Here is a 57,671-nt window from a genome sequence, read left to right as displayed (position 1 = left end):
TCGCCCGCTACTTCCTCGGGCCCGAGGCCTGGGGCGTGTACGGCATGGCTCAGACCGTCCTGCTCGTCCTGCTTTCCGCGAACGAACTCGGCGTCTCCCTCGCCATCGTCCGCTGGGAGGGCGACCCGCGCCGCTTCGCCCCCACCGTCCTCACCCTCAGCGCCGCCTCCAGCTGCCTGCTGTACGCCGTACTGTTCGCGACCGCCCCGGCCGTCGCCGACGTCCTCGGCTCGCCCGAGGCGTCGGGGGTCCTGCGGGTCATGTGCCTGTGCGTGGTCCTCGACGGGCTGTCCCAGGTCCCCGCCGGCTTCCTCACCCGGGAATTCGCGCAGGGCCGGCGGATGGCAGTCGACGCGCTCAACTTCGTCCTCAGCACCGCCGTGACCCTGCTGCTGGCCGTCCAGGGCTGGGGCGCCATGAGCTTCGCCTGGGGATCCGTCGTCGGCAACGTCGCCGCCCTCATCGGCTGCTGCCTCGCCGCGCCCGGCACCCTGAAGTTCGGCTGGGACCGCGCACAGGCCCGCGCCCTGCTGACGTTCGGCCTGCCGCTGGCCGGAGCCAGCATGCTCGCCCTCGGCGTGGTCAACGTGGACACCATGGTCGTGGGTTCCACCCTGGACCCCCTCGCCCTCGGCTTCTACGTCCTCGCCTTCAACATCTCCGGCTGGCCCGTCCGCATCATCTCCGAAGCCGCCCGCCGCGTCTCCTTCGCGGGCTTCTCCCGGCTGGCCGGGTCACCGCAGGCGCTGGCCGCCGGCTTCGCCCGGGCCCTCGGCGTGGTGACGTCCGCCACCGTCCCGCTGTGCGTCCTGCTGGCCGCCCTCGCCGCACCCGTCATCGAACTCGTCTACGGCGCACGCTGGCTGCCCGCGGCCGGGGCCCTGCCCTGGCTGATGGCACTCGGCCTCGTCCGCATCGGCTGCGAACTCGCCTACGACTGCCTGGTGGCCGTCGGCCGCCGCCGTTCCCTCATCGGCGTCCAGGGCCTGTGGCTGCTCGTCCTGGTCCCCGCCCTCGTGATCGGCGCCCGCGGCGGCGGCATCGTCGGCGTGGCCCAGGGACACGTCGCCGTCGCCTGCGCCGTCGTGGTCCCGGTGTTCCTCCTCGCGCTGCACCGCGGCGGCATCCGCCTGGGCACCCTCGTACGGGCCTGCGCCTGGCCGCTGCTCGGCGGCGCCGTGATGGCCGCCGTGCTCGTCGTACTGGAACGCTCCCTCGGCGACTCGGTGCCCGCGCTCCTCGCGACCGCGACCGCCGGTACCGCGGCGTACGCCGCATGCCTCCTGCCCGCCCGAAAAACGCTCCGAGGATAGGCGACCGGCCATGTTACGGAACCGAAGGCGCCTCGTGGCGTGGCTGCTCGCCGGGGTGGTCCTGGCCGTCGTCCTCACCCTGTACGACGCCGACCGCACCGGGGTGAGCGACCCGAAGGCCGCCCCCTCCGCGACCCCGTCGGACACCGTCCCCGGTACACCGGCGCCCGCCACCGGCGGTGCGCCGAGCCCCTCCGCCACCACCTCCCCGGCCCCCTCGCCCGGAACGGGCGAAACGTCACCGGCCCCCTCCGCCACCGGCTGCACCACACCCGGAGCCTGCGGATACCCCGACGCCGACAGCACCGGCCCGCGCATCGCCCTGGAGCGCCACGACACGGGCAACATGTCCGTCAAGAAGAACGGCACCGTCATCAGGGGCTGGGACATCCGCGGCTCGCTCGACATCTACGCCGACGACGTCACGGTCATCGACAGCAGGATCACCTCCACCAACTGGTGGGGGATCAACCTGCGCCCCGGATTCAGCGGCCTCAAGGTGCTGCACACCACCATCACCGCCGTACCGGGCAAGGGCCCCGACAACGGCGGCGTCAACTACGCCGTCTCCAACATGGGCGGCAGCTCCATCGAGGTCGGCTGGTGCGACATCTCGGTGTTCGGCAACGCCCTGTCCATGGGCCAGGGCGACCTGCACGACAACTACGTGCACGACCTCGTCGCCTTCCGCAACCAGGGCGGCGAATGGCAGCACACCGACGCCGTCATCAGCGGCGGGGGCAACCGGGGCCGGCTGACCGTCCGGCACAACACCCTCCTCAACGCCACCCCCGTGGACAGGGGAGCCACCGCCGCCGTGGGCCTCTTCGCCGACACCGGGGTCGTCTCCTCCGTCGTCGTCGAGGACAACTGGCTGGCCGGCGGCGCGTACGCGCTCTACGGCGGCGGCCCCGGCGCCACCGGCATCCGGGTCACCGGCAACGTCTTCTCCACCCAGTACCACCCGGCCAGTGGCGCCTACGGCCCGGTCACCGCCTGGAACGCGGGCGGCGCCGGGAACGTGTGGAAGGACAACCGCATGTCCGACGGCCGCCCGGTGGAACCCGCCCCCTGACCATCCACCCACCACGGAGAATCCACGATGCGCCGTATCGCCCGGGCCCCCTGGGAACTGCTCAAGCGGGCCTTCGGCTGGCTGGTGCTCTTCGAGACCCGCAACAAGATCCTCCTCCTGCCCTCCGCGCTCCGGCTGCGACGCTTCGAGGAATCCGAGACCACCCGCCTCGCCGCCCTCCTGGGCCAGCCGCCGGCCGCCCGGGTCGCCACCGTGATCGCCACCCACCGGCGCCCGGACGCACTGCGCGCGGCCGTCCACTCCGCCCTGGCCCAGACCGTCACCGACCAGGTGGTCATCGTCGTCGACGACGGCGCGGGACTCCCCGAACTACCCCCGGATCCACGCCTGTTCGCCGTCTCCCTGGCCCGCAACACCGCGACCGCCGGGGTCGTGCGCAACGTCGGCATCCGGCTCACCCGCTCCCGGTACGTCGCCTTCCTCGACGACGACAACCTGTGGGAGCCCGACCACCTGGAACAGGCCCTCGCCGCACTCGACGCGGCCGGCGGGCCCGACGCCGTCTACACGGCGCTGCGCCGGATGCTGCCCGACGGCACCGAACACGACGTCCTGTCCGTGCCCTTCGACCGCCGCCGGGCCGCCCACGAGGCCTTCCTCGACACCAACGCCTTCGTCGCCCGACGCAGCCGTGCCCTGCACTTCAGCAGGCTGCGGCGCACCCCCGACGTGCTGCCCCGCGAGGACTGGGAACTCATCCGCCGCTACGCCCGCCGCCACGAGGTACGCCACCTCCCCCGCCCCACCGTCCGCTACCTGGTCAACCCCGCCAGCTTCTACACCACGTGGGACACCCGCGACCGTCCTTGAGGCCACCACCACGGCCGACGGCGGCCGCATCCTGTCAGGAGTGCCCCTTACCTGGAGAAACGGGTATGACGCCGGTCGTGCGGATGCCGTAGGTTCCTGCCTGGCCCGGCCATCGCGGCGCGCCCTTTCCCGTCCTTCACCCGTGGGGGTTCTTCAGCATGTGCGCAGCTCCGGCCGATTCGCCGGCCCCGTCCCCGGATGCGATACCCGTTGTCCAGGGCGTGCGGGTGGGTGCGGCCGTGGGCTTGGCCGTCGCGCTGACCGTGATGTGCGTGGTTTCCATCGGGTGCGGCGCATTCGCCGTGCATGCGGACTGGACGACGTGGGAGCTCATGGGCCGGCTTCTCTCCGACCCCGGTTCGGTCGGCGATGCCGACCTGGGACGCGGCGAGAGCCTGATTCTCCTGGCCGCCTCGGTCCAGTCCAAGGTCTTGATCGTCACGTGCGTCGTGTTCGTCGTCTGGTTCCACCGGGCGCGCGCGAACGCCCGGGTCTTCGCTTCGGGTTCGGACACGCCCTCATCCGGTGTGGCCGTTGGGGCCCGGTTCGTGCCGTTGGCCAAGCTCTGGCTGCCGTACCGGATCGCGGCGACCACCTGGGAGTCGAGCAGGCCGCTCAGGGCCGACGACGGCTACCGCGGCTTCCCGTCAACCCTGGTCAGTCTCTGGTGGGGCGCCTTCCTGACCGCCCGGGTCCTGGGGTGGTGCGGGGGCATGGCCTACCGCCTCGCCGAGAGCCCCGGCGCCGTTCGCTACACGGCCGCGGCCATGCTGGTGGGGGACGTCCTCGACATCGTGGCCGCCGTCCTCGCGCCGCTCTTCGCCCTCACGCTGACGGCCATGCAGCGCACCCGGTCCGCCCAGGGGCCCGTCGCCGCGGTCGTACGGCTCTGACGGCACGGGGTTGGGTACAACCGCCCGTGATGCTCGTCAGGGGGTGCCTGGGCGGGCGGGTGCGATCAGGGCGCGGGCGGCCGCCAGGCTGGCCGGGCGGCCCAGGGCCGCGCGGGAGGACTCCCGCAGCAGCACGGCCGCCCGGAAGGCGGTGGTGGCCGCCAGGCCGTGACGGCGCCGGTACAGCCGCACCCGGTTCACCGTCAGCAGCGCCCACAGCCGCGGCGACACCCGGGAGTCCCCGCCCAGGTGGGTGGCCGATGCCGACGGCTCCAGCCGGGTCACGAAGCCGAGGTCGCGGGCCCGCAGGCAGTACTCCGTCTCCTCCGAGTACAGGAAGAACGACTCGTCCCACGGCCCGCACACGGCCAGGCACTCCCCGGACAGGGCCATCAGGGCCCCCGTCGCCCAGTCCGCCACCGTCTCCCGCTCGTACGCCGCCCGGTCGGTGACCAGCTCGCTCCAGCGCGGGAAGCGCCCCGCCCGGCGGTTGCCGATCACCGCCTCGCCCAGCGCCCGGGTCACGCTCGACTCGCGCCGCAGCGACAGCAGGAGCGTCCGGCCGTCCTCCTCGTACAGCAGCGGAACGCTGATCCCGACCCGCCCGCCACCCGGCTGCGGGGCGCCGAGCGCGTCGACGAGCACCTTCGCGCAGCCGCGCCGCATCCGGACGTCCGGATTGCACACCACGGCCGCCCGGAAGCCGCCCTCCCATCCGGCGGCGGCCGCCAGCGCGGCGTTCACCCCGGCCGCGTACCCGGCGTTGCGGCCGGTCCGGACGACCGTCGCGTCCGGGGCCAGCGCACGGACGACCTCCACCGTGTCGTCGGCGGAGTCGTTGTCGGCGACGACGAGACGCCAGTCGAGCCCCGCCATGCCCTCCGGCAGCGAGGCGAGGAACTCCGGCAGGACCTGCGCACTGTTCCAGGTGACGACGAGGACCGCTACCGGACCGGAGCCGGAGCCGACGAGGGACTCGGCAGACGCTGATCGTGCTGACCGGCGGGAAGACATGGGAACTCCACGGATCGGGGCTTCGGCGCAGCGCGCCGGATGAAGCCGAGGTAACTGCCTCCGGCGGCGATCGTCAGGAAGAACATCCCGGCGAACATCGGGAAGCTGAGTGCGTCGAACGTGGCGCTGACGACCAGGGCGACGACGGCGGACGCAAAGAACGCCTGCCCCAGCTCCCGGTCGGACTCGCCGACGGCCAGCCGGCGGATCGCCCCGCCCTGGTGGATGCCGGTGAGGAAGAGGAAGAGCAGCGAGAGCAGCCCCACCAGCCCCGTCTCGGCGAGGGTCAGCATGTACTGGTTGTCGGTGAAGAAGTAGAGCTCGGGAATGAAGGTGCCCAGACCCCGCCCGAACAGGGGACGCTCGTCCAGGTAGGGGACGATCGCGCTGTACTTGACCGTACGGGCCTGGGTACTGCTGTCGGAGTTCGACAGGAAGGACGCGAACAGCGCCGTGATCGTGCCGATCAGCCCCGGAATGATCACCTTGAAACAGGCGACCGCACCCACCAGCACACCGATCGCGGTCCACCGCCGCTGCGGCTTCCACCGCGGCACCATCACCAGGACCACGATCAGCGCCCCGATGATCGAGGTGCGCGACACCGTCAGCGGCAGCGCCCCGCCCATCAGCGCCACCGGCGCCCAGCGGCGCCAGGCCTTCAGATGGCGCCGCACCGGATCGAAGGCCTGCTGCACGGCGAAGGGCAGCAGCAGCGCCAGCATCCCGCCGAACTCCAGCGGCTGCGCCGTCGTGGACCGCGGCCGGGTGAACGCCCCGCGGTCCAGGGTCGTGATCTGGGGAACGCCCGACGTCAGCCCCGGGATGCTGATGCTGTCGGCGATGTTGGTCGCGGTGAAGAAGTCGTAGAAGCCGACGGCCGCCACGATCGCCCCCATCACCACGGCCCGGCGCATCAGCACGTCCAGGCGCTTGCGGTCCTGGATCCCGGCCGAGACCAGCACGACCAGCGACACCCACACCAGCAGGGCGATCAGGCCGCGGTCCGCGCCGAGCAGCTCCTTGCGCACGCTCCCGCGGCCCGCGTTCGCGATGTAGGAGGCCAGCACCGACACGGCCAGCAGCCACATCGCCACCCGCGGCAGCCGGGTACCGGCCGCCGGGCGGATCCGGCCGGCGAGCCACGTCGCCAGATACCAGAAGAGGGCCAGCAGGGCGAAGACGTTGGCCGGGGTCCCCACCCCGCCGAGGCCCGGCAGCGTCAGGTTCGACGGGATGAAGAAGGCCAGCGCCAGGTATCCGGTCAGCAGGGCGGTGGCGTCGACGTGGCGCCCCCGCGACCTGCGGCGGGCGGCACGACCCGGCGGGCGGGGGGACCCGGCCGCCCCGGCCGTCCTCTCCCGCCGCCGCCGGCGGGCCGCGAGCAGCGCGTCCGCCACGAAGGAGAGCACGAACCCGGCGGCGACACCGAGGATGAGGACCCCCAGCACCTGCTGGTAGCGGCTCTTGAGCTGCGGGACCGGGGTCTGCGGCAGCACCACCGGCGCGGTCTGCACCATGTAGGCGGGCTGTACCTTGGCCGCCGCCTGGAGCGCGTTGAGCTGCTCCCCGGCGAACCCCGTCAGGATGTTCGTCTCCTCCAGCACCCTCTCCCGGTCGGTGCCCGTGACCGTCAGCGTCAGCAGCGGCCCGGAGGTGTTCGCGGCGAACCCGACGGTGTAGGGGTCCGTCACGCCCAGGCTGTGCAGCTCACGGGCCGCGTCCGCCCCCGACAGCGTCCTGATCAGCACGTCCGCGGTCACCACCAGGGCGCCGCCCGCGTTGGAGATGGGATTGCCGAAGGCGGGCGGCAGCTTGGCCGCCGCCGAGGAGTCCAGCAGCGCCACCGAGCTCTGCGACTGGTACGCCACCGGCACCGACCGGTACAGGTGCAGCGCCGCCAGCACGCTGAGCACGACCGCCGGCACGATCACGTACCACCGGCGGCGCAGTACCGCGCCCAGTTCCCGAATGCTCACGAACACCCCTGCCGGGTAACGGATTTGATGGCGGACCTACCCGGGTCCTGCAAAGATCGGACATGAAGGAAGGGATCCCCGTGTCGCCTGGTGAGTTGGTCCGAGCGCTGCGCCGGCGCTGGTACGTCCTGGTCGTGGCGGCGCTGCTCGCGGCCGGCGGAGCGGCGGCGGTGCTGAGCCCCCGGCCGGTCCACCTCAGCTCCGCGATCGTGGTCCTCAAGCCGCCGGTGACCAGCCGGCAGCCCAACCAGCTCGCGAACCTCCAGCCGCCGCTCGCCGCCGTCTCCTACGCCGTGGTGCAGCAGTTGGAATCGCCCGCGGGAGCCGCCGAGCTCAAGGCCGGGGGAGTCGCCGGCACCTACCGGATGACACCGCGCAACAGCGGCACCAGCGTCACCCCGCGCCACCTGATCCCCTCGCTGCAGGTCCAGGTGGAGCACGCCGACCCCGATGTGGCCGACGCCTCCGTACGGAAGATCATCGAGGTCTACTCCCGGCACCTGACCGACCTCCAGACGCAGCAGGGCATCCCGGAAGCGGCCCGCATGAGCGTGGACCTGCTGGTGCAGCCGCACGCCGCCGCGCGGACCGGCGACCGCATGCGGTCGCTGGCCGGAGTGGCCCTGCTGGCCCCGGTCGCCGGGGTGGCCGTCACCCTGTGGACCGACCGGCTCCTGACACGCCGGAACCGGCGCCGGCGCGAGAGCGCCGACGCCGGTCCGCAGGACCCGCCGGTGGAACCGGTGGAGTCGGGACATCAGATGCCCCGGCGCTTCCAGGAACGCCACCACAGCCACTCGCGCCCCCGGTCGGCGACCGCCGACAGCACCAGCGGCTGAAGGTAGGGCATCACGCGCGCACCGATCCGACGGCGCCTGAGCAGCGCCCGGTACTCGCCCAGCGACGTGTAGCCGTCGGGCAGGCACTCGGCGGCGAACTCCACGAGCTCGTCGACCGGCACCACCGCGGTTCGCCCCCGGTCGTAGGCCCGGTAGGCGCGCCGCAGCGCGTACCGGGCCAGCCGGGTGCGCGCCGCCAGAGCCAGCCGGTCGGACCCCGGAAGCAGGTCGCCGCACTTGACGAGCACCGAGTCGAAGGCGACCAGGCGCTGGCGCAGGTCGTCGAGCTGCCCGCCGAAGTCCGTGGTGGACATGTTGTCACCGTGGACGCGGTAGAAGGCCTGGTCGGCCCCCTGTACGTAGCCGACGTCGGCGTGCGCCGCGAGCCGCATCCACATCTCGATGTCACCGGCGTGCGGCAGCTCCGGATCGTAGCCCCCGACCTTGCGCTGGAGACTGGTGCGGACGACCACCTCGGGCGAGGTGATGCAGCCGGTGCCCTCCCGGAACCGCCGGTCCAGCCACCACCGCCCCGGATACACCACCGACCCGGTGGACCGGGTACGGGCCGCCGGCAGCGGACCGCCGTGCCGGAAGCGCAGCGGTCTGCCGTACGCGAAGCCCGCTTCCGGATGGGCGTCGAGCAGGGCCGCCGCGCGCACCAGGGCCCCCGGGACCAGCCGGTCGTCGGCCGAGAGCAGGGCGACGTAGTCCCCGTCGGCCCACTCCAGCAGACCCTCGTTGTACGTCGCGATGTGGCCCTGGTTGCGCTCGTGGACCCGTACCTCGATCCGCGAGTCGGCGGCCGCCAGCGCCCGCGCCACGTCCGCCGAGTCGTCGGGCGAGGCGTCGTCGATGATCAGTACCCGGACGTCGACGCCCTCCTGCTCGTCCAGGACGCTCTTGACGCAGTCGGCCAGGAAGTGGCCGTACTTGTAGCAGGGGATCACCACGCTGACCGTGCTCACTGGCCGGACACCTCCGTGGAGCCGTCCGTCGACTGGAGGGAGTTCGGCAGGGTGGTGGTGAAGACCGGGCCCACCCAGTAGTTCACCGAACCGTAGGTGTTCGACGGGAAGACCGTGGCGGACCCGTACTTGTAGAGCCCGTTGCCGTTCCCGGGCGCGTCGGCCGGGGCCACGAGCGGGTAGGAGCGGTGGGCGCCGGAGAAGTAGCCGCCGTCGACCGAGTAGTTGCCGTTCGGCGCGTGGTAGGAGGCCACGTACGTGGTGCCGGCCGTGATCGGCACGGGCGTCGCGAACTGCAGCTGCTGCCAGCCGGTCAAGGTCTCGCTGCCGAAGGTGCCGGTGGCCAGCAGGGTGCCGGAGGCGGACCACAGGCTGCCCGTGTGGGTGCCGGTGTTGCCGGGGCCCTTGTAGAAGGTGACGCCGGTGATGTAGCCGTTCACCGCCGACTGGAAGCGGGTGCCCAGCTCCACCGAGTTGGCGTCGTCGCCCACGTTGGCGGTGCTCGGCGTCGCCGTGCCGTTCCACAGGGTGCACGGGCAGTTCACCACCGGAGGGTTCGCGCTGGTCGTGAAGTTCCACGAGACCGGCGCCGTCATGGCGTTGCCCCACAGGTCGGACACCTGGACGGACGCCGTGTACGTGGTGTTCAGGGCCAGTTCGGAGGAGGGGGTGAAGGTCGCGCTGTTCGAGGCGCCGAGCACCTTGGTGCCCGGGACGGTGGCGCCGCCCGCGTCCTTCACGGTGAAGGTGAGCGTCTCCGCGTCGACGGCCGTGCTGAAGGTGGCCGTCACCGCCGCCGTGATCTGGGTGCCGGTCGCGGCCGACTGCGGCGAGGTGCCCGTGACGGTGGGCGGGGTCGTGCTGGCGCCGGAGGTGTCCAGCACCGCGTCCACCCAGTAGTTGCTGCCGGTGGCGGCCTTGTTCGGGAACCCGCCCGTGCCGCTGTAGCGGTAGACGCCGTTGCCGCCGTCGGTTCCGTTCTTCAGGGCCGTGAGGGGGGCCAGGCCCGCGTCGGCCGAGGCGAAGGTGTTGTCGAAGGAGTAGCCGCCGTTCGGCGCGAAGTAGGAGGCGATGTAGGTGGTGTTGGGCTTGACCGGCACCGGGCTGGAGAAGTTCAGCTGCTGCCAGCCGGACGCCGTCTCGTTGGTGAAGGTGCCGGTGGCCAGGCGCTGGCCGGTGCTGCTCCACAGGCTGCCGGTGTGGGTCCCGGTGTTGGCCGGGGACTTGTAGAACCGGACGCCGGTGATGGAACCGGCCACCGAGGAGCGGATCTTCACCCCGAGTTCCACGGCGCTGCCGTCACCGGCGTTGACGGTGCCGGGCACGGCCGCGGCCGGCCACACGGTGCAGGGGCACTGCTGGGGACCGACGGTCAGCGGGACCGTGGTGGTCGCGCCGATGTTGACGCTGTCGTCGACCGCCCGCACCTTGATCTGCACGGGGCCCGGGGCGGTCGGCGTCCAGGTGTGGCTCCAGTTCGCCAGGCCGGTGGTCGCCTTCCAGGTGGTGCCGCCGTCGGTGGACACCTCGACCCGGGCCACCACGCCGCCACCGGTGTCGGTCGCCGTACCGGTGACGGTCACCGGCCTCAGGGCCGGCACGGTGGCGTTCGCCGCCGGGCTGGCCACGGTGATGGCGGGGCCCACCGTGTCGGTGGAGGCGGTCGAGGCCACCAGGTCGCTCTGCAGGGACTTGGGCTGGACGCCCATGTCGGCGAACACGTTCACCGTGGCCTGCTGCATCCGCTTGTCGGCGGTGACCACGGTGTCGTCCGGGTTGGAGGTGGGCATGTTGGTCAGCCCCCAGGACCACTGCACCGTGCCCGCGCCGAAGACCAGCGCGTGCGAGGTCTGGTCGCGGAAGGCCACCAGGCTGTGCGTCGCGGTGCCGTTGCCGTAGGTGTTGCCGTAGTCCTTCAGGAGCTTGCCGTCGTCGATGTCGACCGTCGTGGACGACATCTGGATCTGTCCGGCCGGACGGCTGGCGTTCTCCACGTCGCTGTCCCACTCGTAGCCGAGCGTGCCCTGCGGGAACGTGGCGGTCTGCGAGGGGGTGAGGTTCGCGACGGAGGTGTTGCGCCACAGGCGCTGCTTGGCGAACGTGCCCGGCACGGTGATCGCGTCGCTGCGGTAGCCGTTGACGCTGAACATCGAGCCCGTCAGCTGGTTCTGCGGCTGGAAGGGCCGGCCGTTCGCGGCGCTGGCCGGGTCCATGAAGGTGCCCGTCCAGATGCCGCTCGGGTCGGGGATGCCGTTGGGCTGCGGGAAGGACAGTTTGGTCTCCTTGTACGAGACCAGCGTCCGGTTGGCCGTGTTCGTGCCGTCGATGCTCGGGGCGAGCCGGGTCTTCCAGAAGATCTCGTTGCCCGCGAAGTACGTCTGGTGCTGTCCGGCGCGGCGCGCGCTGAGGGCGTTGGTGAACTGGTCCTGCGTCCAGTACTCGTCGTGCCCGGAGGACATGAAGACCTTGTGGTTGGGCAGCAGGGTCGCGCCGCGCACCGACATGTCGATCCCGGACATGTAGCTCACGTCGTAGCCGTTGCGCTCCAGCCACGCCACCATCTGGAACTCGGAACCGTAGATCCCGTTGTCCCCGCCGATGTCCATGGGCCGGTTGTAACTGACCTCGTAGGCCCGCCCGTCGGGCGCGGGACCGCCGCCGTCGTAGAGGTCCTGGCCGCCGTAGTTGTTGTACGCCTGCCAGGTCTGGTCACTGGTCTGCACGACGATGTCGGAGTGGCTGGAGTCCTTGCGGACGACGAACGGGTAGGGCATCACGCCGTTGCCGTCCGCCTGGTCGAAGTTGGCGACGTAGAGGCCGGAGACGGCGTCGGCCGGCACGGTCCACGTCGCGGTGGTGGGCCAGTTGCCGCAGTCGACCAGGCCGGTGGCGGCCTTGGTGGCGCAGGCGGCCGGGTTCCCGCCGGGCGCGAAGTTCGCCGGGTAGGTCTGCGCGGCCTGCGCCGCGGTCGACATCAGCCGGGCTCCGGTGCCCCCGTAGTGGCCCAGGCGGTACACCGAGACCCTGTACGGCGTCGGCGACTGGATCTTGAACTGCAGGGTTTCGCCGGCCTGGACGCTCGTCCGGTCGGGGAAGCCCTTGATGTCGCCGTAGGCGCTCGGCGCGAACCACTCCTCCATCGGGGTGCCCGGCTTGGAGTTCTCGCAGACGATCGCGTTCGTCGCGGGTCCGCAGGGATCGGCGGCCGCGGCCACGGAGGCCGGCGGCAGGACCGTGGCCATCAGGGCCGCCACCACGGTGAAGAGACCGTAACGGAGCAACTGTGTCCGTTTGTTCATCTGGACCTCATTGTTTACGTCAGCACGTGGACAGCACGTGGTCAGCGCAGGGCACCGGAGAGCGCGTCCACGACCCGCTGCTGCTGGGCGGCGGTGATCTGCGGGAAGAGGGGGAGGGAGAGCATCAGGTCCGCGGCCCGCTCGGCGTGGGGGAAGGCCCCGCGCCCGTGACCGAGGTGGGCGAAGGCCGGGGTGAGGTGCACCGGGGACGGGTAGTGCACGCCCGCGCCGATCCCCTCGGCGTTGAGCTTGCCGACCACGGTGTCGCGGTCGGCTCCCGGGACCCGTACGACGTACAGGTGCCAGACGTGGACGTTGCCCTCCGCGGTGACCGGCAGGGTGACCCGGCCTGCCTCGGCGAGGTCGCCCAGCAGCCCGTCGTAGCGGGTGGCGGCGGCCCGGCGGGCCGCGTTCCCCTCCGCCAGCCGGGCCAGCTTGGCCCGCAGGACCACGGCCTGCAGACCGTCCAGCCGGCTGTTGAAACCGGCCACGTCGTGGCGGTACTTGGCGACGCCGCCGTGGTTGGCGAGCGCCCGGACCAGGTCGGCGCTCTCCTGGTCGTCGGTCACCACCGCGCCCGCGTCCCCGTACGCCCCCAGGTTCTTGCCCGGGTAGAAGCTGGTCGCGGCGATCCCCCCGCTGCCGGGGGAGCGGCCGTCCCGGGTCGCGCCCTGGCTCTGCGCCGCGTCCTCGACGACCTTCACGTGTCCCGGGAGCCGGGCCGCCAGTTCCGCGGCGGCCGCGCACTGCCCGTACAGGTGGACGGGAACCACGGCGCGGGTGGCCGGACCGACCGCGTCCAGCGCGGCCTGCGGGTCCATCAGCAGGGTGTCGGGCAGGCAGTCGACCAGCACCGGCCGGGCGCCGATCCGGGCGACGGCGCCCGCGGTCGCGATGAACGTGTTGGCCGGCAGCACCACCTCGTCGCCCACGCCCACCCCGCTCGCGCGCAGCGCCAGTTCGACGGCGTCGGTGCCGTTGGCGACCCCCACGCAGTGCCGGACCCCGGCGAACGCGGCGTACTCGCCCTCGAAGGCGCTGACCTCGGCGCCCCCGATGAAGGCGGTGTCGGCGAGCACCCGGTCGAAGCCGGCCCGTAACTCCTCGGCGACCTCGGCGTGCGCGGCCTTCAGGTCGACGAGCGGTATCTGGTTCATACGACGGGACTCTCCATCCGTGTCTGGGGCCGCGGGCCGTCCGGGCCGGTGCCGTCCTGCGTGCCGTACGCCGCCGCCCGGTCGGGCAGCGGCGGTTCCTCGGCGGGTCCTTCCGCGGCCGGCCCGCCGGGGTGTCCCGCCGGACGGGCCAGTTCGGCGAGGGCCGCGGCCCCCGCGGGCCGCAGGGGGCGGGCCGGACTGCCGGCCCACACCTCCCCGGCGGGTACGTCCGCGAGGACGGTGCTGCCCATGCCGGTCAGCGACCAGGCGCCGATCGCGGCGTACTCCCGCACCAGCGCCCCCGCCCCCACGTACGCGCCGCACCCCACCCGCACCCCGCCGCCCAGGCGGACGCCCGAGGCGAGCGTGGCGAAGTCCTCGACCGTGTCGTCGTGCGTGAGGACCACCTGCGGCATGACCGCCACGTGGGACCCGACCCGGACGGCGGCCGTCAGTGCGCAGTGCGCGAGCAGGACCGAGCCCGCGCCGATCACCGAGGAACCCGACACCGCCGCCGTGGGGTGCACCACCGTCGCGTACCGCTCCGCCGGCAGGGCCAGGCGGCGCACCAGACGGGCTCTGACGGCCTGGTCGCGCGGACTGCCCACGCACACCACCACCCGGGCGGCCGGCAGCTCGTGGACCAGCTCGCAGCCGCCCAGCACCGGGACCCCGTCGACCACCCGGCCGTGCAGCGCCGGATCGTCGTCGAGGTGGCCCGCCGCCCGCCAGCGCGGCGGGCGCCCGCGTGCCGCGTCGGCCGCGGCCACGTCCCGTACCGCTTGCGCGGTCTCCCGCGCGAACCCGCCCGCGCCGACGATCAGCAGGTCCTCGGTGACCTGAGCGCTCATCCGCCCGCCCGATCCCGCAGCACGGCCACCACCCGGTCCTGCTGGGCGTCGGTCATGGTGTGGAACAGCGGCAGGATCAGCGAGTCGCGGCTGATCCGCTCGGTCACCGGCAGCGCGCCCGCGCCGTGCCCCGCGTACGCCGGCTCCAGGTGCGAGGCCATGATCCCGCGCCGGGCCGAGACGCCGGCCTGCGAGAGCACCGCGAGCAGCTCGTCCCGGCCCACGGGGAAGTCCTCGGCCAGCAGCACCCAGTACGACTGGAAGTTGCCCTGGCCGTGGGCCGGATCGCGGACCGGGCGCACGCCCGGGACCTCCCGCAGCAGGTCCGCGTACCGGGCGGCGAGCGCCCGCCGCCGGGCCACGATCTCGTCCAGCCGGCCGAGCTGCACCAGGCCGACCGCGGCCTGGATGTCGGTCATCCGGTAGTTGTAGCCGACCTCCAGATAGCTCTCCACGATCGGCTTGCTGCTCGCGTGGCGCTGCGCGGCGGACACGTTCATGCCGTGCTCGCGCAGCCGGCGCAGCCGCTCCGCCCACTGCGCGTCGTCCGTCGTGACCATGCCGCCCTCGCCGGTGGTGATCACCTTGCGGGGGTGGAAGGACCAGGCGGCCAGGAGCGCCCCGTGGCCGACGGACTTGCCCCCGACCGTCGCGCCGATGCCGCAGGCGGCGTCCTCCACCAGCGCGACGTCCCACTCGGCGCACGCCGCGCGCAGGGCGTGCACGTCCGCGGGCACCCCGCCCTGGTGGACGGCGAGCACCGCCCTCGTACGGGGGGTGCGGACCGCGTCGACGGTGGCCGGGGTCAGGTTGCCGGTGGCCTCCTCGACATCGGCGAACACCGGCCGCGCGCCCACGTAGCGCACGGCGTTGGCGGTGGCGATGAACGACAGGGACGGGACGACCACCTCGTCCCCCGGGCCGAGGTCCAGCGCGACGAGGGCCAGGTGCAGGGCGGTGGTGCACGAGCTGACGGCGATCCCGTGCTCGGCGCCCACCCGCTCCGCGAAGGCCCGCTCGAAGGCGGCGACCCGCGGGCCCTGCGCGACCCAGCCCGAGAGCACCGCGTCGGCCGCGGCCTTCGCCTCCTCCTCACCCAGCCAGGGCACCATCACCGGGATCCGGGCCGGCGCGGTGCCGGGTGCGGCGTTCGGGTCGGCGGCGGTCACCGGCCCGCCCCCGCGGCCGCGTCGGCGGCGCGTTCGGCCCGCCACCACTCCACCAGGTCCCGCAGACCCGTGCGCAGGTCGATCCCGGCGGTGAAGCCGAGCCGCTCCGAGGCCCGTGCGGTGTCCGCCAGGCGGCGGGTCACGCCGTTCACGGCGCGGGCCGGGCCGTGCTCGGGCACCGTCCCGTCCGCGCCCATGGCCTCCAGCAGGCCGTTCGCCAGCTCCAGCAGGCTCGTCTCGGTCCCGCTCGCGACGTTGAACACCTCGTCGGTCACGTCCGATTCGGCAGCCAGCAGGTTGGCGCGCGCGATGTCCCGCACGTCGACGAAGTCCATGGTCTGCAGGCCGTCGCCCAGGATCAGCGGCGGCTCGCCCGAGGCGATGCGCTCCATCCAGCGGATGAGCACCTCGGTGTAGAGGCCGTGGATGTCCATCCGCGGCCCGTAGACGTTGAAGTAGCGCAGGGCGACGTAGTCCAGCCCGTACATCGAGTGGAAGCTGCGCAGCATCCCCTCGTTGAAGGCCTTCGCCGCGCCGTAGAACGTGTCGTTGTTGTACGGGTGGTGGCGCTCGGTCGTCGGGAACTGCTCGGCCAGCCCGTAGACCGAGGCCGAGGACGAGGCGATCACCTTGCCCACGCCCGCGGCGGCCGCCGCCTCCAGCACGTTGAACGTGCCGTCCACCATCACCTCGTTCGCCAGCCGCGGCTCCTCCGCGCACTGGGTGATCCGGATGGCCGCCAGGTGGAAGACCAGGTCGGCGCCCTCCGTCACCTTGCGCACCGCCGCCACGTCGCGGATGTCGCCCTCGACGACCTCGACGACGCCGCTCGGCAGGGCGCGGGCCAGGTTGGCGGTCCGCCCCCGCACGAAGTTGTCGAGCACCACGATCTCGCGGGCCCCGTTGTCCACCAGTTGGTCCACCACGTGCGAGCCGATGGTGCCCGCCCCGCCGGTGACCAGAATCCTCTTGCCTCGTACGCTGCTGCTCAACGCCCTGCTCCCACTGAATAGGTCGTGGTCCTGCGTGTGTGCACGGTCCGCCGGCGGGCCGTGGGGGATCCGCGAGGGATCCGGAGGTGGTCCGAGGGATCCGGGGACGTCAGCGTCCGGTGCGCAGCCCGACGACCGCGCCCCGGAACTCCAGGCTCCGGGAAGCCGCTTCGAGGATGTCCAGCACCTTCAGGCCCGCCCGGCCGTCGGTCAGCGCCGGCCGTCCCGTCCTGATGGCGTCGGCGAACTCCTCGACCATGCTGCGCAGCGCTTCCTTCTCGCCGATCGCGGGCGCCACCATGTCGCCGGTCCGGTAGGAGACGAGCATGTCGCGGCGCTCGTCGGCGCCGATCTCCTGCGGGGTGCTCAGCTCGACGCCCCGGTCGAACACCGAGACGCGCTGGGTGGGGTCGAGGTCGTCCCAGACCAGGGTGCGCTTGGAGCCGCCGACCATGGTGGTGCGCACCTTCGTCGGGGACAGCCAGTTGACGTGGACGTGCGCGATGGCGCCGGTGCTCAGCTGGAGGGTCAGGTAGGCCACGCAGGACTGTCCGGCCCCGATCGGGTCGGCCCCGTGGGCGGCGACGGCCACGGGCCGGACGTGCTCGGGGAGGATGAAGTCGAGGACCGACAGGTCGTGGGGGGCCAGGTCCCACAGGACGTCGACGTCCTTCTGGACGAGCCCGAGGTTGATCCGTACGGAGTCCACGTAGTGGATCTCGCCCAGCTCACCGGAGCGGACCATGTCGCGGATCCGGCTCACCGCCGGGGTGTAGCAGTACGTGTGGTCGCACATCAGCGTCAGGCCGCGCTCCTCGGCCTCGTCGACCAGCCGCAGCCCGTCCTCGTAGGTGGCGGCCAGGGGCTTCTCCACCAGGACGTGCTTGCCGGCCCGCAGCGCGGCGAGCGCGACGTCCAGGTGCGTGCCGGCCGGCGTGGCCACGGCGACGGCCTGTACGGACGGATCGGCGAGGACCGCGGCGTAGTCGGCGGTCGCCTGGACCGTGGAGTACCCGCCGAGCACCTGCCGGGCCCGGTCCACGTCCAGGTCGCAGAGCCACTGCAGCCGGAACTGCGGGCTGGACTGGAAGTTGCGGACCAGATTGGGGCCCCAGTAGCCCGCGCCGACCACGGCCACGCCTAAGGGGGCCGTGGACCCCCGGCCGGCGGAACCGGCACCCTGCCCCGCGTCCTTCGCGGTGTCCTTCACAGCGTTCCCCTTCCTTCCGCGCCACGCCGACTGGCGTGTCGACAACCCATGGCCGGGACGCGTGTGCAGGAAGGAAACGCCGTCGCCGAGGGCGCACCGGACGCGCAACGCGTCCCGTGCGTGACCTGCTCGACGGTGATGGCCCCCCACAACCGTGTTCTGCGTGAACCGCGTATGCCGCCCCCCGGCCCGACCGCCCGTTCCCCACAAGCAGCCGAACCCGTACCACCCTTGCCGGTTCCGGATGGTGCCCGGCCGCGCAGCAGCGCGCCGAATCCGGTCGGCGCCGCTCAATCTAGTCCACCGGGCGTACCCCCGGGCAGAGTTGGCGGAATCGCCGGGAGCTGGTGTTCGAGCGTGCATACTGCCCGGGTGACCAGCATCGTGATACCGGCCCACAACGAGGGCCGGGTCATCGGCCGGCTCCTCGACGCGCTCCTCGCCGACCCCTCGGCGTCCGGACCCGACATCGTCGTGGTGTGCAACGGCTGTACCGACGACACCGCCCGGGTGGCGGCCGCGCACGGCGCCCGGGTACGCGTCGTGGAGATCCCGACCCCCTCCAAACACGCCGCGCTGCGGGTCGGGGACGAGCACGCCCGCGGCTTCCCCCGGCTGTACGTGGACGCCGACGTCGTCATCGGAGCCGCCGACGTACGGGCTCTCGCGGGCGCCCTCGCCGGGGACCCGGGCCTGCTCGCCGCCGCGCCCGGCCGGGACATCCCGCTCGCCGGCAGCGCCTGGCCGGTACGGGCCTACTACCGGGTCTGGCAGCTGCTCCCGGCCGTCCGCGAGGGCCTGTTCGGCCGGGGCGTGATCGCCGTGACCGAGGAGGGGCACGCACGGATCGCCGCCCTGCCCCCGCTGATGGCCGACGACCTGGCCGCGTCCCTCGCCTTCGGCCCCGGCGAGCGGCGCGTGGTCGAAGCGGCCCGGGTCGTCGTGCGGCCGCCGCGCACCTGGTCCGACCTGATCCGGCGCAAGGTCCGCGCGGCGACCTCCTCCGCCGAGTACGAGCGCTACCAGGCGACCCGGGAGGCACCGGGCGGGGCCGCGCCGACCGCCCGCACGGGCACGGGGGACCTGCGCGCCCTGCTGCGCGGCAGGCCGGCGCTGCTGCCCGCGGTGGTGGTGTTCGCGGCGGCCGCCCTCGCCGCCCGCCGGGGCTCCCGGCGGGCCATCCGCGACCAGGACTTCTCCACCTGGCTGCGGGACGAGAGCAGCCGGCAGTGACGGAGCGACGCGCGGCGGGAGCACGGCCCTCCGCACGACCGAATCCCCTCGTAAGCACCACAGTTGGGCCGTACAACCACTAGGGTGCCACTCGCACGTTCGAGTGACTCAGACCGTCTGCACCGGGAGCTCCAGAGCATGTACCTCGCGGACCGCTCCGCCCCCGCGGGCGCGAAAAGCGCGCCCGGCCCGGGGTCCGGCAGGGCGGCGGCGGTCGCCCCGACCGTCCTCGCCCTGGGCACGGTCAGCCTGATCACCGACGTCTCCTCCGAGATGGTCACGGCCGTCCTGCCGCTCTACCTGATCGCGGGGCTGGGCCTGAGCCCGCTCGGGTTCGGCGCGCTCGACGGGCTCTACAACGGCGTCAGCGCCCTCGTGCAGCTCACCGGCGGACACCTCGCCGACCGGGTCCGCAACCACAAACTGGTCGCCGGCATCGGCTACGGCCTGTCCGCCCTGTGCAAACCCCTGCTGCTGCTGGCCCACAGCCTCGGCCCGATCAGCGTGATCCTCGCGCTGGAACGGACCGGCAAGGGCCTGCGCACCGCCCCGCGCGACGCGCTGATATCCCTGTCCACCCCCGACGCGTTACAGGGCCGGGCCTTCGGCGTGCACCGGGCCATGGACACCACCGGGGCGCTGCTCGGCCCACTCGCCGCCTTCCTCATCCTCGGCGTGGCCGCCGACGGCTACGACGCCGTCTTCGGCGTCAGCGCCTGCGTCGCCGCACTCGGCGTCATCGTGCTCATGCTGTTCGTGCCCTCCGGCGCGGGCGACCTCGCGCCCCGCCCCCGGCCGGCCGCCGCACCCGCCGCGCCGCCGCCCGCCCCCGCGCGCCCGGACCCGGTACGGCTGCGCGACGCCGTGGCCCTGCTCCGCCTGCCGCGGCTGCGGGCCCTGGCGCTCTGCGCGGTCCTGCTCGGCCTCACCACCGTCAGCGACGCCTTCGTCTACCTGCTGCTCCAGCGCCGGACCGGCATCGACGACCAGTGGTTCCCGCTCCTGCCGCTGGGCACCGCCGCGGTGTTCCTGCTGCTGGCCGTACCGGCCGGGGCCCTCGCCGACCGGATCGGGCGCCGCACCGTGTTCCTCGCCGGCCACGCCCTCCTCCTCGCCGCCTACGGGCTGCTGCTGTGGGCCCCCGGCGGGGCGCTGCTGCCCTTCCTGGTCCTCGCCCTGCACGGCACGTTCTACGCCGCCACCGACGGGGTGCTGCCCGCCGCGGTCGCCGCCACCGTCCCGGAGTCGCTGCGCGCCACCGGCCTGGCCCTGGTCGGCACCGGCCAGGCGCTGGCCCGCTTCGGCTGCTCGCTGGCCTTCGGCGGGGCGTGGACCCTGTGGGGCACCGGCCCGGCCCTCGCCGCGGCGGCGGCCGGCCTGCTCTGCTGCGCTGCCGTCGCCGGCCACGTGCTGCGGCCGGCGCCGCCCGCACCCTCCGTACCGCCCGCACCCCTACCGCCCGACGCGGCCCGACGTCCGCGAGGAACCCGATGACACGCTCACGCCGCCTGCTCGTCCTCGCGGTGGCGGTGCTGCTGCTCGGGGGCGTCGGCGCCGTCCTGGTCCAGCGCGCCGCCTCCCGCGCCGACCGGCCCCGCACGGGCGGCCCGGAGGCGACCGCGGGGTCCGTCACGCTGACGGCCGGCCGCGGTGCGCTGACCTTCCTGGGCAGCGGGCAGGGCCCGCACCGGGGGGCCCTCGCCTCCGTCCCGGCGGACGCGCCCGACGGCCCCCGCACCGTGTCCGACCTGACCTGCCAGCGCTTCTACGCCGCCGCGGGAACGGGCGTGTGCCTGCGCTCCAGCCCGGGCGCGCTCGCCCAGGACAACAAGGCGGTCGTCGTCGACTCCGACCTGCGCCAGGTGCGCAGCTTCCCCCTGGCGGGCACGCCGAGCCGGGCGCGCGTCTCGCCCAGCGGCCGCTTCGCCGCCTGGACCGTGTTCGTCTCCGGCGAGTCCTACGGCTCCGCGTTCTTCTCCACGCGCACGGCGATCCTCGACACCCGTACCTGGAAGCTCGACGCCAGCCTGGAGGAGTTCGCGATCACCATGGACGGGCGGGAGCACCGCGCCCAGGACGTGAACTTCTGGGGCGTCACCTTCGCCGCGGACGACGACACCTTCTACGCCACCCTCTCCACGGCGGGCGAGACGCACCTGGTGAAGGGCTCGATCTCCCGACGCTCCGTCACCACCCTCGTCAAGAACGTCGAGTGCCCCTCACTGTCCCCGGACGAGACGCGCATCGCGTACAAGAAGCGGGTACGGGCCGGAGCCTCGTTGTGGCGCGAACACGTCATGGATCTGAAGACGTTGCGCGACCACCCGCTCGCGGAGAAGCGCAGCGTCGACGACCAGGCCGCCTGGCTCGACGACCGGACGCTGGCCTACGCCCTGCCCGCCGACGGCGCCGCCGACCGGACGGACCTGTGGACCGTGCCCGCGGACGGCTCCGGCAGCCCCCGCCTGCTGACTCCCGGGGCCTCCTCCCCGGCCCGTCTGGGCTGACGGGCCGGGGAGCGGACGCGGGGCGGGGTCCTGGTCCTAGACCTGGTCCACGAAGGCGCGGACCCGCTCGACGAGCGCCGCGCTGTCCCGGATCCAGGCGTAGTGCCGGCTGCCCCGGGCGCCCTCGCCGAGCGCGAGCTCCCAGTACGTCACGCGGGCGCTCGTCAGCTTGCCGGCGAGTCCCCGCACCCCACCGGGCGGGGCCATGGCGTCGCCCTTGACGGCGACGGCCAGCACCGGCAGGTCCAGCTCCGCCAGCGCCGGTTCGAAGTCCACCTCGGAGGACGGCACCTGGTAGCGGCCCGTCCTGACCTGGGTGGCCATGTCCTTGAGGACCTGCGCGGAGTCATTGCCCAGGACCCCGAGGCGGCGGCCGGGGAAGTACCCGTACGCCGCGGCGAACGCCGCCGCGAGCTGGAAGGCGGCGAGCATCCCCAGGCTCTGCGGGAAGGGCCAGCCGCGGTAGTGGCAGGAGGGCGCACCGACCAGGACCGCGCCGGAGGCCATGTGCGGTTCCTGGCTGAGGTAGAGGGCACCGAGCTGCCCCCCGAGGCTGTGCCCCAGGAGGTGGCGCGGCGCCGCCGGGAACGCCCCCTCCACCGTGCGGAAGAGCGCCGGGTAGTCGTACGCCACCATCTCGTGGTAGCCGTAGCGCACCCCCCGGCCGGCCCGCACGGAACTCGTGCCCTGCCCGCGCAGCTCGCCGACGGCCACCTGGAAGCCGGCTGCGGCCAGGGCGTCCGCGAGCGGGGCGTAGGCGGCGGCCCGGGTGCCCATGGCGGGCAGGCACACCAGGACCGGCGCCGACGGATCGTCGGGCCTGCGGTGCAGCCGGACGTGTGCCGTGGCGCCGTCCTCGGCGCGCACGGTCTCGGTGGTCACTTCGACGGACGGCAATCAAAGACCTCCCTCGCTCGTGGCCATCCTGCGCATTTCACGGAACACGTTCAACAGCTGGATCTCGCTGGAGCCCTCGAAGATGGTGAGGGCGCGCGCGTCCCGCCAGCGCTTCTCGACGCCGTGGTCGGCGGCGATGCCGCGCCACCCGTACAGCTGGAGGATCTCGTTCGAGGCGCGGACGGCGAGCTCGGTGGCGTAGTACTTCGCCATGGAACTCTCCTTGCCGAAGGGCAGGCCCTGATCGGCCAGGGCCGTCGCCTCGTCCAGCAGCTCGCGGGCGGCGCACAGTTCGACGTACAGCCGGCCCAGCGTCAGCTGGACGTGGCTGAGGGTGTCCATGCGGTCGTCGGGGTAGACGCGGCGCTCCCCGACCCAGGTGAGCGCGTCCGCCAGCATGGCGGCGACGATGCCGGTTCCGCACGCGGCGCCGCCGATGCGGATGGTCGCGAGGAGTTCGTTCAGCAGCATCTCCCCGTCGCCGGCCCGTCCGATCAGGCTGATCGGTTCCAGGGCGACGTCCTGGAAGGTGACCGAGGGCGTGGGCAGGCAGCGGAACGCCGCCTTCTCGATGTCCTCGCTCACGGTCACGCCGGGCGCGTCGCGCGGTACGGCGAAGAACGACAGGCCGCGCTTGCGGTTGTCGATCACCGTGTTGGCCAGGACGACGAACAGGTCGGCGACGGTGCCGTTCCCGGACATGCACTTGCCGCCGTTGAGCAGCCAGCCCGCGTCGGTCCGCACGGCGCGGGTGGTGGCCGCCAGCAGGTTGGAGCCGTTCTCCGGCTCGGTGAGCCCGAGGGCCGCGTAGCCGTTGTCCTTCAGGAGCCGGGTGACGAACAGCTCCTTCTGCTCCGGGGTGCCGGCGGCGACCACGGGATGGAGCGCGCCGCGGTTGAACACCAGCGTCCACGTCATGCCCGGGCAGACGGCGGACAGTTCGCCGATGACCTGTCCGAACTCCGTGTAGGACAGCCCGGCGCCGCCCAGCTCCTCGGGGAAGGCCGCGTTGAGGATGCCCTCGGCGGCGGCCCGCTCGTGGATCGCGACGGGGAAGGCCCGTTCCTCGTCGTAACGGCGTACGTGCGGGGCCATCACCTCATCCGCGAACGTGCGGAACTTCCGCTTCCACTCTGATCGACTGCGAGATTCTTCCACGACCATCCTAAGGAACGGTGACGACGAACTTGCCGATGTTGGCCCGGTTGCGGAGCTGCGTGATCGCCTGCGGAGCGTCCTCGAAGGCGAAGGCGCCGCCCACCGAGGGACGGAGCACGCCCGCGTCGATCAGCTCGACGAGGCGGTCCATCAGCGGCCGCAGCCGGGAGGGGTCGCGCGCCAGCGCACCGACGTTGACGGTGCAGAAGGAGCGGCTGCTCATGAACAGCTCCCGGCCGTCCACGGCCAGGTCGAGCACCCCGGCCGCCCCGATCTCGATGAAGCGGCCCCCGGGCCGCAGCAGCTCCAGGCCACGGCCCACCGCGTCGCCGGAGAGCGAGTCCACGACGAGGTCGAGCCCCTGGTCGGGCGAGAGTTCCCGGACGGCGTCGGCGAAGTCCGCCTCCGCGTAGTTGACCGGGTACTGGACGCCCAGGGCCCGCAGGTGCTCCAGCTTGGCCTCGGTGCTCGCCGTACCGAACACCGTGGCGCCGTGGTGCAGCGCCAGCTGCACGCAGGCCGTCCCCGTCGCACCGGCGGCGGCCTGGACGAGCACCCGGTCGCCCGGGAACACGCGCGCCTCCCGCTCCAGGCACGCGATGGCCGTGAGACCGCTGATCAGTACGGAGACCGCGTCGACGGCGCTCACGCCCGCGGGCAGCGGAGCCACCGTGTACCCGGCCGTCGTGACGCGGGCCGCGTACCCGCCGTCCGGGGTCAGCGCGAGGACCGCGTCACCGGGCCGCACGTGCTCGACGCCCTCGCCGACCGCGTGGACGACGCCGGCCACCTCGTGCCCGGGGACGAACGGCGGCGCCGACAGGAACGGGTGGAAGCCGGTGGTCGCCAGGACGTCGATGAAGTTGACGCCGACGGCCTGCACGTCGATGACGACCTCCCCCGGCCCGGCCGTGCGCACCGGAACGTCCCGCAGCCGCATGTCGAGCCCGGACGGGCCCGCGGCGATGGTGTAGCCCGGGACGGTGCTGTGCAGCTCCGCCCCGTCCAGCGTGACCTCCTGCGCGCCCGGCGCGGGCAGTACCGGCGGCGCGTACGCCTCCTCGGGCTCCGCCGGCCCCAGCAGCCCCTCCAGGTGGAGTCCCACGGCGTCCACCGTCCGGTGGTTGAACAGGAATGTCGCCGGCAGCTCCAGCCCGAAGTGGGCGCCGATCCGGCGGGTCAGGGACACGGCCAGCAGCGAATCGACCCCCAGCCGGTCGAAGCGTGCCGAGGTGTCGATCTCGGCGGGGGAGCGGCGCAGGGCCCGGGCCAGCTCCGCCCGGACGAAGTCCGCCGCCGAGCCGGCCGCGGCCTCCGGACGCGCCGTGCGTGCCCGCGGCGCCGCGGCCCCGGCATGCCCGTGCCCGCGGTTGAACCGCGCCACGAGACCGTCGGCGACCTCGTCGCCCACGTCCAGGACGGCGAGCTGCAGGTGGGAGCTGCCCAGCGTGCGCAGGAACGCGTCGGCGCCCGCCTCCGGAGCCATCGGGTGCAGCCCCGACTCCAGCAGCTGCGCCTGGTACTTGGGGTCGGCGACCATCCCCAGTTCCGCCCAGGGGCCCCAGTTGACCGTCCGCACCGGGGTACGCCGGCTGCGCACCGTACCGGTCAGCGCGTCGAGCGTGGCGTTGCCCGCCGCGTACGCGCCCTGGCCGGCCGTCACGAACAGGCTGGCCATGGAGGAGAACAGCACGATGAAGTCGAGGTCCTCCGACGCCACCGCGTCGAGGAGGATCCGGGCCCCCTGCTCCTTGGGCCCGATGATCGTGTTCATGCGCTCGGTCGACGTCGACTCGACGAGCGCGTCGTCGAGGATCCCCGCGGTGTGGACCACGCCGTGCAGGGCCCCGAAGCGGCGCAGCGTCTCGTCCAGGGCGCGCCGTACCGCGGCCGCGTCCGTCACGTCCGCCTGGAGGTACAGCAGCCGCCCGCCGGCCGCGTCGACCGCCTCCTCCAGCCGCGGATCGACCTCCGCGCGGCGCCCGGTGAGCACCACGCGCGCGCCCGCCTCGCGGGCCAGTGCGACCGCGAGCGTGGAACCGAGCCCGCCCTGGCCGCCCGTGATCCAGTACACGCCGCCGGGCCGCAGGTCCGCCTCGCCGGAGGCCGGTTCGACCGGGGTCAGGGACGGGACGGTGCGCTCACCGTGCCGGTAGCGGACACAGAACTCGGCGGGCGGCGTGGCGAGTTCGGCGGCGAGGTCCCGGGCGAGCTCGCGCGACGCCAGCTCCTCCGGTTCGACCCGGACGGCCCGCCCGGCCCAGCCGACCGTCTCCTGTTCCAGGGCGCGCAGCAGCGGGGGCAGCGCGACGTCGCCGGTGACCAGTGCCAGCTCGCGGCGTCCGGTGCTCCCGGCGCGCGCGGCGGACCGCAGGAAGGCCAGGAACGCCTCCCGCTCCGGCTCCACGACGAGCAGCCGCGCCGGCCGCGGCAGCGACTCCAGGAACGCCTCCGCCTCCTCCTCCCCGGGCAGCGGGGCGACCGAGCACTCGGCGCCACCCCGCTCCAGCTCCTCCACCAGCGCCGCGCACCCGCCGGCGTCCGCGGTGAGCAGCACGACGGGAGCGGCGGCGGACGCGCCGGTCCCGGCGGGCCGCGCCTGCGGCCTCGCGTCGACGGCGAAGAACCGCAGGGAGTGCCGGGTGCGCATCCGCTTGAGCGACACGGCCGTGAACCGTACGAGGACCCGCCCGTCGGCATCGAGCACGTCCACGTCGCAGTCGAAGGTGTCGGCGTCGGGACGGAGTTCGCCGCGCAGCCGCACGTGGGCGAGGGCCGCACCCGACCAGGGCGCGAAGACGTCCACCCGTCCGTAGCCGAACCCGACGAACGTCCCGGAGGCGCCGCTGTCGACGGACAGCCCGGCGATGGACTGCATGGCCCCGTCCGCGGCGTCCGCCGGCAGTGGCCGGCCCGCCGTCCGCGGGGACGGGGGAGCGAGCCGGGTCAGCAGCTCTCCCTCGCCCAGCCACATCCCGGTCACCATCCGCATGCTGTCCCCGTACGAGAGCCCGGACGCCGCCAAGTGCTCGTAGAGGGCGTCGGGCTCGACGCGCCGCGGGCACCGCAGGCGGATCGCGGACAGGTCGGCCGCGTCCGGGGCGGCCGTGCTCTCGGACCACGTGGCGGAGACGTGCTCCTCCCAGGCGGAACCCCGGTCGCCGGCCGCCCGGCTCTCCACGGACAGGAACGGCTCGCCGCCCGCGCGCAGTCGCCGGGAGACGCGCACGTGCCGGGCCTCGCCGTCGGCGACGGCCAGCGGGTTCGTCACCAGTACGTCGCTCAGGCCGCACCCGCCGGCCCCGTCCTGGTCGACCTCCTTCAGCGCCACGTCGAGCATCCACGCGGCGGGCGCGATCGCCCTCTCCTGCACCCGGTGGTCCCGGACGACCGGGAGTGCCCCGGTCACCAGCGTGCCCTCCGCGCGCGGGCCCTCGGGCTCGACCCAGTGCTCCTGGCGCTGCCAGGGGTAGGTGGGCAGCCGCGTGCCCGCCCGGGGCCGCCCGCCGAAGAAGGCGGCCCAGTCGATCTCGCACCCGGCCTCGAACAGCGCGGCGACCGCCTCGTAGGGCGCCCGGCCGTCCGCGCGCCGCATCGCCGGGACGGCGGCCACGGCACGGTCGTCGTCCTCCAGGCACTCGGTGACCGACACCGACAGCAGCGGATGCGGGCTCATCTCCAGGAACACGCGGTGACCGGCCGCCCCGGCCGTACGGACCGCATCGGCGAACAGCACCGGCTCGCGCAGGTTGCGCCACCAGTAGCCCGCGTCCAGCGCGTCCGTGGCCAGGCGCTCACCGGCCAGGGAGGAGTAAAAGGCGGCGGTCGCGGCCCGCGGGGACAGTCCGGACAGTTCGGCCGTGAGGTCCTCGCGCAGGTCCTCCAGCAGCGCGCAGTGCGAGGCCACGTCCACCTTGACCCGCCGGCAGAAGACGCCCCCGGCGTCCATGGCGGCCGCGAACTCCTCGACGGCCGCCGTCTCCCCGGACACCACCGTCGTGCCCGGCCCGTTGTGCGCGGCGAGCGAGATCCGGTCCCCGTAGGGCTCCAGGGCCTTGCGCACGTCCGACACGGGCAGCGAGACCAGCGCCATGGCACCCCGGCCGCGGTGACGCATCATCAGGGCGCTGCGCCGGCAGATGATCCGCGCCGCGTCCTCCAGCCGCAGCGCGCCCGCGACGTACGCCGCCGCGACCTCACCCATGCTGTGCCCGACGACACCGGCGGGCCGCACGCCCCACGACCGGAAGACCGCCGCCAGCCCGACCTGCATCGCGAAGAGCGCCGGCTGCACGACGTCGATGCGCTCCAGCAGCGGGGCGGCCCCCTCCTCGGTCAGGACCTCGCGCAACGACCAGTCGACGTACGGGGCGAAGGCCTGCTCGCAGCGCGAGACGGCCAGCTCGAAGGCGGGCTCCGACTCCAGCAGGGCCCGGCCCATCCCGAGCCACTGCGCACCCTGCCCGGGGAACACGAACACGACGCCCGCCTCGTCGGGGACGCCGCGCGCGGCCGTGAACGGTTCGCGCAGGCGGCCGATCAGCTCCTCCTTGTCCGCGAACGCGAAGGCGGCGCGGAACTCCCGCCCCCGCGGCACGCCGCGCCCCCGCAGCAGGGTCGCCGCCGCCGTCTCCCGGCCCAGTTCCCGCTCGGCGACCCCGGCCGCCCACGTCGCGTGGGCCGCGGCCTGCGCGTGCAGGGCCTCCTCGGTGGCGGCCGACAGGGCCAGGAGCCGTACGGGGTGCGCGTCGCCCGCGGCGGCCTGCGCCCGCGCCTGCTCCTGCTCCTGCTCCTGCGACTCGACCGCGACCGCGGGCGCGGGGCCGAGCACCGCGTGCGCGTTCGTGCCGCCGAATCCGAAGGAACTCACTCCGGCCAGCCCCGACTCCCCGGGGGACTCCCAGCGGCGCAACGAGGTCTGCACGCGCAGTCCGAGCCCGTCGAAGTCGATGTCCGGATGCGGCTGCGCGCAGTGCAGCGACGGCGGGAGGGCCGCGTGCTCGAAGCAGAGGGCCAGCTTGATCAGGCCGGCGATGCCCGCGGCCGCCTCCAGGTGCCCGAGGTTCGTCTTCACCGAGCCGATCGCGCACGGTCGGTCCCCGGCCCGGCCGTCGTTCAGTACGGTGCCCAGCGCGGCGGCCTCGATCTGGTCGCCGATGACCGTGCCCGTCCCGTGGGCCTCGACGTAGCCGACCTCGGACGGCCGGGCGCCCGCGCCCGCCAGCGCGAGGCGCACCACGTCCTCCTGCGCCCGGCGGCTGGGCGCCAGCAGGCCGTTGGTCCGCCCGTCCGAGGTCACCGCGGACCCGCGGATCACCGCCGAGACGCGGTCGCCGTCGCGCAGTGCCTCGCTCAGCGGCTTCAGGACGACCGCGCCGGCGCCCTCGCTGCGCACGTAGCCGTCGGCATCCGCCGAGAAGGCCTTGCAGCGGCCGTCGGGCGCCATGACGCCCGAGTGGTCGAACGCCTCGGTGATGGCCGGGGTGAGGATCACGTTCACGCCGCCGACGACGGCGATGCCGCACTCGCCGCGGCGGATCGCCTCGCACGCGAGGTGGACGGCGACGAGGGACGAGGAGCAGGCCGTGTCGACGGACAGGCTCGGGCCGCGCAGGTCCAGTACGTACGACAGCCGGTTGGCGGCGACGCTGGACGCCCCGCCGAGCAGCGAATAGGCGTCCGCGGAGGGCGCGTTCGCGAGCACCTCGCGGTAGTCCGAGCTGGAGATGCCGACGAAGACGCCGGTGTCCGAACCGGCCAGGCCGTACGGGTCGATCCCCGCGTCCTCCACGGCCTCCCAGGCGACTTCCAGCATGAGCCGCTGCTGCGGGTCGATCTTGGCGGCCTCGTGCTCGCTGATGCCGAAGAAGTCGAGGTCCAGTCCGCCGACGCCGCCCAGGAAGCCCCCGACGCCCGCGCGATCGGTGCCGCCGTCGCCCCGGCCCCAACGGGCGAACCGGTCGTCCGGCACCCGGCCGACGGCGTCCACGCCCGCTTCGAGCAGCTCCCAGAACGCCTCGGGGCCGTCGGCCCCCGGGAACCGGCACCCCATGCCGATGATCGCGACCGGCTCGTCGTGGGCCGGGCCGGCGGTGGCGGCGCGGCGCGGCGCGCCGGGGCCGCCCCGCGCGGGCAGCCTGCCCTGGAGGTGGTCCAGGATCTCCTTCAGCGTGGGAAATTCGTACGCGACGGTCGGCGATACCTTCCGGCCCAGCAGGGCGCCCAGTTCCCCGGCCAGCGCCACCGCGTCGACCGAGGACAGGCCGTAGGCGGCCAGTGGCTCGTGGGCCGATATCTCGTCTCCCGAACCCGTGCGGGCCAGCTCGGCGATGCGCCGGCGCAGCCAGGTTTCCAGCTCGGTGTCCTTCATGTGCTCCCCCTGTGTGGTGCTGCTGTGGTGCTGCTCTCCGTTACGAGGTGGTGCGGGTCAGCGCTGCGCGGTCCACGGCGACCGGCCGGCCAGGTACTCCTTCCGGGTCTCGCGGCGCTGGAGCTTGCCGCTCGACGTCTTGGGCAGGGTCCCGGCGGGCAGCAGGACGACCTCGCGCACGGTCAGCCGGTGCTCCTGGGTCACGGCGCGCAGCACGGCGTTCACGACGTCCTCCCGGGCCTCCCGGTCCGAGCCGTCGCCCGCCTCGCGGCGCAGCTCGGCGGCGACCACCACCTCCTCCACGCCGTCCGTGGTCACACCGAAGGCCGCGACGCAGCCGGGGCGGATCGCGGGGTGCGCGCTCTCGGCGGTGCGCTCGATGTCGTGGGGGTAGTGGTTGCGCCCGCCCACGATGATGACGTCCTTGATGCGTCCGCAGACGAACAGGCCGTCCTCGGTCCGGAAGCCCAGGTCGCCCGTGCGCATGTACGGGCCGCGGTCGTCGTCGTCGACGAGCGTCGCCTCGAAGGCCTCGCGGGTGAGGTCGGGACGCTGCCAGTACCCGGCCGCCACGCTGTCGCCCGCGACCCAGATCTCGCCGACCCGTCCCGGCCGGCACCGGGTGCGGGCCTGCGGGTCGACGACGGCCACCTCCAGGGACCGGCTGACGCCGCAGCTGACCAGGACGCGCGCGTCCGGACTGCCCTCGGGCACGACGACGGCGGTCCCGCGTTCGAGCTCGCCGTCGTCGAAGGACCGGAACACCCAGGGCCGTTCGATCGGGGCCCCGCTCACCAGCAGCGTGCTCTCGGCGAGCCCGTACACCGGAACGATGGTTTCCGGGCGGAATCCGGTGGGGGCGAACGCCTCGGAGAACCGCTTCATCGACTCGGCCCGAATGGGCTCGGCGCCATTCGTGGCGACCCTCCAGGACGAAAGGTCCAAGGTCGCCCGGTCTTCGTCGGTCACTTTTCGAGTGCACAGGTCGAACGCGAAGTTGGGGGCCGCGGAAAGCGTGCCCCGGTACGTCGATATCGCCCGCAGCCAGCGCACCGGACTCTGCAGGAACGCCACGGTCGGCATGGAGACGGAATGGATTCCCATCATCGCCGGAACGATGATCATCGAGATCAGCCCCATGTCGTGATAGGGCGGGAGCCACCCCACGACAACTGTGGAATCGTCCATTCCGAGCGACGTGCGGATGAGGTCGGTGTTGTGGGTGAGGTTGCCGTGGGTGACCATCACCCCCTTCGGCCGGCCCGTCGAGCCGGAGGTGTACTGGAGGAAGGCGACGGACTTCGGCTCCGGGGACGGCGCGGACCAGCCCGCACCCGCCCCGTCCGCGATCGTGTCGACCGCCAGCCAGGCCGTCTCCTGGACCTCGGGGATCGTACGCGCCGTCGTCTCGATGGCCGCCCGGATCCCGGCGGTGGTCAGCACCGCGGCGGGCTGCGCGTCCTCGGCGATGCCCGCCAGCCGCAGCAGTCCGCGGGCGCGCTGCGACGGGTGCGGGAGGTAGGCGGGGACGGCGACGACGCCCGCGTACAGGCAGCCGAAGAACGCCACGACGAAGTCCTGACCGGGCTGGAACAGCAGCAGCGCACGGGAGCCGGGCTCCACGTGCGCGGCGTGCAGGCTCGCGGCGACGGCCCGCGCCCTGGCGTCGAGGGCCGCGAAGGTGAGCGCGGGCTCGGCCTCCTCGCCGTCGGGCAGAAAGGTGAACAGCGGATGGTCCGGTATGCGCGCGGCGTGCGCGCGGACGGCGTCGACCACCGTCTCGTGGTGGATCTGGTCCAGGGCAGCGTCAAGCATGCTCAGCCTCATTCAATGCCGGATACGTGACGCGCGGCGCCGGGAGGGCTGCCGCGCGGGATCCCTCTTCGGGGTGCCGGAGCTCCGGGGCTCACGGGGCGCGCGGACGTGGCGGGGGCGGATTGATCCATTCCCCCTGCGCTCCTGCAATGTGGGAATAGGAGTACCGGTCAGTACTGGTCCAAACCCTAGGTTGACCCTTGCTGCGCGGTCAACTCGCTTTGAATGGCCGGAAATTGTGAGCAATTCCGGGAGAGGCGAACGATTTCGGCCAACCTCGGCCGGGGTGGGGGCGGCGCGGGGAGCGGGGTGGGGGTATCGCGAGCGGGGGCGAAGGGAGTGATCATGTTTGAAACTTCTTGAGCAAAAATGATCGTTTGGCTTGGAGTCATCCTGCCAATCCGGCGCAATGCCTTCTCGGCGGTGCCGAGCGGGGTATGGGCCGTTCGGCCCGGTCCCGACACCTTCGGGCACAAGCGGCGGAACCGGGTGGTTCGGGGTGCACGGAGCGGGCAGGCGTGGGCCATGACCTTTGAGCACCCCGCGGAGAAGGGCGACGACGAGCGGCTCGGGCGCTTCGAGAAGCTCGCGGAACTGGCGTCCAACTTCACCAGCTCCCCGATCTTCTCGCTGTTCTGCGTCCTGCTGGTGGCGGCCTTCCTCGTCGTCCACCTGGCCCACCTCGACATGAGCTGGCAGCACCTCGTCGGCGACGCGATGGGCGCGGTGTCCCTGCTGCTCCTGGCCCTGCTGAAGAACTCCGAACGCCGGGCGGAGCACGCCATCCAGGTCAAACTCGACGCCATCGCCGCGGCGCTGCTGGAACAGCAGGAGGGCGAATGGGGCCAGGCCCACAAGGACCTCCAGAAGGCAATCGGCCTGGAACACCACGACTAGCCTCCCCCCCCCGGGCCGGTGGCTTCCGGGGCTCCGCCCCTCCGCTCCCGCGGCGGGTGGCCGTACTCGGGGCCGGCCTGCGGGCCGGTGGCTTCCGGGGCTCTGCCCCTCCGCTCCCGCGGCGGGTGGCCGTGCTCGGGGCGGCCTCCGGGCCGGTGGCTTCCGGGGCTCTGCCCCGGACCCCGCGCCTCAATCGCCGGCGGGGCTGGGGCTGGCTTCGTGATGTACGGGGCGGTGCCCCGCCGGAGTGTCTCCTCGGCTCGCGCGGAACCGTACTTCGCGGTTGTGCCCGGTGGTGCGCGCTCGTCCTGCGGGGACACTCCGCCGTGTCCCCACCCCGTCGCGGGGGGAGCGGGGACGGTGAGGGGTGTCCCCGCAGGACGAGCGCGCAACCCCCGGCCCGCGGCCGAGAAGGCTCGCGCGCGCCGAGCCGAGGAGACACCCCTCGGCGGCCCCGCGCACCGGCCCGCGCAACCCCAGCACCACCGGCCCCGACTGCTGCCCGCTGCGGAGCGGCGCCGCCCCATCCAGCCCCGCCGGCGATTGAGGCGCGGGGTCTGGGGCAGCGCCCCAGCACACGGCCCGCACGGGGCCGACCCCGGATCCGCCACCCGCCGCGGGAGCGGAGGGGCAGCGCCCCAGCAAAACCGGCCCGGGGCGGCCCCCGGATCTGCGACCCGCCGCGGGAGCGGATGGGCCGAGCGGCCTCCCCCCACCCGCTTTCGAGTGACAACGCCGCACCGCCTCGCCCGCCCCCGCCCCGCCGTGCCCGAGCATCGCAGGCGGCCGGTCGTGCTCCGGTCACCAGCCGCCGAACAGGCCGGGCACCGCGACCGCGGCGGCTCCGGGCCGCCGCCGGGAGACCACGTGTACGTCCTGCTCGTCGCGAGCGCGTTCAACAGCCTCACCCAGCGAGTCCACGCCGAACTGCGCGACCACGGCCACCGGGTGGCGGTCGAACTGGCCGTGCCCGACACCCCGCTGGCCGACGCCGTGCGCCGGCACCACCCCGACCTCGTCCTTGCGCCGATGCTGCGCACCGCCATCCCCGAGGAGGTCTGGAGCGCGTACACCTGTCTGGTCGTGCACCCCGGACCCGTCGGCGACCGCGGCCCCTCCTCCCTCGACCGCGCCGTCCAGGACGGCGCGACCCGGTGGGGGGTGACCGTCCTGCAGGCCAACGCCGAGATGGACGCAGGGGACGTCTGGGCCACCGCCGAGTGCCCGGTGCCACCGGTCGGCAAGAGCGACCTCTACCGCGGTGAGATCGCCGACGCCGCCCTGGAGGCCGTCCTGCTCGCCGTGGAGCGCTTCGCCTCCGGTGCCTACGTCCCGCGCCCCCAGGAGGGCGGCACGGCCCGTCCGTTGCTGCGCCAGGACGAGCGCCGCATCGACTGGGCGGCGGACTCCACCGAGCGCGTCCTGCGGGTGCTGCGTGCCGCCGACTCCCGGCCCGGCGTACGCGACCACCTGCTCGGCACGGACTGGTACCTGCACGGCGGCCACCGCGAGGACGACCTCCGCGGCCGCCCCGGCGAGCTGCTCGCCACCCGGGCCGGGGCCGTCTGCCGCGCCACGGCCGACGGGGCCGTGTGGATCCCCGAGCTGCGCGCCCCCCGGACCCCCGGCGCACCGCCCGCCCCCAGGCTCCCCGCCACCCTGGCGCTCGCGGACCGGCTGCCCCCGCTGCCCGAGGTCCCCGCCCCGCCGGACGCCGGCCCCTGCCGTCCCGCCTGGTCCGACATCGGCTACCACGAGGAGGGCCGGACCGGTTTCCTGACGTTCTCCTTCCCCGGCGGGGCGATGAGCACCGCGCACTGCCGCCGTCTGCTGGACGCCTACCGGGCCGCCTGCACGCGCCCCACCTCCGTGCTCGTCCTGGGCGGCGGCCGCGACTTCTTCTCCAACGGCATCCACCTGGGCGTCATCGAGGCCGCCGACGACCCCGCCGAGGAGTCCTGGGCCAACATCAACGCCATGGACGACCTGGTCGAGGCCGTGCTCACCACCACCGACCGGCTCGTCGTCAGCGCCCTCGGCGGCAACGCCGCCGCCGGCGGAGCCATGCTCGCCCTCGCCGCCGACGAGGTCTGGTGCCGCTCCGGCGCCGTCCTGAACCCGCACTACCGCCTGATGGGCCTGTACGGCTCCGAGTACTGGACGTACACCCTGCCGTGCCGCGTCGGCTCCAGCCTGGCGGTCCGCCTCTCCTCGGAGGCACTGCCGCTCAGTGCGACCGCCGCGCACCGGCTGGGACTGGTCGACCGTACGGTCCCCTGCGCGCCGGGGGACTTCGCCTCCGAGACGCGGCGCCTCGCGGTCCGGCTCGCCGCCCTGCCCGCCACCGAGTCCCGGATCGCGGCGAAGAAGGCCGCCCGCGAGCTCCACGAGGCGCGCCGCCCGCTGGCCGCCTACCGGGCCGCCGAGCTGGCACGGATGCGGCGCACCTTCTTCGACCCGGACGCCCCCCACCACGCACTGCGCCGCGCGTTCGTGCGCAAGGAGCCCCCCACGGCCACCCCGCCCCACCTCACGCGCGCCGCGGCGGACCGGCGGGGCGTCACTGGACTGGCCGCACCAGACGCGGCGCCCCGCCCCGGCAGCTGTTAGCAAGAAATGTGGGGCCGAGGCAGACCGCCTCCCCACCCCCCTCACACCCTGATCCCCTCCCCGAGGAGGCAGCGCATGGCCGCAGTGACGAAGGACCCGGTCGAGGACCCCGTCATTCACATCCTCTGGATCAACGCGGGTCTGAGCTGCGACGGCGACTCCGTGTCCCTGACGGCGGCGATGCAGCCCAGCATCGAGGAGATCGTCACCGGCACCCTGCCCGGTCTGCCCAAGATCGCCGTCCACTGGCCCCTGATCGACTTCGAATGCGGGCCGGTCGGCGGCGCGGACACCTTCATCGAGTGGTTCTTCAAGGGCGAGCGGGGCGAGATCGACCCCTTCGTCCTGGTCGTCGAGGGCTCGATCCCCAACGAGTCGATCAAACCCGAGGGTTACTGGTGCGGGTTCGGCGACGACCCCGAGACCGGCCAGCCCATCACCACGAGCGAGTGGATCGACCGGCTGGCCCCCAAGGCCCTAGCCGTCGTCGCCATCGGCACGTGCGCCACGTACGGCGGCATCCACGCGATGGAGGGCAACCCGACCGGTGCCATGGGCGTACCCGACTACCTGGGCTGGGACTGGAAGTCGCAGGCCGGCATCCCCATCGTGTGCGTGCCCGGCTGCCCCATCCAGCCGGACAACTTCTCGGAGACCCTGACCTACCTGCTCTACCAGGCGGCGGGATCGGCGCCGATGATCCCCCTCGACGACAAGCTGCGTCCCACCTGGCTGTTCGGGGCGACCGTCCACGAGGGCTGCGACCGGGCCGGCTACTACGAGCAGGGACAGTTCGCGCACACCTACGACTCTCCGAAGTGCCTGGTCAAGCTGGGCTGCTGGGGTCCCGTCGTGAAGTGCAACGTGCCCAAGCGCGGCTGGATGAACGGCATCGGCGGCTGCCCCAACGTCGGCGGCATCTGCATCGCCTGCACCATGCCCGGCTTCCCCGACAAGTTCATGCCCTTCATGGACGAGCCCCCCGGAGCGCGGGTCTCCACCACCGCGAGCGGCGCGTACGGGGCACTGGTCCGCAAGCTCCGGTCGGTCACCGCCCACACCGTCGACGAGGAGCCGAAGTGGCGGCGGGCCGGCCGGGCGCTGACGACGGGCTACCGCCCGCCCTGGTGACGGTCCCGCTCCCACCCGCCCCCGCCCCGCCCCCGCAGACACGCTCCGCACGCACCGAAGAAGGGTCACGGCAGACACGATGGCACCGAACACGAAGGCGGCCGGCGACGGCAGCGGCCTGGTGGAGATGGCCTGGGATCCGATCACCCGGATCGTCGGCAGTCTCGGCATCCACACGAAGATCGACTTCAAGCAGAAGCGCGTCGCGGAGTGCTACAGCACCTCGTCGGTCTTCCGCGGCTACAGCGTCTTCATGCGCGGCAAGGACCCCCGCGACGCGCACTTCATCACCAGCCGCATCTGCGGGATCTGCGGTGACAACCACGCCACGTGCTCCGTGTACGCGCAGAACATGGCCTACGGGGTGAAGCCGCCGCACCTCGGCGAGTGGATCATCAACCTGGGCGAGTCCGCGGAGTACATGTTCGACCACAACATCTTCCAGGAGAACCTGGTCGGGGTCGACTACTGCGAGAAGATGGTCCGCGAGACCAACCCCGGCGTCCTGGAACTGGCCGAACGCACCGAGGCGCCCCACGCCGGCGACCACGGCTACCGCACCATCGCCGACATCATGCGCTCCCTCAACCCCATCGAGGGCGAGTTCTACCGCGAAGCCCTCCAGGTCAGCCGGTACACGCGCGAGATGTTCTGCCTGATGGAGGGGCGCCACGTGCACCCCTCCACGCTCTACCCGGGCGGTGTCGGCACCGTCGCCTCCGTCCAGCTCTTCACGGACTACATGAGCCGCCTCATGCGGTACGTCGAGTTCATGAAGCGCGTCGTCCCGCTCCACGACGACCTCTTCGACTTCTTCTACGAGGCCCTGCCCGGCTACGAGGAGGTCGGCCGCCGCCGGGTGCTGCTCGGCTGCTGGGGCGCCCTCAACGACCCCGAGCACTGCGACTTCACCTACGCCAACATGACCGACTGGGGACGGAAGATGTTCGTCACCCCGGGTGTCGTCGTGGACGGCAAACTCGTCACCAACGACCTCACCGAGATCAACCTCGGCATCCGCATCCTGCTCGGCAGCTCGTACTACGACGACTGGGAGGGCAAGGAGCAGTTCGTCACCCACGACCCGCTCGGCAACCCCGTCGACCCGCGCCACCCGTGGAACCAGCACACCATCCCGGCCCCGCAGAAGCGCGACTTCGACGACAAGTACAGCTGGGTGATGTCCCCGCGCTGGTTCGACGGCAAGGACCACCTCGCCCTCGACACCGGCGGCGGCCCCATCGCCCGCCTGTGGTCCACGGCCCTGTCCGGCCTCGTCGACGTCGGCTACGTCCAGGCCACCGGGCACAGCGTCGTCATCAACCTGCCCCGCACCATGACCAAGCCCGAGACCCGCTTCGAGTGGAAGATCCCGAAGTGGAGCAACGCGCTGGAGCGCAACCGCGCCCGCACGTACTTCCAGGCGTACGCGGCCGCCATCGCCCTGCACTGCGCCGAGAAGGGCCTCGCCGAGGTCCGCGCCGGCCGCACCCAGACCTGGGAGAAGTTCGAAGTGCCGGACGAGGGCCTCGGCGTCGGCTTCACCGAGGCCGTGCGCGGCGTCCTCTCCCACCACATGGTCATCCGCGACGGCAAGATCGCCAACTACCACCCCTACCCGCCGACCCCGTGGAACGCCAGCACCCGCGACACCTTCGGCACACCCGGACCGTACGAGGACGCCGTGCAGAACACCCCCATCTTCGAGGAGAACACCCCGGAGAACTTCAAGGGCATCGACATCATGCGCGCCGTGCGCAGCTTCGACCCCTGCCTGCCGTGCGGCGTCCACATGTACGTCGGCGGCGGCAGGACCGTGAAGACCATGCACGTCCCCACCGGCCTGAGCGGACTGGGCGGATGAGCGCGGCCGTCGACGCCCGGGAGGCGGGCCGCCGCGTCGAGGAGGTCCTCGACCGGCTGGCCGCCACCGGGGACCGCGAGGCGTGCGAGGCCGCCGAGGAACTCGTGCGGGTGCTCATGGAGTTCTACGGTGCCGGGCTCGCCCGGATCGCGGCCCTGCTCGGCGACGGCCCGCTGGCGGCAGCCGCGGACGACGAGCTCGTGGCGAGCCTGCTCTCCCTGCACGGCCTGCATCCCGAGGACGTGCACACCCGGATCGCCCGCGCGCTGGCCGGGGCGCCCGACCCGGTGGAGCTGGTCGGTTTCGACGAGAGCACGGGTGTCCTGCGGCTGCGCCCCGCGGCCGCGCCCACCGGCTGCGGCTGCGGCTCCGGCGGAGCGGACACCGCCCGGCGGACACTGGAGGACACCCTCGTCTGCTTCGCCCCCGAAGTGACGGGCGTGGAGATGGAGCCCGCCGCGGACCCCGGGCCCGCGCTGCTGCAGATCGGCACCCGGCCGCACAGCCCGGCGCGGGTGTCGTGAGCGGGCCCGCCACCCGTACGCAGGGCCCGCGCGGGCTGCGCCGGTTCGCCGGCCCGCGTCCGCCCCGGCCCGAGACCTGCGAGCTGTGCGGGGTGGTGGTGCCGGCCGGGCACCGCCACCTCGTGGAGACCGAGAAGCGGACGCTGGTCTGCGCCTGCACCGCCTGCTCACTGCTGTTCGACCGCCCCGGAACCCGGACCGGCCGCTACCGGGCGGTCCCCGACCGCTACCTGAGCGACCCGGGGCACCGGCTCGACGACGGGCTGTGGGAACGCCTCCAGATCCCCGTCGGCCTCGCCTTCTTCTTCCGCAACGCCGCCCTGGACCGGCTGGTCGCCCTCTACCCCAGCCCGGCCGGGGCGACCGAGAGCGAACTGGACCCGCAGACCTGGCAGCAGGTCCTCGACGGCGGGCCGCTGGCCGCCCTGCTGGAACCCGACACGGAGGCCCTGCTCGTGCACCGCTGGGAGAGCCGCTCCGGCTGCTACCTGGTTCCGATCGACGCCTGCTACGCACTGGTGGGCCGGATGCGGATGCTGTGGCAGGGCTTCGACGGAGGGGCCGAGGCACGGGCCGCGCTCGGTGCCTTCTTCGACGACGTCGAACGGCGGGCGCGGCCCGTCGCACCCGCGGAGGACCGGTCATGACGGGCTTCGGCTTCTCCTGCACCGGCGTCACCGCCGACCCCTACGCCGCCGGCCCCACCCTCGTCTTCCGGCTGCGCGTCACCGCCGACCCGGACACCCGCGTGCACGCCCTCGCCCTGCGCTGCCAGATCCGCATCGAACCGGCCCGGCGCGGCTACGGCCCCGCCGAGGCGGAGGGCCTCGCGGACCTGTTCGGCGAACGCTCCCGCTGGGGCAGCACGCTCCAGCCCGTGCAGTTCGCCCAGGTGTCGGTCATGGTGCCCGGCTTCACCGGGGAGACCGAGACCGACCTGGTCGTGCCCTGCACCTACGACATGGACATCGCCGCGACCCGCTACTTCGAAGCCCTCCAGGACGGCGAAGCACCCCTGCTGATGCTGTTCTCCGGCACCGCCTTCGCGGGTGACGGCGGCTTCCGGGTCGAGCCGGTGCCCTGGGACCGCGAAGCCCCGTACCGGATGCCCGTCGCCGTCTGGCGCGAGATGGTCGAGCAGCACTTCCCCGGCTGCGGCTGGCTCCGGCTGCCCCGCGACACCATGGCCGAGCTGCTCGCCTACCGCTCCCGCCATGCGCTCGCCTCCTGGGAGGCGACCGTACGCGCCCTGCTGGACGCGGCCGGTCCCACCGGGCCGCCCCCGCCCGGGGCCGCCCGCCCGAGCGCCCTGCGCCCGCGCCTCACCGGGAGGACGGCCCCGTGACCGCGACCGACGGCTCCACGGCGACGACCGCCGCCGGGCACCCGTGCTTCGCCGCCGCCCGGCAGGTGGCCGACGCCGTCCTGCTGGAGGGGTACGTCCTCTACCCGTACCGGGCCTCCGCGGCCAAGAACCGCATGCGCTGGCAGTTCGGGGTCCTTGTGCCCCCCGCGTGGGGCCCCGCCCACGGCGAGCACGCCTTCCAGCGGACCGAGGTCCTGATGGAACCGAAGGGCGAGGCGACGCTCGCGCTGGAGCTGCGCTTCCTGCACGCGCAGCGGCGTACGGTCCAACAGGCCCTCGACGGCGGCGGTTTCACCGACGTCGACGAGCTGCACCTGGCCGACCGGGTCCTCGTCCCCTGGGACGAAGGGACCGAGGAGCGCGTCGAACTGAGCGTGCCGGTCGTCGAGTTGACCGGCGAGGGCGTTGCCGTGCCCTTCACCCGGCCGGCCCGCGACGCCATCGAGACCGTGCGCGGCGCCGACGGGCGGACGGCGGGCCGGCTGGTCCGCCGCACCGAGGGGATCGAAGGGGTACTGCGGCTGCGCGCCGTGGAACTCGACGGCGCCTACCGGGTGTTCCGGCTCACGGTCGTCGTGGAGAACACCAGCCCGTGGACCCCGGCCGCCGGGTCCGGCACCGGCACCGGAGCCGCTGATCGGGAGGCGGCCCTGCCCCGCTCGCTGGTCGCCGCCCACCTCCTGCTGGGCCTGGACTCCGGCTCCTTCCTGTCCATGACCGACCCGCCCGAGTGGGCCCGCGAGGCCGTCACCGCCTGCGAGAACCGCCACACCTGGCCGGTGCTCGCCGGCGAGGACGGCCGCGCCGACGTGGTCCTGTCCTCCCCGATCATCCTGGAGGACCACCCGGCCATCGCCCCCGAGAGCGCGGGCGCCATGTACGACGCCACAGAAATCGACGAGATCCTCGCCCTGCGCACGGCGGCCCTGACCGACCGGGAGAAGCGCGAGGCGCGCGGCACCGACGCCCGCGCGGCGGCCGTCATCGACCTCGCGGACTCCCTGCCCCCGGAGGTGCTGGAGCGCCTGCACGGCGCCGTACGCTCCCTGCGCGAGGTCACCGGCCCGGACGGGCCGGAGCAGATCGGCGAGATCCCCGACGGGGAAGCGGTGTTCAGGCCGGACACCCCCTGGTGGGACCCGGCCGGCGCCGGCTCCGCCGACCCGGCCGCCCGTGACCGGATCACCGTCGACGGCGCCCCGGTCGGCCCGGGCAGCCGCGTCCTGCTCCGCCCCGGACCGCGCCGCACCGACGCCCAGGACCTCTTCCTCCACGGCCGCACCGCCCTGGTCGAAGCGGTGCTCCACGACGTCGACGGGGGAGTGCACCTCGCCGTCACCGTGGACGACGACCCCGGTGCGGACATCCGCCGGGAACAGGGCCGCTTCCTCTACTTCCAGCCCGACGAGGTCACCCCGCTGGAGGGCGCGTGAACCCCAGGGTCCTGATCGCGGGCATCGGCAACGTCTTCCTCGGCGACGACGGCTTCGGCGTGGAGACCGTACGGGCCCTGTCCGCGCACCCGCTGCCCGACGGGGTCGAGGTGGTGGACTTCGGCGTGCGCGGGGTCCACCTCGCCTACCAGCTCCTCGACGGCTACGACACGCTCGTGCTGGTCGACGCCACGGCCCGCGGCGGCGCCCCCGGCACGCTCTACCTCATCGAGGCGGAGTCGGAGGCCGCCCGGCCCATTCCCGCCGCCGGCCCCGGCGAAGGGCCCGTCCTCGACGGCCACCACATGTCACCCGACACGGTCCTCGCGCTCCTGGACGCCCTGTGCGCCGGGACCGGCGCCACGCCGCCGCGGCGCACGCTGGTCCTCGGCTGCGAACCCGCCCGCGTCGAGGAGGGGATCGGACTGAGCGCCCCCGTCGCCGCCGCCGTGCCCGAGGCCGTCCGCATGGCCCTGGAGCTGCTCGACCCCCCGGCCCCCGGCGACGCCGGCGCACCCCGCAGAGAACTGGCGCACCCCGCAGACACCTGAGGAGAACCCCATGAAGAAGGCCGTCATCAGCGGGGTCGCCCTCGCCGCCCTCGCCGCCGTCGCGCTGCAGGTCTTCCCCGACGTCCGGCGCTACCTGCGCATGCGCCGGATGTGAGCCCGCCGCCGCACGCCCCCCGCCGAACGGCGTACGGGGGGTGCGGCGCACCGGCGTGCCCGACCGCCGCACCTCCGTCCCGCCGGTGTAATGAGCCCCGGCAGGACGGAGCCCGATGCACGAGATGTCGATCGCCATGGCCGTCGTGGGCCAGGTGGAAGAAGCCGCGAGGGCGGCCGGCGCGCACGCCGTCACGTCCGTACGCCTCCACGTGGGCGAGCTGGCGGGCGTGGTGCCCGACGCGCTGGCCTTCTGCTTCGAACTGGCCTGCGCCGGCACCGTCCTCGACGGCGCGGAACTCGTCACCGAGTCCGTGGCCGCCCGCGCCCGCTGCGGGGCCTGTACCGGTACGTGGGCCGTCGGGATGCCCCCCGAGCTGTGCTGCCCCGGCTGCGGCCGGGCCACGGACGTGGAACTGCTGTCGGGTCGCGAGCTGGAGATCCTCAGCGTCCGCTGGGAGGACGGCCCCGCAGGCGCCCGTACCCGCGAACCGATTCCCGAGGAGGCCTGAACCATGTGCCGAGAGGTCGATCTGCGGCAGGCGGTACTCGCCAAGAACGACGGCGCCGCCCAGGCCCTGCGCGACGAACTCACCGCCCGCGGAACGACGGTGGTCAATCTGCTCTCCAGCCCCGGGAGCGGGAAGACGGCGCTCCTGGAGCGCGAACTGCTCCTGGCGCGCGAACGATCCGTACCGGTCGCCGCGCTCACCGCGGACCTTGCCACCGAGAACGACGCGCTGCGGCTGGCCCGTTCGGGCGCCCCCGTCAAGCAGGTGCTCACGGACGGGCTGTGCCACCTGGAGGCCGACATGCTCGGCCGGCACCTGGACGGCTGGCTCCCCGGGGACACCCGGCTGCTGTTCGTGGAGAACGTGGGCAACCTGGTCTGCCCGGCCGGCTACGACCTGGGGGAGTCGCTGCGGGTGGTGCTCGCCTCGGTCACCGAGGGCGAGGACAAGCCGCTGAAGTACCCGACCGCCTTCGGACTGGCCCAGCTGGTGGTCGTCACCAAGACCGACATCGCGCGGGCCGTCGCATTCGACGAGCCCGCCTTCCGCGCCAACGTCGAACGGGTCAACCCCGGCGTCGAGATCGTCATGACCTCGGCCCGCGGGGGCGAGGGCCTGGGGCTCCTGCTGGACCGTGCGCTGGCCGCCGCGGCGGGAACGGCGACGCACATCCCGGTGATGGCCCGGCAGCAGGCGGCCGGCCACGACGAGGGACACCTGACCGGACACCTGACCGGCCCCGCGCACGGCCAGCCCGGACACGGCCACGGCCACCTGCACGGGCACGGTCCCGATCACGGATCCGACCACCACCATCACCACCACCACGGGCCCGGCCACACCCACCCCGCCGCCCCCGCTCCCGCCCACGGCGCCGGGCACGACCACGAGCCCGCCGCGCAGACCCGCTGATGGAACCGGTGCAGCGCCGCCGGGTCACCGTCCGCGGCGTGGTCCAGGGCGTCGGCTTCCGCCCCTACCTCTACACGCGCGCCACCGGACTCGGCCTCGCCGGGCACGTCACCAACACCCCCGAGGGCGTCGTCGCCGAGGTCGAGGGCGCCCCCGCCGCCGTCTCGCGGTTCTGCGAGCACCTGGCGGCGGATGCGCCGCCGCTCGCCGTCGTGGACGCCGTCGACCACCACGAGGTCCCCGCCGCGGGCGGCACCGGATTCACGATCGTCGCCTCCCGCAGCGGCGGCCCCGCCCGGACGCTCGTCTCCCCGGACGTCGCCACCTGCGCCGACTGCCTCGCCGAACTCGCCGACCCGGCCGACCGGCGCCACCGGCACCCGTTCATCACCTGCACCCACTGCGGGCCCCGGTTCACCATCGTCACCGGGCTGCCGTACGACCGCGCGCACACGACCATGGCGGGCTTCCCCCTGTGCCCCGACTGCGCCCGCGAATACGCCGACCCCACCGACCGCCGCTTCCACGCGCAACCGGTCGCCTGCCCGGCCTGCGGCCCCCGACTGGCCCTGCTCACCGGTCGGCCGCCCCGCGAGACCCCGGACGACGCCGCCGACCCGATCGCCGGGGCCCGCCGGCTCCTGGCGGCCGGGGCGATCCTCGCCGTCAAGGGCCTCGGCGGCTACCACCTCGCCTGCGACGCCACCCACGCCGGCGCCGTGGCAGAGCTGCGCCGCCGCAAGGCCCGCGGCGACAAGCCCTTCGCCCTGATGGCCCGCGGCATCGACGACGCCGAGCGGCTCGCGCACATCGGCCCCGAGGAACGCGCCCTGCTGCTGGGCGGGGTACGGCCCATCGTGCTGCTGCGCCGCTGCGACGCGGCGGACCCCGGCCGGGCGTCCGGAGCCGTACTCGCCGACGCCGTGGCCCCGCGCTGTCCCGACCTCGGTGTGATGCTCCCGTACACCCCCGTCCATCACCTGCTCCTCGGGCTGCCGGGGGATCCGCCCGGTCCCCGCCTGCTCGTCATGACCAGCGGCAACCTCGCGGGGGAGCCCATCGTCACCGACGACGACGAGGCCCTGGAGCGCCTCGCCGGCCTCGCCGACGCCTGGCTCACCCACGACCGCCCCATCCACGTGCCCTGCGACGACTCCGTGGTGCGGGTCTGCGACGGCGAGACGCTGACCGTACGCCGCGCCCGCGGATACGCCCCGCTGCCCGTGACGCTGCCCGTGCCGGTCCCGGCGACCCTCGCCGCGGGCGGCGACCTGAAGAACACCTTCTGCCTCGGCGAGGGCCGCCGGGCCTGGCTGTCCGCCCACATCGGCGACATGGACGACCTCGCCACCCAGTACGCCCTCGAACGCGCCGAGCGCCAGCTGGAGTCCATCACCGGCGTCAGCCCCGCACTCCTTGCGGCGGACCGGCACCCCGGCTACCGCTCCGCCCACTGGGCGCGGCGCACCGCCGGATCGCGTCCGCTCGTCCGCGTCCAGCACCACCACGCGCACATCGCCTCCGCCCTGGCGGAACACGGCCTGGACGGCGAACGCCCGGTGATCGGCGTCGCCTTCGACGGCACCGGCTACGGGGACGACGGTGCGGTGTGGGGCGGCGAGGTCCTCCTCGCCGACTACGCCGGATACACCCGGTTCGCCCACCTCGGCTACGTGCCGCTGCCCGGCGGCGACGCCGCCGTGCACCGCCCGTACCGGATGGCCCTGGCCCATCTGCGGGCGGCCGGCCTGGACCGGAGCCCGGACCTGCCCTGCGTCAGCGCCTGCCCGGCCGATGAACTGCACGTACTGGAACGCCAGATGGAACGCGGCCTGAACTGCGTACCGACCTCCAGCATGGGGCGCCTCTTCGACGCCGTGTCCTCACTGGCGGGCGTCTGCCACCACGCCGGCTACGAGGCGCAGGCCGCGATCGAACTGGAGGCGGCCGCCCTCGGCGCCGGCGGCACCGGACCCGACTACGCCTTCGGCCTGCGCGTCCCGCCGCTCCCCGCCGCCGGACCGGCCGCCCCCGTACCGGTCGTCGCCGATCCGGCGCCGCTGCTCGCCGCCGTCGTCGCCGACGTCCGTGCGGGCACCGGCCGGGGGCTGATCGCCGCCGGCTTCCACACCGCCGTGACGGCCCTCGTCGTCGAGCTCTGCGGACTCGCCCGCGAGCGGCACGGCCTGGACACCGTCGCGCTGACCGGCGGCGTCTTCGCCAACACCCTGCTGTCGTCGGCGTGCGCCCGCACCCTGCGGGCGTCCGGGTTCACCGTCCTGCGGCACGGACGGGTCCCCCCGAACGACGGTGGGCTGTCCCTCGGCCAGCTCATGGTGGCGGCGGCCGCCACCACCGAGCACCACCCACAGCAAGGAGAAGCCCATGTGCCTGGCGGTACCCGGCAGAGTGCTTGACATCGGGGAGAAGGACGGCACCCGCATGGCTACCGTCGACTTCGGCGGCGTCCAGAAGGAGGTGTGCCTGGAGTACCTGCCGGACCTCCAGGTCGGCGAGTACGCCATCGTCCACGTCGGGTTCGCCCTCCAGCGCCTCGACGAGGAGTCGGCCCGCCAGACCCTCGCGCTCTTCGAGGAACTCGGCATGCTCCAGGAGGAGTTCGGCGACCCGTGGGAGCAGGCCGCGGCCCAGGCCGGCTCCGACGCGCCCTGGCCGTTCGCCGACGGGCCCTACGCCGGAGGGCCGTTCGCGGGCGAAGCCGCCGCACCCCCGCAAGCCCGGACGGCACAGGAAGCCCCGTCGGCGCAGGAAGCCCCGACAGCGCAGGTGGCACGGACAGCCCAGGAAGGCCGGCAGTGAAGTACATCGAAGAGTTCCAGGACCCCGCCCTCGCGCGCCGGCTGCTCGACGACATCCACGCCACCGTCACCCGCCCCTGGGCGCTGATGGAGGTCTGCGGCGGCCAGACCCACACCATCATCCGGCACGGCATCGACCAGCTCCTGCCCGAACAGGTCGAACTGATCCACGGGCCGGGCTGCCCCGTGTGCGTCACCCCGCTGGAGGTCATCGACAAGGCCCTGGAGATCGCCTCCCGCCCCGACGTGATCTTCTGCTCCTTCGGGGACATGCTCCGCGTGCCCGGCACCGGCCGGGACCTGTTCCAGGTCCGCAGCGAGGGCGGCGACGTGCGCGTCGTCTACTCCCCGCTCGACGCCCTGCGCATCGCCCGGGAGAACCCGCGGCGCCAGGTGGTGTTCTTCGGCATCGGCTTCGAGACCACCGCACCGCCCAACGCCATGACGGTCCACCAGGCGAAGAAGCTCGGCATCCGCAACTTCAGCCTGCTGGTCTCCCACGTCCGGGTGCCCCCGGCCATCGAGGCGATCATGCGGTCGCCGAGCTGCCGCGTCCAGGGCTTCCTCGCCGCCGGACACGTGTGCAGCGTGATGGGGGTGGGCGAGTACCCCGAGCTGGCCGCGCGCCACCGCGTCCCCATCGTCGTCACCGGATTCGAGCCGCTGGACATCCTGGAGGGCGTACGCCGGGCCGTGCGCCAGCTGGAACGCGGCGAGCACACCGTCGACAACGCCTACGCGCGCGCCGTCCGCCCGGAGGGCAACCCGGCGGCGCTCGCCATGCTGGAGGACGTCTTCGAGGTCACCGACCGGGCCTGGCGCGGCATCGGCGTCATCCCGGACAGCGGATGGCGGCTGTCGTCGCGCTACCGCGACTTCGACGCCGAACACCGGTTCTCGGTCAGCGGCATCAACACCCGCGAGCCCGCGGAGTGCCGGAGCGGCGAGGTGCTCCAGGGGCTGCTGAAACCGCACGAGTGCGAGGCCTTCGGCACCCTGTGCACCCCGCGCAGCCCGCTCGGCGCCACCATGGTCTCCAGCGAGGGCGCCTGCGCCGCGTACTACCTCTACCGGCGGCTGGAACTGAAGACCGTGCCGGCCGCCGCGACCACCCCGCAGGAGGCGAGCCCCGTTGTCTGAAGCCGGTACCACCCCCACCCTCGACATCACGGGCTGGACCTGCCCGGCGCCGCTGCGCGACCGTCCGCGCGTGGTGATGGGCCACGGCGGCGGAGGCGCACTCTCCGCCGAGCTGGTCGAGCACCTGTTCGCCCCCGCCTTCGGCGGAGACGTGCTGGCCCAGCTGGGGGACTCGGCGGCCGTCTCTCTCGGCGGCGTCCGGCTGGCGTTCTCCACCGACTCCTACGTGGTGCGCCCGCTGTTCTTCCCGGGCGGCGGCATCGGGGACCTCGCGGTCAACGGCACCGTGAACGACCTGGCCATGAGCGGAGCCCGCGCCGCGTACCTGTCCTGCGGCTTCATCCTGGAGGAAGGCGTCGAGATGTCCGTGGTGGCGCGGGTCGCCGAGACCATGGGCGCCGCAGCGCGGGCGGCGGGCGTGGAGATCGCGACCGGCGACACCAAGGTGGTCGAGGCGGGCCACGGCGACGGCGTGTACATCAACACCGCCGGCATCGGGATCATCCCCGAGGGCGTGGACCTGCGCCCCCAGCGGGTCGTGCCCGGCGACGTCGTGATCGTCAGCGGCGGGATCGGACTCCACGGAGTGGCGATCATGAGTGTCCGCGAGGGCCTCGAATTCGGCGTGGACGTCGAGAGCGACTGCGCGGCCCTCGGTGGCCTCGTGCAGAGCATGCTCGCCGTCACCCCCGACCTGCACGTCCTGCGCGACCCCACCCGGGGCGGCCTCGCCGCGTCCTTGAACGAGATCGCGGTCGCTTCCGGCACCGGTGTCGTCATCCAGGAGCGCAGCGTCCCGGTCCCCGCGGCCGTCGCCAACGCCTGCGCGATCCTCGGCCTCGACCCGCTGTACGTCGCGAACGAGGGCAAGCTGGTCGCGTTCGTGCCGCGCGAGCACGCGGACGCGGTCCTGGACGCGATGCGCGCCCACCCGCTGGGCCGCGGCGCGGCCGTCATCGGCGAGGCCGTGGAGGCCCACCCGGGCCTGGTGGTCGCCCGTACGGCCCTCGGGGGCACCCGCGTCGTGGACCTGCCGATCGGCGAGCAGCTGCCGCGCATCTGCTGACCGCGGCCGTTTCCGCCCCGGCCGTGCGGGCAGACGCCCGGGGCGACGGGGGACCAGGCGCGCCGAGGCGGTGATCAGCATGGCCAGACCGGTCTGGACGGGCGTACTGAGCTTCGGGCTGGTGAGCGTTCCCATCGGCGTCTACACCGCGACGGACAGCCACACCCTCCACTTCCACCAGCTCCAGCGCGGCACCTCCGACCGGATCCGCAACCGGCGGGTCAACGAACGCACCGGCGAGGAGGTCGCCCTCGACGACGTCGTCAAGGGCTACGACACCGGCGAGGAGTACGTCCTGGTCGAACCGGCCGAGCTGGACGACATCGCCCCCGGCCGTTCCAGGACCCTGGAGATCAGCGGCTTCGTGGACCTGGCCGAGATCGACCCGATCTTCTTCGACCGCACCTACTACGTCGGCCCGAAGGGCAAGGAGTACACCAAGGTCTACGCCCTGCTGGAGAAGGCCCTCGCGAAGGCGGAACGGGCCGGCGTCGCCACGTTCGTCATGCGCGGCCGCGAGTACCTCGTCGCCCTGAAGGCGGAGGACGGGATCCTGACCCTGCACACCCTGCACTGGGCCGACGAGATCCGGGACCCCCGCGAGGAGGTCCCCGACCTGCCGGCCCCGTCCGGTACGAGGGCCGGGGCGCGGGAGATGAAGATGGCCGAGCAGCTGATCTCGGCCCTCGGCATGCGCTGGGAACCCGAGGACTTCCGCGACACCTACCAGGACAAGGTGTCCGCCCTCATCAAGGCCAAGGGCGCGGGGGAGACCGTCGAGAAGGCCGAGCCCGCGGCCGAGGCCACGAACGTCGTCGACCTCACGGAGGCCCTGCGCGCGAGCGTCGAGCGGGCCCGCGGCGGCGGCCGGCGCACGGCGGCGCCGCCGGGGGAGGAGTCCCTGGACGCGCTGACGAAGGCCGAGCTGTACGAGCGGGCGACGGCCGCCGGTGTCCCCGGCCGTTCCACCATGACCCGCGCCGAACTGGCCGAGGCCCTCACCACCGCCACCAGGGCGGCGTGACCCCTGCCTCCGCGCAGCTCCCGTGGTGGCCGGGTCCGCGCGCAGCTCCCGTGGTGGCCGGGTCCGCCCGGGACGCGCCCGGTCCACCCGGTCCGTCGGGTCAGGGCCCGCCCGGTCCGCCCGGTCCGCCCGGGTCGGCGGGGTCGCCCCGGCCGCCCGGGTCGGCCAGGTCCTCCGTACGGGGGACGACGTGCTCACGCCGCACCCGGTCGGCGTCGGCCTCCTCCACCCGCCCGCGGTCCGGTGGCGTGCCGATCCGGGAGGCCGTCCCCGGTGGCCGGCCGTGGTCGTCGGCCGTGCCGCCCTCGTGCTGGAGCGGCCGCCGGTGCCGCGGCGGCTCGGCGGGCTCCGGCGGGTCGTCCTCGGGCGGCGCGGGCATCGCCGCGCGCACCGCCCGCTCGGCCCGCTCCGGATCGGGGACGGAGACCGCCACCCGGCGGTAGGGAGCACCGGCTGCCAGCTCCAGGCAGAGCACGGTGCTCTCGGCCTTCACCGCGACGAAGTCCTCGCCGTCGGGCCTGCTGCGCACCCCCGAGCACCGTCCCGGCGACCACGTGCCGTGACCGGCCCGGCCTCGCAGCACGCGCCACCAGCTCCTCTCGACGCGGACCTCCCGCAGCGCCGACACGGGGACGCGTACCTGCCGGCGACGCGCGGCCAGGCCCTCGCGCAACCCCAGCCGCACGACGACCTCCGAGCCCTCCACGCTCACGTGCGCCATGGCCGCTCACCGCCTTCCTACGCTGCGGCTCCCCCGGACCGGCCCGCCGCATGCCTGCCCGGCAGGTTTCGGCGCGACGGCAGCGGTTAGGCGCCGGGACATGGTGCGCATCGGATACACGATGATGACCGAGCAGGCGGGCCCCCGCGAGCTGGTGGACCACGTGGTCGCGGCGGAGCGGGCGGGCTTCGGCTTCTCCGTCGTCTCGGACCACTACTTCCCCTGGCTGGACTCCCAGGGCCACGCGCCCTACGCCTGGAGCGTGCTGGGCGCCGCCGCGCAGGCCACCACCCGGATCCCGCTGATGACGTACGTGACGTGCCCGACGTTCCGCTACCACCCCGCGGTGGTCGCGCAGAAGGCCGCCACGATGCAGCTCCTGTCGCAGGGCCGGTTCCGGCTGGGGCTCGGCTCCGGCGAGAACCTCAACGAGCACGTCGTCGGTCCCGGCTGGCCCACGGCCCCGGTACGCCTGGAACGGCTCGAAGAGGCGGTGGGCATCATCCGTGCCCTCCTCGACGGCGACCGCGTCCACCACCACGGCACCCACTTCGACGTCGAGGACGCCAAGCTGTGGGACCTGCCCGACGTGCCGCCGCCGATCGGCATCGCCGCCTCGGGCCCAGCGTCCTGCGCACTGGCCGGACGCCTCGGCGACGCCCTCGTCGCGGTCGCCCCCGAGCGTGACCTGGTGACCGCCTTCGGCGAGCACGGCGGCACCGGCAAGCCGTGCGTCGGGCAGCTGCCGATCAGCTACGACCCCGACCGCGAAGCCGCGGTACGCCGGGCCCACGACCAGTTCCGCTGGGCCCTGGGCGGCTGGCACGTCAACGCCGAACTCCCCAACGAGGCCTCCTTCGCCGAGGCGACCCGGCACGTCCGCGCCGAGGACGTCACGCGGAACGTCCCGTGCGGCGACGACGTGGCCGCCGTCACCGAGGCCGTCCGCCGCTACGCGGACGCCGGCTTCACCGAGGTCGCCCTGATCCAGATCGGCGGCGGCCACCAGCAGCCCTTCCTCACCTGGGCCCGCACCACCCTCCTCCCTGCCCTCCGCTCCCTCTGACCCCGGTCCTTCGCCCGGTGGGGCTTCTCGGGAGGGCTCGGCGCCGTGAAGGGGCGGTGCCGCTCAGTCCTGGGCGGTGTCGTCGTTCGCCTGCGCCGCTGCCTCGGCCGCCGCGCGTGCCTTCTCCCGCATCTTGCGCACCAGCTCGGCCTTCTGGTCGGCCGCACCCTTGCGGTCGAGGTTGCGGTGCGGTCCGTTGTTCTGCCGCTCGGCGCGCGACAGCCTCTTGCGCTGCCCGCCACCCTGCCCCACGGGATTGTTGATGTTCTTGCTGTCGGTCACGGGTTCTCCCGGTGGTGATGTGCGGTGGTCCGAGGATGCAGCGGTGGGGGACGGCGCGGCGACGTCGAAGGAGGTCAGCGGGGGCCGTCACACTCTCACTCGTGCAAGACGGTACCCGCTCCCACCGCCACCGCACACCGGACCCGGAGCCGCGCCCCGCCGGCCGTCCGGCCGTCCCCTGTTCCGCTCTGCCGTGGCCGGAGGGGTCAGCCCCCTGCGTGCTGCCGGAGGGCGGCCGCCAGGAGATGGGAGTCGAGCAGGGAGACGTCCGCCGTCCTGTCCGCACGTGCGTAGCCCGCCAGCATCCGCTTGGTCAGGACGAGGGCTTCGGCCGAGCGCCGGACGAGCGGCCTGGTCCAGGACTCGATCACCTTGTCCAGCTGGTCGGGCGGCGCGGTCCGGTGCAGCAGACCGATGCGGTGGGCCGTGTCGGCGTCGAAGACGTCACAGGTGAGCATGAGTTCGCGGATCCGGGAAGCGCCTGCCTCGGAGACCAGACGTCCCATCGCCCCGCCCCACGCCGGCGGCAGCCCTATGCCGACCTCCGGCATGCGGAAGCGGCTGTCGTCGGCCCCCGCCCGCAGGTCGCAGAATGCGGCCAGGGCGAGGCCCGCGCCGATGACCCGCCCGTGCAGCCGGGCGATGGTGACCGCGTGGGTGTCCTCCAGGGCCTGGCACAAGCGGTGCGCCTTGTCGGCGGCGCGCCGCAGGCCCACTCCGGAGGGATCGTCGGTCAAGGCCTGCCGGTACTCGTCACGGTCGGCACCCAGGCAGAAGTCCGCGCCCAGCGACGACAGCGTCAGGATCCGGATGTCGGGTCTTTCGCGCAGGTCGTCGAGCAGGGTGATCAAGTCGTCGAGGACCACGCTGTCCAGCGTGTCGTCCTGCCCCCAGGGGTTGAGGCGGACGTGCAGGACGGGGCCGTCCTGCTCGGCACGGATCGCCTTGGGCGCGGTCCGGCTGAGCACGGGGGAGGGGGTGCGTTCGGTCATGCGACTGCCACGTCCAGGTTCAGGAGGCGCCGGAACGCCACACGGGGCGCCATCGACGGGGGGCGTACGAGGGTGAGACGGGGAAGGCGCCGGATCAGCCGGCGGAGCAGGGTCTGGGCTTCGAGACGGGCCAGCGGCGCGCCGAGGCAGTAGTGGACGCCGCCGCTGAAGGCGAGGTGGCCGGGCACGCGTGCCGGGTCGAACCGGTCCGGGTCGGCGTGTCTGGCAGGGTCCCGGTGCGCCGCTCCGATGAGGAGGTGGACCATCTCGTCGCGGCGGATCTCGAAGCCGCCCAGCACGGTGTCCTGCGCAGCGACCCTGCTGATCACGTGGGTGGGCGGGTCGTAGCGAAGCGTTTCTTCGACGAATCCGGGGACGAGATCCGGGTCGTCGGCGACCATGCCCCAGCGCTCCGGGCTCTCGACGAGCCGGAGCGTCATCGTCGACAGGAGGGTCGCGGTGGTCTCCAGGGCGGCCAGGAGGACGAACAGCACCAGGAAGTAGACCGCCTCGTCGGCCTTGTCCCGGTCGGGCTCGATCGCGTCCCATCCCCGGATCCACCCGGTCACGGGGTCGTCCCCGGGGTGGCAGCGCCGGTCGCGCACCAGCTCCGTGAAATAGGCGCGGAGTTCGGCGGTGGCCGTGTCCGACAGGGCCAGCTGGCTGGCCGACGGCAGCAGCTCCTGAGTGAAGACCTGATCGTGCGTCAACTGGCGCAGCATGGACCAGTCGGCCCGCGGCAGCCCGAGCCAGTCACCTATGGTGGCGATGGGCAGCTCCTCGCAGACGAGCTCCGAGAAGTCCGCCTCGCCGGTGCGTATTCGCTCGGTGAAGGCGTCGAGGAGGCGATCCGTCGTCCGTTCCACGTTGTGGCCGATGCGCTCCACGGTGGACCGGTCGAAGGTGCCCGCCGCGCGGCGCACCCTGGTGTGGTCCGGGGCGTTGAGCGCGGCGAGGGTGTTGCTCATCTCGCGCGAGGACGGGGCGTTCCAGCGCGTGCCGGGGCCTTGGCGCTCCCGCCACTCCCTGTCGGGCTCCAGCCATTGACGGCTGCGCAGCACCTGGTCGGAGGCTGCGAAGCCCGTGACGGCGAAGCCGCCCCAGGGGGCGGGGACCACCTCACCCCGCGAGAGGAGCTCGGCGTAGATGGGGAAGGGGTCGGCCTGCCCTCTTGCCGTCCGCAGGCGCGAGAAGAGGGAGGCGGACGCCCGGCGGTCGTACGACGGAGTTGTGGCAACCCCCATGATGGCGGCTCCTTTCTGAGGACCAGCCGCCATGCCTACCCGCATGATCGTCGGAACATCCACTACCACTGAGTACGCAGGGGGTTACCAGAATCACATCGGACTCATTCGCCCCTGGTCCAGGCCAGGAAGCGGCTGAACAGGCCGCCCTTGGGCTGCGGCGTGGTTCCCGTGCTCGTGCGGCGCGTGGGGCCGGCGGCGGGCGACGGGACCGCCGCCGGCTGCTGCGAGGGCTGGACCGGGCTCGCTGCGGCCGGCTCGGACGTCTGGGGGGCGGCCCTCGGGGTGAAGCGGATCGGGAGCGTGACCAGCGTACGGCTCCACGGGCTCGGCACCCAGGTGAGCGCCTTGAACGGGACGCGCACCTCCACGTCGAGCAGCTGGTTGACCAGCGTCTCCACCGCGGTCACGGCGATCATGAAAGCCGGGTCCTTGGCGGGACAGGCGTGCGGACCCGCACCGAAGGCCAGATGCGCCTTGCCGCTGAGCTGTTCGCGGTGCTCGGTCAGCTTCGGGTCCGTGTTGGCCGCGGCGAACGAGATGAGGACCGGGTCGTTGGCGCGGAGCACCCGGTCGCCGAGCTCGACGTCGTGCGTCGGGTAGTGGGCCGCGTAGTTGGCGATCGGGGCGTAGTTCCACAGGGTCCGGGAGACCGCGTCCTCGACCGGGAGGCCGACCTGCCAGTCCTCTCCGAGGTACAGGGCGCTGCTGGTGCCGATGGCCGCGGCCAGCGGCGCGGTGCCGCCGGAGAGCAGGGTCACCAGCTGGTGCAGCACCTCCTCGTCGCTCAGCTGCGCCGGGTGCTCCATCAGACGCGTCGTCAGGTCGTCCTGCGGCTGCCGCCGCTTGAGTGCGATCAGCTCGGTGAGCGCGCCGCCGAGCACCTCATCGGCGCCGGGGGTCCCCTCGAAGATGCCGCTGATCCCGGCGATCACCCGGTCGCCGATCTCGGGCGGGCAGCCGAACAGTTCGCTGAAGACCAGCAGGGGCAGCGGCTGGGCGTACTCGGCCATCAGCTCGGCCTGGCCGCGGATGTCGCCACTGAACCGACTGATCAGGTAGTTGGCGGACTGCTGCGTCTGCCGGATGAGCCGGTGCTCGTTGACGGTCGCGAGACTGTCGGTCACCGCCCCGCGCAGCCGGGCGTGCGCCGCACCGTCGCTGAAGAGGGCGTTGGGGCGGTAGCCCAGCATGGGAAGCGCCGGGCTGCCGGCCGGGACGCGCCCCTCGTTGAGGGCGTTCCAGCGGCGGGAGTCGCGTACGAAGGAGGCGGGGTTCTGCAGGACGTACAGGGCGGCGTCGTAGCTGGTGACGAGCTCGGCCTGGACGTCGGGGGCGATGTCCACGGGTGCACTGGGGCCGAAGTGACGCAGCTGCGCGTAGTGGCTGTCGGGGTCGGCTCCGAACGCAGGGCCGTACATCTGGACGTTCCCGTGCGCGGGGCAGCCGGGGGGTATCTCCATGGGTTCGAGTGGCTGTTGCATTCCTGCGCTCCTAGCCGAGTTGGGACATGAGGTGTTGCACGAGGGTGATGAGGGCCTGCGCCGAGGAGTGCTCGTCCCGTACGTCGCACTCCACGACAGGGGTTTCGTCCGTGAGGTTCAGCGCTTCGCGCACCTCGTCGAGGGGGTAGTGCGTGGTGCCCTCGAAGTGGTTCACGGCGATGGCGTACGTCAGGCCGAAGCGCTCGACGAGGTCCAGGACGGGGAAGGACTCGTGCAGCCGCTCCGGGTCGACCAGGACGAGCGCGCCCAGCGCGCCCCGGGAGAGCTCCTCCCACATCTCCTTGAAGCGCTCCTGGCCCGGCGTACCGAAGAGGTAGAGCACCAGGGTGTCGCTGAGGGTCAGCCGGCCGAAGTCCATCGCGACGGTGGTGGTCGTCTTGTCGGGCGTGCCCGACAGGTCGTCGAAGCCGACGCTGGCCTCGGTGATCTCTTCCTCGGTCCGCAGCGGCTCGATCTCGGAGAGGCTGCTGATGCAGGTGGTCTTGCCGACCCCGAAGTGCCCCACGACGAGGATCTTCACTGCGTGGGAGACATCTGGATCCAGGTACACGCGTTTACGCTCCGAATCGATTCTTCAGGCCTTCGAGCACAGCACTGACCAGTTCTCTGTCGACACGCTCGGCGCGCGGTATCGGTGTCCTCGTGAGGATGAGGCCGTCCTCCTCCAGCTGCGCCAGCAGGATGCGGACGACGCCCAGGGGCAGGTGCGTGTGTCCCGCGACCTCGGCCACGGACAGGAATCCGTCCGCGACCAGGTTCATGACCTGCGCCGCTTCCGGGGACAGCGAGCGCGCCGCGGCCTGTCCGTTCTCCGCCCCGGTCGCCGTCACGAGCGTCGTGTGCTCGTACTCGTGCTCCGGGGGCAGCGCCCGACCGTTCGTGATCACGAACAGGGGGACTAACGGAGACGTCAGTTCCAGCTCTTCGTCCTGTCCGGGCCCGTCAGGCATGTCCTGTCCCCTTCGCCGGTGTCGCTGCCGCGGTCAGTCTGGGAACCACCGAGTGCAGCCGGGTGGTGAACTCCTCGATATCACACGTCTGTTCGGCGGACGCGGCCAGGAAGGCGTCGGGGCCGGCGGCCAGGAGGAAGATCCAGCCGTGCTCGAACTCGATGACCGTCTGACGCCATTCCGTGTCCTCGGCCACCCCCGCGAACTGGGAAGTCACCCGGCTGTAGGCGTGGATGCCCGTCATGGCCGCGGAGATCGTGTCCGCCAGGTCGCGGCTCATCCCGGTGGTCGCCCCGCGGGGAAGGCCGTCCGATCCCAGCAGCACCGCGTGCCGGGCACCCTGGACCTCGGACACCACCCGGTCGAGCTCACCGAGGACGAACTTCGCGTCACCGGGCTGCTGCTGCCGGGGCTCGTTGCCCCGCGTGCCGCCGGCCTCCTCGTGCCCCACGCGCGGAGGCGAGGTGAGGTTGTTGCCCAGCCGGGCCACGAGCCGGTGCATGCGGAAGGAGATCTGCTGCATGTCCACGTCGGGCGCGGCCGCGGCGGCGAGGTACGAACCCTGCCCCGCCCCGATCAGGAAGTTCCAGCCGTGCGAGAACTCGATGATGGTCTGGTTCCACTGCCGGTCCTTCTCCGGACCGGCGAAGTGGGCCGTCGCCCGGCTGAGCGACTGCATTCCGGCCATGGCGGCGGAGATGGTGCGCACATCGTTCTCGGCCAGGCCTTCCGTCGCACCGCGAGGGAGGCCGTCCGCGGACAGCAGGACGGCGTGACGTGCGCGGGGCACGTTGTGCACGATGTCCTCTAGCATCCACGACAGGTCTGCGGTCATGCGTCTTCGGGCCCTTCGAACGAGGTGGCGTCAAGGTTGCGGCCGGAGCGCGTGCCGCGCTGGAAGGCGCCCAGGCTGCGGCCGGAAGCGCGGCCCGTCTCTTCCGGGCTCCGCGGCGGCGCCCAGGTGGTGTCGGGACGAGCGTCCGGATCGGGGACGCTGGCGATGGGCGCCTGGCGCGCGCCGCGCTTGGGCAGACCGTGCATGGTGCGCGACGGGGCACTCTGGGGCGTGCTCTGGGGGGCGCTGCGGGCCGCGCTGCGGGGCCGGCTGTCGGGGGTGCGCCGGATGCTGCTGACCGGAGCCTCCTGGACGGGCGGTATCTCCTCCATGGTCCACAGCTCCTCGGGCAGGAGGACGACGGCCCTGACGCCGCCGTAGCGGGAAACTCCGGTGACGTCGACCTTGAAGCCGTACTGACGCGCGATCAGGCCGATGACCGGGAAACCGAACTTGGGCTGCGTACCGAGCTGCGACAGGCGGGGAGCGATTTCCCCGGAGAGCAGCGCGGTCGCCCGCTGCCGGTCCTCGTCGTTCATGCTG

General features: G+C 73.4%; 47 protein-coding genes and 1 pseudogene (2 of these 48 cut by a window edge). 26 read left to right on the top strand and 22 right to left on the bottom strand.

Annotated features, from left to right (window positions below):
- The 4 genes from AC2RP6_RS10360 to AC2RP6_RS10345 form a co-directional block, all read left to right on the top strand.
- Positions 1 to 1,313, top strand: the 3' portion of a protein-coding gene (locus AC2RP6_RS10360; protein WP_486445958.1) for an oligosaccharide flippase family protein. 136 nt of this gene lie to the left of the window's left edge; the window shows 1,313 of its 1,449 coding nt (coding positions 137–1,449); its start codon lies off the left edge, out of view; the stop codon is at positions 1,311 to 1,313.
- A gap of 10 nt (positions 1,314 to 1,323) precedes the next feature.
- A complete protein-coding gene (locus AC2RP6_RS10355; RefSeq protein ID WP_486445957.1) occupies positions 1,324 to 2,388 on the top strand; it encodes a hypothetical protein in 1,065 nt (354 codons plus the stop codon).
- A gap of 27 nt (positions 2,389 to 2,415) precedes the next feature.
- A complete protein-coding gene (locus tag AC2RP6_RS10350; protein WP_486445956.1) occupies positions 2,416 to 3,219 on the top strand; it encodes a glycosyltransferase family 2 protein in 804 nt (267 codons plus the stop codon).
- A gap of 272 nt (positions 3,220 to 3,491) precedes the next feature.
- Positions 3,492 to 4,112: a DUF4328 domain-containing protein gene (locus AC2RP6_RS10345; RefSeq protein ID WP_486445955.1), complete on the top strand. Its 621-nt coding sequence runs from the start codon at positions 3,492 to 3,494 to the stop codon at positions 4,110 to 4,112.
- A gap of 36 nt (positions 4,113 to 4,148) precedes the next feature.
- On the opposite strand, the gene AC2RP6_RS10340 is transcribed toward AC2RP6_RS10345, so the two are convergent.
- Positions 4,149 to 5,126: a glycosyltransferase family 2 protein gene (locus AC2RP6_RS10340; protein ID WP_486445954.1), complete on the bottom strand. Its 978-nt coding sequence runs from the start codon at positions 5,124 to 5,126 to the stop codon at positions 4,149 to 4,151.
- Entirely contained in the window at positions 5,057 to 7,105 is a 2,049-nt protein-coding gene (locus tag AC2RP6_RS10335) for an O-antigen ligase family protein (protein ID WP_486445953.1), read from the bottom strand. The genes AC2RP6_RS10340 and AC2RP6_RS10335 overlap by 70 nt, the downstream gene beginning before the upstream one ends.
- Positions 7,106 to 7,167: 62 nt before the next feature.
- Here AC2RP6_RS10335 and AC2RP6_RS10330 point away from each other — a divergent pair, with 62 nt between their 5' ends.
- On the top strand, positions 7,168 to 7,944 hold the full coding sequence (locus tag AC2RP6_RS10330) for a hypothetical protein (RefSeq protein ID WP_486445952.1): 777 nt from the start codon (positions 7,168 to 7,170) through the stop codon (positions 7,942 to 7,944).
- On the opposite strand, the gene AC2RP6_RS10325 is transcribed toward AC2RP6_RS10330, so the two are convergent.
- The 7 genes from AC2RP6_RS10325 to AC2RP6_RS10295 form a co-directional block, all read right to left on the bottom strand.
- On the bottom strand, positions 7,863 to 8,912 hold the full coding sequence (locus AC2RP6_RS10325) for a glycosyltransferase (RefSeq protein ID WP_486445951.1): 1,050 nt from the start codon (positions 8,910 to 8,912) through the stop codon (positions 7,863 to 7,865). The genes AC2RP6_RS10330 and AC2RP6_RS10325 overlap by 82 nt on opposite strands.
- Positions 8,909 to 12,211 carry a DUF4082 domain-containing protein gene (locus AC2RP6_RS10320; RefSeq protein ID WP_486445950.1) on the bottom strand — a complete coding sequence of 1,101 codons (3,303 nt, stop codon included), beginning with the start codon at positions 12,209 to 12,211 and terminating at the stop codon, positions 8,909 to 8,911. Before AC2RP6_RS10320 ends, AC2RP6_RS10325 begins: the two co-directional genes overlap by 4 nt.
- 41 nt (positions 12,212 to 12,252) lie before the next feature.
- Positions 12,253 to 13,368, bottom strand: coding sequence for a DegT/DnrJ/EryC1/StrS family aminotransferase (locus tag AC2RP6_RS10315; protein ID WP_486445949.1), 1,116 nt, complete (start codon positions 13,366 to 13,368; stop codon positions 12,253 to 12,255).
- Positions 13,365 to 14,219, bottom strand: coding sequence for an acetyltransferase (locus tag AC2RP6_RS10310; RefSeq protein WP_486445948.1), 855 nt, complete (start codon positions 14,217 to 14,219; stop codon positions 13,365 to 13,367). Before AC2RP6_RS10310 ends, AC2RP6_RS10315 begins: the two co-directional genes overlap by 4 nt.
- Positions 14,216 to 15,388 (bottom strand): DegT/DnrJ/EryC1/StrS family aminotransferase, encoded by a 1,173-nt coding sequence (locus tag AC2RP6_RS10305; protein ID WP_486445947.1) that lies wholly within the window; start codon positions 15,386 to 15,388, stop codon positions 14,216 to 14,218. Before AC2RP6_RS10305 ends, AC2RP6_RS10310 begins: the two co-directional genes overlap by 4 nt.
- Positions 15,385 to 16,380, bottom strand: a complete 996-nt coding sequence (locus AC2RP6_RS10300; RefSeq protein ID WP_486445946.1) for an SDR family NAD(P)-dependent oxidoreductase — start codon at positions 16,378 to 16,380, stop codon at positions 15,385 to 15,387. The genes AC2RP6_RS10305 and AC2RP6_RS10300 overlap by 4 nt, the downstream gene beginning before the upstream one ends.
- A gap of 109 nt (positions 16,381 to 16,489) precedes the next feature.
- Positions 16,490 to 17,590, bottom strand: a complete 1,101-nt coding sequence (locus tag AC2RP6_RS10295; RefSeq protein ID WP_486445945.1) for a Gfo/Idh/MocA family protein — start codon at positions 17,588 to 17,590, stop codon at positions 16,490 to 16,492.
- Positions 17,591 to 17,962: 372 nt separating this feature from the next.
- On the opposite strand from AC2RP6_RS10295, the gene AC2RP6_RS10290 reads away from it, so the two are divergent.
- From AC2RP6_RS10290 to AC2RP6_RS10280, 3 genes are all read left to right on the top strand, one after another.
- On the top strand, positions 17,963 to 18,823 hold the full coding sequence (locus AC2RP6_RS10290; protein WP_486445944.1) for a glycosyltransferase: 861 nt from the start codon (positions 17,963 to 17,965) through the stop codon (positions 18,821 to 18,823).
- A gap of 138 nt (positions 18,824 to 18,961) precedes the next feature.
- A complete protein-coding gene (locus AC2RP6_RS10285; protein ID WP_486445943.1) occupies positions 18,962 to 20,317 on the top strand; it encodes an MFS transporter in 1,356 nt (451 codons plus the stop codon).
- Entirely contained in the window at positions 20,314 to 21,330 is a 1,017-nt protein-coding gene (locus tag AC2RP6_RS10280; protein WP_486445942.1) for a TolB family protein, read from the top strand. The genes AC2RP6_RS10285 and AC2RP6_RS10280 overlap by 4 nt, the downstream gene beginning before the upstream one ends.
- Positions 21,331 to 21,366: 36 nt before the next feature.
- On the opposite strand, the gene AC2RP6_RS10275 is transcribed toward AC2RP6_RS10280, so the two are convergent.
- From AC2RP6_RS10275 to AC2RP6_RS10260, 4 genes are read right to left on the bottom strand one after another with little or no spacing between them, the layout of a single operon-like run.
- Complete coding sequence (locus tag AC2RP6_RS10275) at positions 21,367 to 22,227, bottom strand: alpha/beta hydrolase family protein (protein WP_486445941.1); 861 nt, start codon at positions 22,225 to 22,227, stop codon at positions 21,367 to 21,369.
- Positions 22,228 to 23,391: an acyl-CoA dehydrogenase family protein gene (locus tag AC2RP6_RS10270; protein ID WP_486445940.1), complete on the bottom strand. Its 1,164-nt coding sequence runs from the start codon at positions 23,389 to 23,391 to the stop codon at positions 22,228 to 22,230. It lies immediately after the preceding gene.
- Position 23,392: 1 nt separating this feature from the next.
- Positions 23,393 to 29,755, bottom strand: coding sequence for an SDR family NAD(P)-dependent oxidoreductase (locus AC2RP6_RS10265; RefSeq protein WP_486445939.1), 6,363 nt, complete (start codon positions 29,753 to 29,755; stop codon positions 23,393 to 23,395).
- Positions 29,756 to 29,812: 57 nt separating this feature from the next.
- Positions 29,813 to 31,570 (bottom strand): fatty acyl-AMP ligase, encoded by a 1,758-nt coding sequence (locus tag AC2RP6_RS10260; RefSeq protein WP_486445938.1) that lies wholly within the window; start codon positions 31,568 to 31,570, stop codon positions 29,813 to 29,815.
- A gap of 525 nt (positions 31,571 to 32,095) precedes the next feature.
- On the opposite strand from AC2RP6_RS10260, the gene AC2RP6_RS10255 reads away from it, so the two are divergent.
- From AC2RP6_RS10255 to ku, 17 genes and pseudogenes are all read left to right on the top strand, one after another.
- The gene (locus tag AC2RP6_RS10255) at positions 32,096 to 32,467 is read left to right on the top strand and encodes a low affinity iron permease family protein (RefSeq protein ID WP_486445937.1); all 372 of its coding nucleotides are present in this window, start codon (positions 32,096 to 32,098) and stop codon (positions 32,465 to 32,467) included.
- Between the two features lie 867 nt (positions 32,468 to 33,334).
- Positions 33,335 to 35,077, top strand: a complete 1,743-nt coding sequence (locus AC2RP6_RS10250) for an enoyl-CoA hydratase-related protein (protein WP_486450281.1) — start codon at positions 33,335 to 33,337, stop codon at positions 35,075 to 35,077.
- A 75-nt stretch (positions 35,078 to 35,152) separates the two neighbouring features.
- Entirely contained in the window at positions 35,153 to 36,208 is a 1,056-nt protein-coding gene (locus AC2RP6_RS10245; protein ID WP_486445936.1) for an NADH-quinone oxidoreductase subunit B family protein, read from the top strand.
- 79 nt (positions 36,209 to 36,287) lie between these two features.
- Positions 36,288 to 38,072 carry a nickel-dependent hydrogenase large subunit gene (locus AC2RP6_RS10240; protein ID WP_486445935.1) on the top strand — a complete coding sequence of 595 codons (1,785 nt, stop codon included), beginning with the start codon at positions 36,288 to 36,290 and terminating at the stop codon, positions 38,070 to 38,072.
- Positions 38,069 to 38,596: a hypothetical protein gene (locus AC2RP6_RS10235; RefSeq protein ID WP_486445934.1), complete on the top strand. Its 528-nt coding sequence runs from the start codon at positions 38,069 to 38,071 to the stop codon at positions 38,594 to 38,596. The genes AC2RP6_RS10240 and AC2RP6_RS10235 overlap by 4 nt, the downstream gene beginning before the upstream one ends.
- Entirely contained in the window at positions 38,593 to 39,243 is a 651-nt protein-coding gene (locus AC2RP6_RS10230) for a DUF5947 family protein (RefSeq protein WP_486445933.1), read from the top strand. The genes AC2RP6_RS10235 and AC2RP6_RS10230 overlap by 4 nt, the downstream gene beginning before the upstream one ends.
- Entirely contained in the window at positions 39,240 to 39,941 is a 702-nt protein-coding gene (locus AC2RP6_RS10225) for a DUF6084 family protein (RefSeq protein WP_486445932.1), read from the top strand. Before AC2RP6_RS10230 ends, AC2RP6_RS10225 begins: the two co-directional genes overlap by 4 nt.
- Entirely contained in the window at positions 39,938 to 41,395 is a 1,458-nt protein-coding gene (locus AC2RP6_RS10220) for a hypothetical protein (protein WP_486445931.1), read from the top strand. Before AC2RP6_RS10225 ends, AC2RP6_RS10220 begins: the two co-directional genes overlap by 4 nt.
- The gene (locus tag AC2RP6_RS10215; RefSeq protein WP_486445930.1) at positions 41,392 to 41,946 is read left to right on the top strand and encodes a hydrogenase maturation protease; all 555 of its coding nucleotides are present in this window, start codon (positions 41,392 to 41,394) and stop codon (positions 41,944 to 41,946) included. The genes AC2RP6_RS10220 and AC2RP6_RS10215 overlap by 4 nt, the downstream gene beginning before the upstream one ends.
- Positions 41,947 to 41,956: 10 nt before the next feature.
- Complete coding sequence (locus tag AC2RP6_RS10210) at positions 41,957 to 42,061, top strand: DUF6893 family small protein (protein WP_486445929.1); 105 nt, start codon at positions 41,957 to 41,959, stop codon at positions 42,059 to 42,061.
- Between the two features lie 115 nt (positions 42,062 to 42,176).
- Complete coding sequence (locus tag AC2RP6_RS10205) at positions 42,177 to 42,572, top strand: hydrogenase maturation nickel metallochaperone HypA/HybF (RefSeq protein WP_486445928.1); 396 nt, start codon at positions 42,177 to 42,179, stop codon at positions 42,570 to 42,572.
- A gap of 3 nt (positions 42,573 to 42,575) precedes the next feature.
- Entirely contained in the window at positions 42,576 to 43,484 is a 909-nt protein-coding gene (gene hypB, locus AC2RP6_RS10200) for a hydrogenase nickel incorporation protein HypB (protein ID WP_486445927.1), read from the top strand.
- On the top strand, positions 43,484 to 45,901 hold the full coding sequence (gene hypF, locus AC2RP6_RS10195) for a carbamoyltransferase HypF (RefSeq protein ID WP_486445926.1): 2,418 nt from the start codon (positions 43,484 to 43,486) through the stop codon (positions 45,899 to 45,901). Before hypB ends, hypF begins: the two co-directional genes overlap by 1 nt.
- Positions 45,870 to 46,148, top strand: a pseudogene (locus AC2RP6_RS10190) (HypC/HybG/HupF family hydrogenase formation chaperone); the annotation flags it as partial. The gene hypF and the pseudogene AC2RP6_RS10190, both read left to right, overlap by 32 nt.
- A 152-nt stretch (positions 46,149 to 46,300) precedes the next feature.
- On the top strand, positions 46,301 to 47,443 hold the full coding sequence (gene hypD, locus AC2RP6_RS10185) for a hydrogenase formation protein HypD (protein ID WP_486445925.1): 1,143 nt from the start codon (positions 46,301 to 46,303) through the stop codon (positions 47,441 to 47,443).
- A 76-nt stretch (positions 47,444 to 47,519) separates the two neighbouring features.
- Complete coding sequence (gene hypE, locus AC2RP6_RS10180) at positions 47,520 to 48,509, top strand: hydrogenase expression/formation protein HypE (protein WP_486450280.1); 990 nt, start codon at positions 47,520 to 47,522, stop codon at positions 48,507 to 48,509.
- A 79-nt stretch (positions 48,510 to 48,588) separates the two neighbouring features.
- Entirely contained in the window at positions 48,589 to 49,533 is a 945-nt protein-coding gene (gene ku, locus AC2RP6_RS10175) for a non-homologous end joining protein Ku (RefSeq protein ID WP_486445924.1), read from the top strand.
- Between the two features lie 100 nt (positions 49,534 to 49,633).
- Here ku and AC2RP6_RS10170 read toward each other — a convergent pair whose 3' ends face one another.
- Positions 49,634 to 50,254 carry a hypothetical protein gene (locus tag AC2RP6_RS10170; RefSeq protein ID WP_486445923.1) on the bottom strand — a complete coding sequence of 207 codons (621 nt, stop codon included), beginning with the start codon at positions 50,252 to 50,254 and terminating at the stop codon, positions 49,634 to 49,636.
- A 100-nt stretch (positions 50,255 to 50,354) separates the two neighbouring features.
- Here AC2RP6_RS10170 and AC2RP6_RS10165 point away from each other — a divergent pair, with 100 nt between their 5' ends.
- On the top strand, positions 50,355 to 51,320 hold the full coding sequence (locus tag AC2RP6_RS10165; protein WP_486445922.1) for a TIGR03557 family F420-dependent LLM class oxidoreductase: 966 nt from the start codon (positions 50,355 to 50,357) through the stop codon (positions 51,318 to 51,320).
- A gap of 63 nt (positions 51,321 to 51,383) precedes the next feature.
- Here AC2RP6_RS10165 and AC2RP6_RS10160 read toward each other — a convergent pair whose 3' ends face one another.
- From AC2RP6_RS10160 to AC2RP6_RS10125, 8 genes are all read right to left on the bottom strand, one after another.
- Positions 51,384 to 51,602: a DUF6243 family protein gene (locus AC2RP6_RS10160; protein ID WP_486445921.1), complete on the bottom strand. Its 219-nt coding sequence runs from the start codon at positions 51,600 to 51,602 to the stop codon at positions 51,384 to 51,386.
- 206 nt (positions 51,603 to 51,808) lie between these two features.
- A complete protein-coding gene (locus AC2RP6_RS10155) occupies positions 51,809 to 52,594 on the bottom strand; it encodes an enoyl-CoA hydratase/isomerase family protein (RefSeq protein ID WP_486445920.1) in 786 nt (261 codons plus the stop codon).
- On the bottom strand, positions 52,591 to 53,838 hold the full coding sequence (locus tag AC2RP6_RS10150) for a cytochrome P450 (RefSeq protein ID WP_486445919.1): 1,248 nt from the start codon (positions 53,836 to 53,838) through the stop codon (positions 52,591 to 52,593). The genes AC2RP6_RS10155 and AC2RP6_RS10150 overlap by 4 nt, the downstream gene beginning before the upstream one ends.
- 104 nt (positions 53,839 to 53,942) lie before the next feature.
- Positions 53,943 to 55,322: a cytochrome P450 family protein gene (locus tag AC2RP6_RS10145; protein ID WP_486445918.1), complete on the bottom strand. Its 1,380-nt coding sequence runs from the start codon at positions 55,320 to 55,322 to the stop codon at positions 53,943 to 53,945.
- Between the two features lie 10 nt (positions 55,323 to 55,332).
- Positions 55,333 to 55,893 (bottom strand): GTP-binding protein, encoded by a 561-nt coding sequence (locus AC2RP6_RS10140; protein WP_486445917.1) that lies wholly within the window; start codon positions 55,891 to 55,893, stop codon positions 55,333 to 55,335.
- A gap of 4 nt (positions 55,894 to 55,897) precedes the next feature.
- Entirely contained in the window at positions 55,898 to 56,293 is a 396-nt protein-coding gene (locus AC2RP6_RS10135) for a DUF742 domain-containing protein (protein WP_486445916.1), read from the bottom strand.
- Positions 56,286 to 57,107 carry a roadblock/LC7 domain-containing protein gene (locus AC2RP6_RS10130; RefSeq protein WP_486450279.1) on the bottom strand — a complete coding sequence of 274 codons (822 nt, stop codon included), beginning with the start codon at positions 57,105 to 57,107 and terminating at the stop codon, positions 56,286 to 56,288. The genes AC2RP6_RS10135 and AC2RP6_RS10130 overlap by 8 nt, the downstream gene beginning before the upstream one ends.
- A 17-nt stretch (positions 57,108 to 57,124) precedes the next feature.
- Positions 57,125 to 57,671, bottom strand: the final stretch of a protein-coding gene (locus tag AC2RP6_RS10125) for an ATP-binding protein (RefSeq protein WP_486445915.1). It continues 689 nt past the right edge of the window; the window shows 547 of its 1,236 coding nt (coding positions 690–1,236); the start codon falls outside the window, past its right edge; its stop codon occupies positions 57,125 to 57,127.

The organism is Streptomyces sp. WAC03905 (genome assembly GCF_057371075.1).
This window is presented reverse-complemented; position numbering and strand designations above follow the sequence as displayed.

Coding starts and splice junctions, on each gene's coding strand:
- AC2RP6_RS10330 (WP_486445952.1), top strand. CDS start 7,168: ATGAAGGAAGGGATCCCCGTGTCGCCTGGTGAGTTGGTCCGAGCGCTG.
- AC2RP6_RS10315 (WP_486445949.1), bottom strand. CDS start 13,368: ATGAACCAGATACCGCTCGTCGACCTGAAGGCCGCGCACGCCGAGGTC.
- AC2RP6_RS10260 (WP_486445938.1), bottom strand. CDS start 31,570: ATGCTTGACGCTGCCCTGGACCAGATCCACCACGAGACGGTGGTCGAC.
- AC2RP6_RS10130 (WP_486450279.1), bottom strand. CDS start 57,107: ATGCTAGAGGACATCGTGCACAACGTGCCCCGCGCACGTCACGCCGTC.
- AC2RP6_RS10135 (WP_486445916.1), bottom strand. CDS start 56,293: ATGCCTGACGGGCCCGGACAGGACGAAGAGCTGGAACTGACGTCTCCG.
- AC2RP6_RS10340 (WP_486445954.1), bottom strand. CDS start 5,126: ATGTCTTCCCGCCGGTCAGCACGATCAGCGTCTGCCGAGTCCCTCGTC.
- AC2RP6_RS10265 (WP_486445939.1), bottom strand. CDS start 29,755: ATGAAGGACACCGAGCTGGAAACCTGGCTGCGCCGGCGCATCGCCGAG.
- ku (WP_486445924.1), top strand. CDS start 48,589: ATGGCCAGACCGGTCTGGACGGGCGTACTGAGCTTCGGGCTGGTGAGC.
- AC2RP6_RS10205 (WP_486445928.1), top strand. CDS start 42,177: ATGCACGAGATGTCGATCGCCATGGCCGTCGTGGGCCAGGTGGAAGAA.
- AC2RP6_RS10355 (WP_486445957.1), top strand. CDS start 1,324: ATGTTACGGAACCGAAGGCGCCTCGTGGCGTGGCTGCTCGCCGGGGTG.
- AC2RP6_RS10210 (WP_486445929.1), top strand. CDS start 41,957: ATGAAGAAGGCCGTCATCAGCGGGGTCGCCCTCGCCGCCCTCGCCGCC.
- AC2RP6_RS10320 (WP_486445950.1), bottom strand. CDS start 12,211: ATGAACAAACGGACACAGTTGCTCCGTTACGGTCTCTTCACCGTGGTG.
- AC2RP6_RS10145 (WP_486445918.1), bottom strand. CDS start 55,322: ATGCAACAGCCACTCGAACCCATGGAGATACCCCCCGGCTGCCCCGCG.
- AC2RP6_RS10170 (WP_486445923.1), bottom strand. CDS start 50,254: ATGGCGCACGTGAGCGTGGAGGGCTCGGAGGTCGTCGTGCGGCTGGGG.
- AC2RP6_RS10255 (WP_486445937.1), top strand. CDS start 32,096: ATGACCTTTGAGCACCCCGCGGAGAAGGGCGACGACGAGCGGCTCGGG.
- AC2RP6_RS10280 (WP_486445942.1), top strand. CDS start 20,314: ATGACACGCTCACGCCGCCTGCTCGTCCTCGCGGTGGCGGTGCTGCTG.
- hypE (WP_486450280.1), top strand. CDS start 47,520: ATGGGCCACGGCGGCGGAGGCGCACTCTCCGCCGAGCTGGTCGAGCAC.
- AC2RP6_RS10165 (WP_486445922.1), top strand. CDS start 50,355: ATGGTGCGCATCGGATACACGATGATGACCGAGCAGGCGGGCCCCCGC.
- AC2RP6_RS10225 (WP_486445932.1), top strand. CDS start 39,240: ATGACGGGCTTCGGCTTCTCCTGCACCGGCGTCACCGCCGACCCCTAC.
- AC2RP6_RS10240 (WP_486445935.1), top strand. CDS start 36,288: ATGGCACCGAACACGAAGGCGGCCGGCGACGGCAGCGGCCTGGTGGAG.
- AC2RP6_RS10310 (WP_486445948.1), bottom strand. CDS start 14,219: ATGAGCGCTCAGGTCACCGAGGACCTGCTGATCGTCGGCGCGGGCGGG.
- AC2RP6_RS10150 (WP_486445919.1), bottom strand. CDS start 53,838: ATGGGGGTTGCCACAACTCCGTCGTACGACCGCCGGGCGTCCGCCTCC.
- AC2RP6_RS10350 (WP_486445956.1), top strand. CDS start 2,416: ATGCGCCGTATCGCCCGGGCCCCCTGGGAACTGCTCAAGCGGGCCTTC.
- AC2RP6_RS10245 (WP_486445936.1), top strand. CDS start 35,153: ATGGCCGCAGTGACGAAGGACCCGGTCGAGGACCCCGTCATTCACATC.
- AC2RP6_RS10235 (WP_486445934.1), top strand. CDS start 38,069: ATGAGCGCGGCCGTCGACGCCCGGGAGGCGGGCCGCCGCGTCGAGGAG.
- hypB (WP_486445927.1), top strand. CDS start 42,576: ATGTGCCGAGAGGTCGATCTGCGGCAGGCGGTACTCGCCAAGAACGAC.
- AC2RP6_RS10155 (WP_486445920.1), bottom strand. CDS start 52,594: ATGACCGAACGCACCCCCTCCCCCGTGCTCAGCCGGACCGCGCCCAAG.
- AC2RP6_RS10270 (WP_486445940.1), bottom strand. CDS start 23,391: ATGGTCGTGGAAGAATCTCGCAGTCGATCAGAGTGGAAGCGGAAGTTC.
- AC2RP6_RS10285 (WP_486445943.1), top strand. CDS start 18,962: ATGTACCTCGCGGACCGCTCCGCCCCCGCGGGCGCGAAAAGCGCGCCC.
- hypF (WP_486445926.1), top strand. CDS start 43,484: ATGGAACCGGTGCAGCGCCGCCGGGTCACCGTCCGCGGCGTGGTCCAG.